The sequence below is a fragment of the Chitinophaga chungangae genome (assembly GCF_017742215.1).
Classification (GTDB): Bacteria; Bacteroidota; Bacteroidia; order Chitinophagales; family Chitinophagaceae; genus Chitinophaga; species Chitinophaga chungangae.
Genome location: NZ_JAGHKP010000001.1, coordinates 1210126 through 1267796, shown reverse-complemented (window position 1 = coordinate 1267796; position 57671 = coordinate 1210126). Strand labels below are relative to the sequence as shown.

The window sequence follows — 57671 nt, the reverse complement described above, 5'->3', positions numbered from 1 at the left end:
AAAGGCCGGCAATCCTTTTGGGCGAACATGTCTCAGCCTTATCAGGCATACGCCCGCTACGGCTTTGCCGTTATGCGTTTTCGGGCGAAAATCGGCGGGAAGCACCGTCTGCAAGGCCTGCGGCTCCATCGTGAAATTGATGAGAATGCGGCGCTCTATGACACCTTTAATCACGGGAATTTTCATGATGCTAAAATTATTCTGACAATTGCAAGATCGTCCGTTGGCCCAAGAACCCAGCTGTCTTTTATTTCCTTCATCTTCCGGTCCAGCATATCCGGGCTGTTTTCATAATTCCGGTCGATCAGTAAATGTTCCGCTACATTGCCCTTTTCCGGGTAGGATGCCTGGTTAAATTTATCGAACGTAAATATGCCATCCGTTGCAAGACTGATATCGTTCACATTCTGAAACGACAGCCTTTGCTGCTGCCGGGCAAACCAAGATTCAAAATCTTCGTGCAAATGATACCCAAGATAATCGGGTTTGTTATCCTGCTCAAATTCATAAAATTGCCGGTCGACACAAAGCAACCCGTCGCCGATGCACATACATTCGGCGCTTCGCGCATTCGCGTCAAGAATGCCGATCAACAGTACCGGCAACCTGTTGCGCGTATACCCGCAGTTCGACGAAACGCCGCATGTAAAAATGCCTGAAAAACACACCTGGCCGAACCCGGACGGGCTGTATTGCAAAAGCTACTGCCCGCTGCACCCGGACCTGCACAAAGTAGTGTTCGCACTGGTAGACGAGATCTGCGAAGTATTTGAAGCGGATACATTTCACGCGGACATGGACGAGGTATTTTATATCGGCGACGATAAATGTCCGCGTTGCGGCGGGAGAGACAAAGCCGAATTGTTTGCCGGCGAAGTGAACAAAATACGCGATCATCTCGCCCGCAACGGCCGCCAGCTGTGGATCTGGGGCGACCGCCTGATAGACGGCAAAACCACGGGCATGGGCATATGGGAAGGTAGCATGAACAACACGCACCGCGCCATCGATCTGCTGCAAAAAGACGTGATGATCTGCGACTGGCATTACGAGCGGCCCGACCAGACGCCGGTGTATTTTGCGATGAAAGGTTTTTCAGTGATCACCTGTCCCTGGCGCAATCCTTCTAACGCGCTGCTGCAGCTGGAAGACATGTACCGCTTCCGCAAGCAGGCCACCCGGGAGCTGAAGAACCGCTACCAGGGCATGATGCAGACGGTATGGTCCGGAGCGGGTGTTTTCCTGAACGAATTTTACGGCCAGAAAACGGAAGAGAACACGCCCTCCCAATGTTTCCGCAAACTGTTCGTGAAACCTTAACCGGTCCCCGGTACTATACGAAAGCCGCTGGGAACAGCGGCTTTCTGGTTTACCTACAACTGTTTATACTGAAAATTAATTGAGTATAAGCATGTTGCAAAATTAACAGGCGTTTTGAAAGGAAGCAACCCGCTTTCCCCATAGTTACCGGTAACCTCCAGGCTAGGGACGCGGCTTTCGTTATTGCCCCTTGGAAAAGTCGTTATTCCCCCCGCTCCCTTCCGGGATATTAACGGAGATTTACAACATAAAAATAAAGGAATCATGGCAAGAAAAATCATCCTCTCGATGCATGTATCGCTGGACGGCTATGTAGCAACGCCTGACGGCGGAATGGACTGGGTCCGGTTTGACGATGAGCTGTTCCGTTTTGTAGGCGAAATGACCGAAGAAGCGGACACGGCGCTGTATGGCCGCAAAACCTGGGAAATCATGGATAACTACTGGCCCACGGCCGACCAGAAGCCAAACGCCGGCGAGCACGACCGCCAGCATGCGGCCTGGTACAGGCGGGTGAACAAGGTAGTGATATCCGATTCTATGAAAGGCCGGGAACTTCCCCGGACAAGGATCTTCAGCGGCAATATCGCGGAGCAGGTAACACAATTAAAACAGGAACCTGGCTCCAATATCATGATCTTCGGCAGCCCCGGCGCTTCGCAGGTACTGATGGAGAACGGGCTGATCGACGAATACCACCTGTTCGTCAACCCTGTGGCCCTCAACAAGGGCATACCGTTATTCAAACAAAAAGACCGCGTGAACCTGAAGCTGACGGCCACCAAACCCTACGAATGCGGCGTGGCGTGGCTCCATTTCCGGCAGCGCTGATTAAACATTCCACGCGTCCAAAAAATTCGTCAGCAGCGCGCCGTTCAAATTCCCGGGCTTGTGATGCGGGTTTGGGGGGAACAAAGGCTAGGAAACTCCCGCAAGAGTATGTAACTTAATCCTGCATGAACACAATACCGAAAGTTTTAAGGACCTACGCCGCCATCGGCGCGATCATGGGCTGGATAGCCATCCTCGGCCAGCTGTATCTTTCGATAACTACCCGCCAGATATCGCTCGGCGAGTTGCTACTGCGGTTTATCGGGTATTTCACCATCACCACCAACACGCTGGCGGCGCTAACGTTCACCGCGTTCTGGATGCCGCGCGATACGATGCTGGGACGCTTGCTCAGGAAACCTTCCTCAATTTTCGCCGTTACTGTTTTTATGATCGTGGTAGGCGTGATCTACAACCTTATCCTGCGCTTTTTGTGGGCGCCCCAGGGTTTTCAGCGGATGGTGGACGAGCTGCTGCATTCGGTTCAACCGGTATATTTCCTGTTTTTCTGGCTGCTGTACACCCCGAAAAAAGGGTTGAAGATAAAACAGTTCAACCGCTGGATGCTGTACCCGCTGGTTTATATCTCTTATGTGATCGTGCTGGGTCTTTTTACAGGGCATTACCCCTATCCTTTCGCGGACGCGGAACTGCTGGGCTACCCCAAAGCCCTGCTGAACGGGGCGGCCATGATGGGCGGTTTCTGGGTGCTGGCCTGGCTGCTGGCGGGCGTGGCCCAATTGGGCAAATCGCGTGCTGAAAGACAGCTGGAATAGGCTTTCCGCCGCTCACAAATTTTATTCTAAATTGGTGCATACCTTTGGCTGATGAAACTCCTGGTGATCGAAGATGAAACGGACCTGGCGAAGAGCATAACCGGGTACCTGGCGGATTACGCCTGCGAAACCGCCGCTACTTACGCGGAAGCGCTGGAGAAGGTCGAAACGTATGAGTACGACTGCATCCTGCTGGACATTATGCTGCCCGGAGGAGACGGCATCAAAATACTCGAAGCCTTCAAAGCGCTCAACCGGCAGGACGGGGTGATCATCATTTCGGCCCGCAACTCGCTGGACGATAAAGTAAAAGGTTTAAAAACCGGGGCAGACGATTATCTCGCCAAACCCTTTCACCTGTCTGAACTGGCTGCGCGCATACATTCCGTTATCCGCCGGAAAAATTTCTCCAATACCGACGTGATCGTCCAGCAGGAACTGAAGGTGGACCTGCTTTCCAAAAAAGTAACCGTGCACGGCTACGAAATACCGCTCACCAAAAGCGAGTTCGACCTGCTGCTGTACCTGATGGGCAACAAAAACCGCGTGATCTCGAAAAGCGCGCTGGCAGAGCATCTTTCAGGCGATATCGCCGATATGCTGGACAGTCATTCTTTTGTATACGCCCACATCAAAAATCTCCGCAAAAAACTCGGCGAAGCCGGTTACGGCAATTACCTGAAAAACGTATACGGCACGGGGTACAGGTGGGAAGATTGATCGAACGGTTATTGCTGCAAAACTTCAGCCACCATCCGGTTCAACGTGGCCAGGTTGGTGATGGCGTCGCCGATGGTGTTGTTAAAATATACGTATACGTCTTTGTTTTCGCGGAGCCATTGTTGAATGAGCAAAGCCTGCTGAAGGAGAAATTCGTCTGTGTAACCGCCGCGGTAATCGCCTTCGGGGCCGTGAAAACGCAGGTAAACGAAACGCGCTTTTTTATTGAGACGCGTATTCTTTGATTTCGGGATGTCGTGCAGCACAACGCTGCAGCTATATTCGTCCGCCAGTTCGTAGGTTTCGCCAATGTACCAGGACGGATGCCTGAACTCGAGCGCTACTTTCCAGCCATGCGCCGGGCGAATGCCTTTGAGGATACGCAACAGCGTTTCCACTTCGCCGAAACGCTCCACCGTAAGCGACGGCGGGAACTGCAGCAGCAGGCAGCCTTTTTTATCCCCGGCCCCGGCGATCGCTTCGATAAAACGCTGCACGTCTTCCGCCCGATAGACAAACCCTTTCGCATGGGTGATTTCCCGCCAGAGCTTAAACGTAAACACAAAATCTTCCGGCACTTCCGCCGCCCACCTGCTTACCGTGGCGGCCCGCGGCACTTTGTAGAACGAACTGTTCACTTCGATGCTGTTGAACAACGAACCATAAAACGTCAGCCGGCTTTTATCGCGGAACGCCGGCGGAAAAACCTGTTTATTGGGCACCGGCAGCACGAGCCCGCTGGTGCCCGACCTGAAAATGGTTTTGACAGGGTGTTTCATGCCATTCACCCTTCAAAAAAAAGACCAGCTTGCAGCATCCATCCCAAAAATATTTGCGCAAGTACTTGCTTGCATTTATATTTGCAAGCAAGTACTTGCATATTTATTGTAAATAAAACCGTCCACATCATGAGAAAATTAAAATTACAGGTGCAGATCTCCATAGATGGGTTCGTTTCCACCGGGCCAGATGACGAACAGCACTGGGTTACCTGGCAATGGCAAGAGATCCGCCCGCACGTGATCGCATTATCCGATTCCACGGATACCATTCTTATCGGCCGGAAACTCGCCGTCGACTATATCCCTTACTGGCAAAGCGTTTACACACAACCCGGCGATCCCATGCACGAAATAGCCGTTCGTGTGATGAATGCAAAAAAAGTTGTTCTTACCAAAACCCTGGAACGTTCTGAATGGGAAAACACCGTGCTGGCAAAAGGCGATCTTGCTGAAGAAGTGAATAAACTGAAACGCCAGGAAGGAAAAGACATCATTGTGTACGGCGGCGCTTCTTTTGTGTCCGCGCTGATTAGGGAAGGGCTGATAGACGAATACCACCTTTTCGTGAACCCGGTCGCCATCGGCCGCGGCGGCGCCATCTTCGGCGGGCTGGATACTTTCCGAAAGCTTTCGTTAAAAGAAACCACCGTATTTCCATGCGGTATTGTGAAGCTGCATTATCAGCCCCTGTAACAACGGAATGGCATAACAAGCCCCGAAGAAATTCGGGGTTTTTTATTGTTTGTAAAATCTCCCCAACAGCTTATATTTGTTACGCTTCCCTGTCAACCTCCCGCGAATCAATATTGTAAACATTGTTCACGCTGCATGGCGCAGCGATTAAAATATTGACGCATGAAAAAGAACATTTACATCGTAGGCGCAGGCGCTATCGGCCGGGCGCTGGCGGTTCTCCTGGAACTGGAAGGCGCGCCTGTTACGCTGCTGCGCGGCAGTGCGGACGATCTGCCCGCTTATTCTGAACAGCTGCAGGTATTGCTGGAAAACTGGGACGAAAAAAATGCGGAGATCGGGATCAGCACCATCAGTCATTTTAACGAGCTGAACGGCATCGTCGTGATCGCGAGCAAATCTTATGGCAACCGCCGGCTGGCGCAGCTCCTGGCGAACAAGACCGGCAGTTCCCCCATCGTGATCCTGCAGAACGGGCTGAACGTTGAGCAGCCTTTTATAGACGGCGGTTTTTCTGAAATATACCGTTGCGTGCTGTTTGTGACCAGCCAGGTGATGAACAACGGGAAAGTGCGCTTCAAACCCGTGTCCGCCTCCCCCATCGGCATTGTCAAAGGCGATGAAACAGGCCTGCAGGCCGTGGTGGAATCGCTGAACAGCCCGCATTTTGGGTTCAGGGCGGAAAACGATATCAGGACGGTGATCTGGAGAAAAGCGGTGATCAATTGCGTGTTCAACTCCGTATGCCCGCTGCTGGAAACGGATAATGGCATCTTTCACCGCAATGGGGAAGCGTTGGCGATCGCGCGGAGAGTGATTGCCGAATGCATTGGTATCGCGGCGCTGCAGGGAATTACTTTGCAGGCGGCCGAAGTGGAGGAAAATCTGTTGCAGATCAGCCGCTCCTCCGACGGGCAGCAGATCTCCACCCTGCAGGACATTCTGCACAAACGCGAAACGGAAATAGATACGCTCAACGCCGAGATCGCGCGCATTGCCGCATCGCTCGGAAAAGAAAACGAGGTAACCGAAACCCGGCTGCTGGGCGGGCTTACCGCATTAAAATCAGCACTGAACCGGCAGAAGATCTGAAGACAATGCTCATCACCGGCGCGAGCCGCGGCATTGGCACGGTTATCTTCATCATGCAGCAGGTACATTGTTTTCATACATACGTCCCCGTTATCCCAAACACAGCCGTAGCAAAGCATTTCCGGCTGCGATAAAAATTCTATATTTAACTGAATAAAAAAAGCCGGATAGATATCCGGCTGCGTTACGTTGATTTAATTTTAATCTAAATAATGCTGAAAAGCCTGATAGACATCAGGCTACCACTTGTTTTAACAAACTATATACTTGAAAAAAAAGACCTAATTGCTATTGCAGCACTTCGTTGATCGTGGCGAGCAATTTCCCGGACATCACCGGTTTTTCCACGAAGGCGGCCGCGCCGCACCGCATGGCGGCGGTTTCCATACCAGGCACGCCAGACACGATCACCACCGGTACCTCTTTCAGCGTTTCGCTGCGTTTCAGATGCTGGCATATCTCTATCGCATCCATTGTCAGGAACTGGCTGTTTACAACAAACAGGTCCGGCTTGCCGAAATCGTATCTCAATAACTGGACGTCTGTTGTAACCAGCTCTACTGTATAACCGTGCTGGCCCAGCAATCGCTGGTACACCTGTACGCTTTCTATATTCCGTTCTATGATCAGGATCGTTTTGTTCATAATGCTAAAGCTGGTGAGTTCCACAAAAAAGGATAACCGGCGGAATGGCGGGAATCATTACGGGTATATCCTAAATACGCGCGTTATCCAGGGGAAGCCGGGATCGGTCATGAAACAGTTTGCCGCAGCACGGTGGTTACGCGGCAATCGGCGGAAGGGCCCCCTTTCGTGGGGGAATCATCTGACGAGGGAGCAGTGCCGGATGAATATTTTTTCGGGGATGTATTGCCGGGGAAACCGGAAAGACAAAGAAGGTTTGCGCAGGAAAGGCGTCAGCAGCTGGCTGATCACGTAACGGAAAGCGGCGGCGAACACGACGCGCGGCACTACGTTCAATGCGGCATCCTGCCGGGTTTCCGTCATGGAAACCATATGCAGGATATGTTCGTCTTTCCGTTTGTTTTTTTTGGTCGCGAGTTTTACGACATTCATGTCTTCGTCGACCAGCTTCTGAAGGCAGATATTGTGGGTCGCTAATGTCAGCATAGCGCCGATTACCAGTATTTTGAAGGCAAATGCTGATAAAAGGACGCAATTATGGTAAATCTTCCAATTTCTCATGTGGCTGAAGGCGATGCGCTAAAGTATAACAATTTCATTACAATCAGAAGTAAAACGCCTTAAAATGAAGAGGGACGGCCCTTCCGGAGAAAGACCGTCCCTTTTTACAAGTATGGTTGCCGTTTATTGAACAGCGCTGGTGCTGTCTGTAGCAGATTCCGGCGCTTTTTCGATCAGGTCCATGAACTGGTCCAGTTTCGGCGTGATGATGATCTGCGTGCGCCTGTTCCTGGTTTTACCCGCGTCGGTATCGTTGGGCGCGATCGGGTTGTATTCGCCCCTGCCGCCTGCCGTAAGCCTTTTCGGGTCTACCGCGTAATCGTTCTGCAGGGCCTGCACCACCGAAGAAGCGCGCAGGGCGCTGAGGTCCCAGTTATTACGGATGTTTTTCTGCGAGATGGGCACATTGTCCGTATTACCCTCGATCAGCACATCGTAATCCCTGTAATCCTTGATGATCTTGGCGATCTTGCTGAGTGTGGCGCCGGCCGCGGGAGAGATCTCGTAGCTGCCGGATTTGTACAGCATGTTGTCTGACAGCGAAATATACACTACGCCTTTCAGCACCTGTACGTCCACATCACGCATTTCTTCCCGGCTGAGGGAGCGGGTGAGGTTATTGGTAAGCACGAGGTTAAGCGAATCGCTTTTGTTCTTGGTGTTCACCAGGTGTTGTATGTAACGGTTGGAAGCGTTGATCTCGTCTACCAGCTTGGAAATGTTCACATTGCCCTGGCTGGAGGAGTTGAGGCATTTGTCCAGAGCGGCCTGCAAAGCGGCCAGTCCTGTACGCTGCGAAGCGATCTGTTCTTCCAGGCTTTTCACCCTTGTATTGGCGCCGGTAAGGTCGCGCTGGGCGGACTGGTATTTACCATCCAGCTCCCTGTTCTGATTTTGGAGTTCGGAATAGCTGGACTGCAAAGCCGCGAATTTCTTGTTACTCACACAGCCTGTACCCAACATAACCACGGCCAGCATGGCGGATGATAAAAGTGGTATCTTCATATCTTGTTATTTAATATAAAAACGTCGCTAATTTGTTAGCTTAACAACCTCATGATTGCAAAGGTTGTGCCATTAGGGGGAGGGCTATATTTTTATATCATATAACAGGTTGAAAATAAACACCTTGTTAGTAACAGCCACTTAATAGAAGCGATGCCTAACGTTCGAGAGCCTGATCGACGCTGAACGGATAACTTCCCTGCTTCGCCAATAAAAACGCCGCGGCGCTCCCGATCCATACGGAATACCCCAGTGCGGACTGTGCGCCGAGCGCAAACGTCATCGACAATGCGAATACCAGCAGCAACACGCCCGTCGACAAAGCCGCCAGTCTTGTTTTAAAACCGGTCACTAACATTACCGCGAAAAGTATCTCCAGCGTGGTGGCGATAACGGCGGCGGCGTTATGCAGGGAAGAAGGCAGGTAGAAGGTGAGCTGCGCGGAATAGGCCGCAAAATTTTCCCAGTTGCCCCAGCTGGCCTTTTCGCCCCATAATAAGCCGAAACGATCTGCCACGGCGGATAATAAAGAAGCGCCCAGCGCCATTCTCAAAAATAATTGCTCGTAACCTTTTGTGTTATTCGAATACATAGGCATTAAAGAATTAATGAACAAATATCCTGCGCCGCCGCCTTTCAAAATCTTGAACTGGTTCAAGATTTCGTGTCAGTTCAGCGCCAGCAGCACGATGCCCGCCAGTATCACTACTGCCGCGAGCAGGCGTTTTATGCTGTCTTTTTCTTTGAGAAGATTTACGCCGAAAAACACGCCGAATACGATGCTCAGTTCGCGCACCGGCGCCACGTAGGTGAGCGGCGTCGTTTTCATGGCGATGAGCACCAGCAGGTACGATAACGGCTGCAATATCGCCACGCCCAGCACCTGTTTCCAATGCAGCTGTATTTCGGTGCGGATGCTGTGCATTTTGTCCATCACCACGGGAATGAGCAGCAGCAAAGGCAATATCATCGATGCAAAGGCGATGATGATGGCGGACACGCCGTAATCGGCCACAGCAGCTTTATCCCACAGGGTATACGCTGCAATGAAAAGTCCTGTCAGCAACCCGAAGTACACGCCCTGGCGAACGGGCTTCCCTTCCTCCCCTGCCTTAAAACCGGTAAGCGCGCATACGCCGCCGATAATGAGCACAAAACCTGTGACGGCCCCAATGCCCGGCCGCTCCCCGAAGAGCAGCACCGCCCCCGTTACCGCGAACACCGGCCCCGCGCCGCGCGCAACGGGATACACCACCGAAAGATCGCCCTTGCGGTAACCCGCCTGCAAGGCCACGAAATAAAAAATATGCAGCAGCCCGCTGCCGAGCGCCATGGTAAGCGCGACCTGGCTGAGCTGCACGGGCGCGCGCAACAGTTCATTCAACAGGAACGGCAGGAAAATGATCGCGGAAAACAGGGACACCAGCCAGAAAAATATCAACCCTCCTTTCACCTGTTTGGTAAGGAGGTTCCACAGGGCATGTAAAACAGCCGCGGTAACAACGAGTATCAGGGAGAGGGTACTCATTGTTATGAAGATAATCCATTTTGATCAGAACGGGTGATACCGCAAACCGCCGTCTACCACTGCCACGGCGCCTGTAATGTACCCGGCGCGCGGCGATGCGAGGAACGCGGCCATATTGGCGATATCTTCCGGCTGCCCGAAATCGCCCAGCGGAATATTGTTTTGGGCAAATTGTCTGCGTTCTTCCGCGGTGAATATCCTTTGCGTATTCGCAGTATCGATCAGGCCCGGCTGCAGGCAATTGACGCGGATGTTGTATTGCCCCAGCTGTCCAGCCAGCTGTTTGGACCACACGGCAACGGCGCCTTTCGCTACCGCGGAAACGTTGATGCTGCGCAGTTCGTAGGTGCTGGTGACATTCAGGATAACGCCCTGGCTGCGCTCCATCATGTGCGGCAGCAAGTGCTGCGTAAGCTGCCGGTGACGGGTGAAGTCGAGTGTAAAACCGGCCTCCCATTCTTCTTCGTCGCCCGTTACGCCCAGCGCGCGGCTGCGGCCTGCGTTATTGACGAGGATGTCTACCCGTCCCAGCGCTGCCAGCGCAGCGTTGGCGATTGCCTGCGGCGCTCCGGGCGCGGTGAAATCCTGCGCGAACGTTACCGCGCCGGTTTCTTCATGCAGGCTTTTGAGCAGTTCTTCATTCCTCGCGGTGGCAAAAATCTTCACGCCTTCCGATGCCAGCCCTTTGGCGATGGCGCGGCCGAAACCCTGGCTGGCGCCGGTTATTACGGCAGTCTTTCCTTTCAGATGTAAATCCATGTTTGTCGTTTGAAATTTATTTTTTCAAAAGTAGCGTGATGCCTCTAATTTTACGGGGCGTACGGCCAATTGTATGCAACGAACAAAAATGTAAGTAATGACGGCCAGAAAGAAAAATTCGACTTACACGCACAACGAAAAATATATCGTCAACTGCGACCTCACCTACGCACTGTCTATGATCGGCGGCAGGTGGAAAATATTGATACTGGACAAACTCGACGGCAAAACGCTGCGTTTCAGCGACCTGAAAAGGGAATTTTATTATGTGACGGAACGTATGCTCACCCTGCAGTTGAAGGCGCTGGAAAAAGACGGGCTGATCAAACGCAAAGCATACGCGGAAGTGCCGCCGAGAGTGGAATATGAACTGACGGAAATGGCCATGGCATTGAGCCCGCTGTTAAAGCAGCTGAGCGAATGGGGCGGGCGGCAGCGGGAACAGCAACAAACATCGTGAGGGGGAATTGTGTATCTTACCGTGGTTAAACCTGTGCCGTGAAATATCTGTTCAAACCTTACAGCCTGTTTTTATACGTGGCCCTCATTTTCCTGGCGGTATACGTTTTTTATGATAACCATCTCATCGATATACAGATCGGCGGTACATATTACGACCTGCTGAAAACAGGGCGCCGCTGCCGCATAGCGGCAAATTTTACCTGGCAATGATGTTTTCGCAGGTATTCCTTGTCGTCAACCTGTTTAAGGGAGTAAATAAGAAAAAGAAAGAGCGGTAGTGCCCTGTTCAGCATCCTGTTCCCCCAGGCAATCCCCATTTTCGGCCCAACCGCCCTTCAAATACCGCCAGATATACATTCCGGGCTTGCGGAAAGCCGTATTAAGGTTAAATTAAGAGTTACGAAAAACATCAACTTATCCACATGAAAACGATATTGTGCTGCATCAGTCTTTTGCTGCTGGCCGGCTGTGCCGGCAAACAAAAGGCGCCGGGAAGCGGGGCTATCAACGCCATGAACCTCAAAAAAGGTAAAACGATCCTGTGCGGCCCGGCAGACCGGCAACTGGGCGCGGTATCGTTCGGCATTTCCTGTTCCGGCCGCGTGAGAGACGATTTTAACTTTGCGCTGGCGCTACTGCATTCGTTCGAGTACGATGAAGCCGAAAAAGCTTTCGCCGCCATTATCGACAAAGAGCCCGGCTGCGCCATGGCTTACTGGGGCGTGGCCATGAGCAACTTCCACCCGCTTTGGTCGCCGCCCAATAAACAGGAATTCGAAAAAGGGAAAAAAGCCGTTGACATTGCGCGTGCCATTCCCGGCAAATCAGCCAGGGAAACGGCTTACATCGATGCGATCGCCGAGTTTTACAAAGACCCGGACAAAACGACGCACCGCAGCCGTTGCATCGGCTTCGAAAAAGCCATGGAGAAAGTTTACACTTCCTACCCCGGCGACCTCGATGCCGCCGCGCTTTACGCCCTGGCGCTGAACAGCGCGGCAGACCCGACAGACAAGACCTTCAGCAAACAAAAAAAAGCGGGGGAAATTTTAGCCGCACAGGGTCAAAACCCTTCCCATCCCGGCATTATCCACTATCTCATCCACAGTTACGATTACCCGCCGCTGGCCGAAATGGCGCTGCCCGCAGCGAGGAAATACGCCGCGGTTGCGCCATCGTCTGCCCACGCGCAGCATATGCCCTCGCATATTTTCGTACGGCTCGGACTTTGGGATGAAAGCATTTTTTCCAACAAGGTAGCGGCCGACGCCGCAAAATGTTACGCCGAAAGCGCGGGCTTTAACGGTCATTGGGACGAGGAGCTGCATTGCCTGGACTATCTCGTGTATTCCTATCTTCAAAAAGCCGACAATAAACAGGCAAAAGAACAATGCGATTACCTGCAGACCATCCGTGAAGTATTCCCCGAAACGCCCAAGGTGATCTATGCCTTTGCGGCGATCCCGGCGCGTTACGTGCTGGAGAACAGGATGTGGGAACAGGCCGCTGCGCTCGATCCGCATGCGGCGGGCGGCGTGTGGGAAAACTATCCCTGGGAAAAGGCCATCATTCATTTCACCAGGCTGCTCGGCAACATTCACCTGAACAGGCTGGAAGCGGCGCGGGAAGAGCATCGGAAACTCAACGTGCTTCACGATGCGCTGCTGCACAAACAGGAAGCCTACAAGGCTAACCAGGTAGAGATCCAGCTGGTGGCTTCCAAAGCCTGGATTTTGTACCGGGAGGGGAAAAACGAAGCGGCGCTGGCGCAGATGGAAAAAGCCGCCATCATGGAAGAATCCACACCCAAGCCGCCGGTAACGCCCTGCGAAGTGGCGCCTGCCCGCGAACTGCTCGGCGACATGCTGCTGGCCATGAACAAACCGGCACTGGCGCTGGAAGCTTATGAGATCGACCTTAGAGACCATCCCAACCGCTTCAACGCATTGTACAGCGCCGGCCTGGCGGCCGAACGGGCCGGCAACGCGGGCAAAGCAACCGCTTTTTACCAGCAGCTCGTCAAAATATCCGCCGTTCAGCAGCCGGAACGGCCGGAGCTGACGGCGGCGAAACTGTATCTCGGCAAAGCGTCAAACATCAGGCTTTCCGCCAGGTAAACCGCCCTCTAACGCACCGCTTTCAACGCCGGCAAACGACCGATATGTTCGGCGCAAAGCGCAAGCGGGTCGTACCGCGAAAATTCCTCCGCCAGCGTTTCCACATTTTTCCGGTAAGATCCATTGCTCAGGATCTGCGCCACCGCTTTGCGGATGCGCCGGGGAGACGGTTTTTCCGTACGGAGATTAATGCCCAGCCTGAAATGCCCGATGCGCGCGCAGATCTCGTTCTTCCCTTCATGAATGCCCGCCGCCACCACGGGCAGCCTGTTGCAGATGCTCATCATCACTCCGCCAAACCCGCCGGTAGACACAAATACATGCGCAAAAGGCATGATGCGGTTGAAAGGAATAAAATCTTCGATCACCACATTGTCGAAGCTGCCGTACCGTTCGCGCAGGCTGGCAGTATGCCATCCCGCGGTAGTCGCCACCACCAGGCAGTCCGTATTTTTAAAAGCCTCCAGCGTGGGCACGATCAGTTTGTTCACGTCCGGCTCGAAGGTGCCCTGCGTGACCAGGATCACTTTTTTAAACCGCAGCAGTTTGTCCGCAAAACTGATATGGTAATCGTCTTCCGCGGACACCGGCAGCAGCGGGCCGATGAACCGGATATGCGGGCTCATGCCTTTGCGCGGGTACTCGAACCCCGGTGAGCCGCTTTGCAGGTACAGGGTGGATTTTTCGATCTGCGTATCGAAAAGGTTTTTATCGCCCAGTGAAATGCCGTACCGGTGATGACATTCACGCATGAGCCGGTGCGGTTTTTTTAGCAGCACTTTGTTCACCAGCGCGCGCAGCATGGCATGAAACGCTTTGCCGGCAAGGGTTGTGGCCGGCGTAAGTCCCATGATCGGCGGCGGCAGTTCGCGGGAAGATTCACCGAGCGGCAATATCCCGATCGCAACGGTATGTTTTTGCAGCTTCTCCTTTACGAAACTGATGCCGGTAAAGGTATTGTCCGCCACCAGCACATCGAAATCAAAACTTTCATTAATGTCGCGGATATCTTCAAAAAACTCGCCGCCCCTTTCGATAAAATACGTGCAGATGTCGAAGATGACCTTTTTGACGTGATTTTTGATCTTCCGACGTTCGGGAAATACCTCGTCGATATTGTGTACCGTTACTTCCTTCGCTTTGTTGAACAAATAATAAGGGATGCCCAGCTTTTCGATTTTGGGGGCATAGGTGGGGCCGGTGTACCACCGTACGTCGTGGCCTTCGTTGCGGAGACGCACGGCCAGGCCGGTGAGGGGGTTAAAATGCCCGTCTGCCGGGATATTGGCAAACAGGATCTTTTTGCGCTGCCCGTTAAGGGCGGGCAGGACGTTTTTGGGGTTGTTCAGCATCGTGGCTTGCATGATTTTTTTATGCAAAGAAAGCCCGGTAAAACAGGTCAGAAAAGTGTAATTTGTACCTGAAACAGGTCATTTTACGCCATGGGTTTACAGGCCACCGTTATCCGGGAAATATTGCATACCGCCGCCACTTACGGGGAAGCGTACGACGCCCTGCGGGAAAAGGCGGGCTTCACGCAGGAGGAGATCAGCGATTCCGAACAGAAAGTGGAATGGCAGAAAGCCGCATCGCTGTACGACCTGCTGGCGGACCTCACCGGTAACGAACAGATCGGCCTGGCCATCGGTTCGGAGATCAGCATATCGATGACCGGCATGGTGGGTTTTATGATGCAGGCGAGCCGCAACCTGCGTGAAGCGCTGGAAGTATATTGCCGGTATGGTTTCATGGTATGCCCGATGATCACGTTCGTGTACCGGGAAGAAGGCGAAAAGGCCATTGTGGAGCTTTATCAGAACGCCGCCTGGAAAAATACCTATCCCCGCAACGCCCGCATCGCCATCGATCTTACACTGGCCAGCATGGTGCATCATATGCAGGTGCTTACAGGTAAACAAATCCGGCCGCTCGGCGCGGAAGTGGAGTTTTCCAAAACGGCCGTATCCGCCTATACGCATGTGCTGCATTGCCCGGTGCTTTTCAACGCGCCGCTGCATCGCGCGGTATTTTCCCGGCAGGACATGGGCACGCCGGTGCTTACGTCAGACAAGTCGCTTTACCAGCTGTTCAATGAAATACTCGGTCAGAAAAAGTCCCTTCAATTGCAGGCCAGCTGCCGCGACAGCCTGAAACATCTTTTGCTGATGCAGTTCAAAGGCCAGCTGCCTACCATCGAAGACGCGGCGCTGGGCCTGAACATTACCGTGCGCACCCTTCAACGCAAGCTCTCCGACGAGCAGACCAGCTTCCGCGAAGTAGCCAATGAAGTAAAAAAAGAACTGGCGCTTCACCTGATGAAAAATCCTGCCGTCTCCATCACCGAAGTAGCGGGCATTTTGGGGTATAACGACCTGCCGGCGTTCCGCCGCGCTTTCAAGCTGTGGACGAACGCCACGCCCAAAACGGCGCGGCAGCGGTTGTCCGCATCTTCCCTCAAAGCACCGGCGTCGGGTCAAACACCAGCCTCCGCGCCATACCGCGCGCCCATTACGCCTTCAAATACTAGCCCATCGGTCACATAATTCCTCGCCGCCGAAAAATTTTCTTCGTTCAGGGCTTCCAGGTACGCCTGTACGGTTTCCAAAGCTGTTGCCATGATGATCGTTTTTATAATCCGAATGCCGCAACTTTCGTGCTGGAATGTTGGTAATTATATGGTATGTCATGATAGGTTACGATCTTAATGCCGGGAAATAATATGGATAAACGTGTATCCGTTACCGTTATATTTTTTCCTCTACAATTTTCCTTCCAGTTCATCCAGCAGCGCGGCCTGTGCGGGGTTGATCTTTTCCCGGGCTTCGGGGATGGAAAACCAGCGGGCCTCGTCTATTTCGGGCACCATTTGTTTTTTGCCGGAACGTGACGGCCATTCCAGTTCGAAAGTATTACTGCTGATCTTGTTTACGTCCAGGTCGCCTTGCATAGCCCAGGCCATCACGAGTTTCCCGCTTTTCTGCCTGACAGGCGCAAGCGGCAGACACGCGCCTTTTTTCACGGGGATGCCGGTTTCTTCCCGCAATTCACGCAGGGCGGCTTCCAGCGGGTCTTCCTCATCGGTGAACTCGCCTTTGGGAATAGACCATGCGCCGAGGTCCTTCTTTTTCCAGAACGGGCCGCCGGGATGCACCAGCAGCACCTGGGGGGAATTTTCCACCATACGGTAAAGCAATATGCCGGCGCTTTTTTTCATAACGGGAAGGTACAGGTTTATACTTTAATTATACGCGGGCCGGAACGGAAGACCGGCATTGTTGTAGAACCGGGAAGCGGTCGCCCCGCGACGGAAATGACCCCAACATTGTCGTATCCGCACCCTTTCCTATTGCGCCCGTCGGCGTAGGTTTGTATAAACAGAAACTTAATCCTGAACAGTTAAAAATAAGATTATGAGGAAAATTATTTTAACAGTCTTTGTATCGCTCGACGGCGTAATGCAGGCGCCCGGCGGGCCGCAGGAAGATACGACCGGCGGGTTCGAATGGGGCGGATGGCAGGCGAACTATGGGGACGATCTTTTGGGAAAGGTAATGACCGAAATCATGGCCCAGCCGTTCGACCTGTTGCTGGGGCGCCGGACTTACGAAATTTTTTCGGCGTACTGGCCGTATAATACCGACAACCCGATCGGTGATAAATTCACCCGGGCCAAAAAGTATGTGGTTTGCAATCATCCGCTGGACCTGCCCTGGGAAAACTCCACGCAAGTACAGGGCAATATCGTGGCGGAATTAAAAAAACTGAAACAGCAGGACGGCGACCCATTAATGGTATGGGGAAGTGGCGTGCTCGTTCAAACCTTGCTGGAGGCCAACCTGATCGACAGCATCAATTTATTGACCTATCCCATCACGATCGGGAAAGGAAAACGTTTATTCGGCAACGGTACCCAACCGGTTACGTTTAAACTTACCAGCTCTAAAATTTCTCCGAGCGGGGTGGTTGTTGCCACTTATGAACCCGCCGGCAAACTGGTGCCCGGTAGCTTCGTGACGGGAGCGCCTTCCGAAGCGGAACTGGCGAGGCGCGAGAAATGGAAGGCCGAAAAATAGATTTCCAGCTTTAATATTGATTTAAAAGAAGGTCGTCTCAAAATAGAGACGGCCTTCTTCTTTTTTTGTTATAAGCGTCAGAAGTACATCATATGTACTACATAATATAATCGTCCATTACCCAAAAACAATTTGCAGATATTGTCCGTCAAAATACCTTTAATACCGCTTTAATGATAATAATGTACCATGTTAAAAAAGAATTTGGATTACTAAAAAAACCACCGCATATTTGATATGTACTACATAAGTACTATTACATCCCAATATCAATTACTTCCAGTTATGATCAGACATTTACTTTCCCGTGCCAGGCATGTGCTGCCTGGTGTGTTCTCCCTCGTCATTTTGACCATGCTGATTTCGCCTGACGTTTACGGTCAGGCCAGGATACTAAAGGTTTCCGGCAAGGTCACCGATGAACTGGATGCGCCCATACCCGGCGTGAGTATCCGCGTAACAGGCACCCAGCTTGGCGTTGTTTCAGATCCGAACGGCAGGTATACGATCTCCGTGAGCCCGGAAGATTCGCTGGATTTTACCTACATCGGTTATAAACCGATGCGGCTGCCCGTGAAAAACCGCGTAGACCTCAACGTGAAGCTCGAAGCCGCCGCCGGCGGCCTCAACGAGGTAAGCGTGATCGGTTACGGCCAGCAGAAAAAGATCAGCGTGATCGGCGCGCAATCCACCTTAAACGCGGAAGACATCAAACTTCCCGTGAGAGACATCGCCAGCACGCTCGGCGGCCGCATTGCGGGTATGATCACCACTTCAAGGGGCGGCGGCCCGGGCCAGGACAATTCGGGTTTCCTCGTAAGAGGCGTATCCACCTTCGGCACCAGCGTGCGCACGCCGCTGATCATCATCGACGGTGTGCCGGACCGTTCACTCAATGATGTAGACCCTGAAGACATCCAGACGTTCACCGTATTAAAAGATGCAGTATCCACCGCCGTATATGGTACGAGGGGCGCCAACGGCGTTATCATCATCACGACCAAAAAGGGCGTGGCCGGAAAACCCGCGGTGAAAGTGGAACTGAACCAGGGCGTTACCCAATTCGTACAGGTGCCCGAACAATTGGACGCACCTACCTGGATGACGCTCTACAATGAAGCGCTCACCACCAGGGGCAGGCCCGCCCTGTACTCAGAAGAGCGTATCAACCTGCACCGGACAGGCGCTGATAAAGACCTGTACCCCAACGTGAACTGGTACGACGAGATCTTCCGCAAAGCCGGGATGACGCAACGCGCCAATATCAATATCAGCGGCGGGTCAGACAAAGCCACCTATTACATTTCCGCCGGCTACTACGGGGAAACCGGCCTGGTTAAAAACGACCCGGAAGAAACGGGTTATGATTCCAAATCTTATTACAGGCGTTATAATTTTACCGCTAACATAGGAGTGAATGTGACCAATACCACCAAGGTAGACCTGAGCATATCTTCCATTATAAGCAGGAGGAATGGCTCCTGGGGCGGAGACAACACCAACTCGAACAATAACCTGTTTTTGCAGGTATTGCGTGTGCCGCCGCATATTATGCCCGGCAGGTATTCCAACGGTGCCTACTCCATGTATCCCGGTGGTTTCAGCAGCCCGAGCAGGATCGCTTTTGCCGTTGGCGCAGCCAATGATTATACAGCCACCATCCGCCCGAGCCTGCGCCTGAAGCAGGAGCTGGATGCAATCACCAAAGGCCTGTCTGTTTCCGGCCTGTTTTCATTTGATATTTATACGGACGGTACCGTTGCCACCACCAAGAATACTCCCGCTGAATATGCAACAGGCAGGGACGCCGACGGAAACCTGATCACAGAGACCACCTACAACGCTCCCGGCACCCTGGGCTTTTACTCGGAAAGAGGCTCCACCAGGCGCATGTATTCAGAAGCTTCGCTGAACTACGGGCGCACTTTCGGCAAACACGAAGTGGGCGGCCTGTTTCTCGTTAACCAGTCTGAATATGTGGATGGCAATGCCACCAATTTCACATCCGCCGTACCGTTCCGCAACCGTGGTTATACCGGCAGGCTTACTTATGGCTACAATAACCGGTATTACGTGGAAGGCAACTTCGGTTACACCGGTTCCGAGAACTTCAGCCCGCGTAACCGCTTCGGGTTCTTCCCGTCTGCCGGTGTGGGATATGTTGTGTCCAACGAAAAATTCTACGCGCCGCTGAAAGATTTCATGCCGTATTTTAAACTGCGCTATAGTTACGGTCTTACCGGCAACGGCGCCTTCAGCACGCGTTTTCTTTACCTGACGCAGCTCTCCAAAACGGCGGCTACGGGTTACCAGTTCGGTATACCCTCGTCCCTTTCGCCCTCCTACAGCGGGTATGCTGAATCGCGGATCGCCACGGACCCTACCTGGGAAACGTCTTACCGCCACAACCTTGGCATCGAAATGAACTTCCTGAACAACAACCTGAAACTGGTAACGGAACTGTTCCGCGAAATGCGTAAAGGCATTCTGCGGGCAGACCAGACCATTCCCGGCATTTCAGGTTTCGGCGGCGTAAACCCCACGCGCAACATCGGCATCGTGCGGAACAAGGGCATAGACGTAACCGCGACCTACCGCAAAGATTTCTCCGACAAAAAATGGGTGAACATCACTGGTACCTTTACCTACAACAGGAACACCAACCTGGAAGACGGCCTGCCCCCGCAGCGTTATCCCTGGATGGAATGGAAAGGAAAAGAAGTGGACGCAAAAACGCTCTACATCGCGGAAGGCCTGTTCCAAAGCCAGGATGAGATCGACAAACACGCCATCCAGTCCGGCGACGTCCGCGTAGGCGATATCAAATACAAAGACCTTAACCAGGACGGCGTTATCGATGCGAACGACATTGCCCGCATAGACGTGTCCGGCACGCCGAAAATGATGTACGGCGTAAACCTTTCCTTTGGTTATAAAGGGTTCGATATCGGCGCATTTATACAGGGAACGGGAAAAGTGTACCTGAACTACGGCATGGGCGACGGCACCAGGCCTTTCAACTCCGGTCCCATCAGTGCCGGGTTGATGAGCATGGTGGAAGACAGGTGGACGGAAGAAAATCCCAATCCCAATGCATTCTATCCCCGCCTGAACACCAACCAGGACCCCAATTCCAACTACCTGAACAGCACCTGGTGGCTTAAGCCCTCTGATTTCGTGAGGCTGAAAAGCGCCGAGATCGGGTATACGCTGAGCCAGTCGCTGACAAGGCGTTACGGCGTCAAAAATCTCCGTGTATTCGTGAACGGTACCAACCTGTTCACCATTTCCAAATGGAAACACTGGGACCCTGAGCTGAACGATACCGGCACCAGTTCAAACAACTATACCCGCGGCGAATCCTATCCCAACATCAAGGCCTACAATTTCGGTGTAAGGGCCGCTTTTTAACCGCACAAGCAAGCAAACATGAAACCGAGCATGATATGTTTATCACACAGGGACATGTTAATGCGAGGTCCCATCTGGCCCGTAAAAAAAAACAAATATTAACAGATGAAACGTTATATCAACTACTATACAACATCACTGATCCTTGCAGCGCTTTTGGTGTCAGGTTGCAAGAAGGGCTTTTTCGACAATGCCCCCAAAGACCTGCAGACCATCGAAATGGTTTTCCAGAATAAACTGGAAGCTGAACACTGGCTGTCTGGCGTATACAACCGCCTGCCCGACGTATGGGCGGACGGTAACGTGACCGGCAGGGGCCTGGCCGAACTGAGCGACGAGCTGGAGCTTGCCTCGCCTTCCATTATCGCGGCGGGCAGCATGAGCAGCCAGAGCGGCATCAACGCCTATACGGGGTATTACCAGGCCATCAGGCTGGCGAATATTTTTATGGCCAATATCAATAACAGCAAATCGAACCTGCTGAAAGAGCCGAACGGCGAAGAGCTGATCCGCCAGTACACCGGCGAAGCGCGTTTCCTGCGGGCGAATTATTACTGGATGCTGATCAGGCTGTACGGGCCGGTGGTATTGGTGGGCGACCGCGTAGCCGGCGTAGACGACGATTTCCAGAAGCCAAGGAATACCTGGAGCGAATGCATCGAATACATCCTCTCGGAAATGGAAGCCGCCAAAGCTTTGGTCCCCGAAAAACACGTTGTTCCTTCATCCGGCGAAGACGATCTTTCACAGACAGGGCGCATCACCAAACTGATCATAGAAGCGGTGCAAAGCCAGGTACTGCTGTACGACGCCAGCCCGCTTTTCAACGGCAACAGCAACTTCGCCGAATTCAGGAACCCGGACGGCCGGCAACTGATGAACCTCACCGCAGACCCGGCGAAATGGGCAAAAGCGGCGCAAGCGGCCAAAACCGCCATCGATCACGCGGAAGCCAGCGGCAGGAAATTATACGAGGCGAGCGACAACGATCCGTTCCAGAAAGCCGTGAAATCTCTCCGCGGCCTGTTTTTAACCGGCTGGCAGGACGAAGGCATCTGGATCAGGACCAACACGGGATATTCCGTTTGGGAGGAAGATGCGGCGCCCCGCGCGGCCAATGGCACCAAAACCAATGCCCGCCTGTCTGTACCCCAGGAAATGGTAGACAAGTACCGGATGAACAATGGCCTGAACATCGATGAAACCGGCAGCGGGTACGAAGAAACCGGTTATACCAATACCGCTAAGACTGGCTTCTACGTGTCTGGCACTTCCAAAATGTATATCAACCGCGAGCCGCGGTTCTACGTAAACATCACCTTCAACGGCTCCACCATTCCTTTTGTGCCCAGGAGCGGACAGACGAGAGTAGAGTTCTGGCCGACAGGCAATTCCGGCAATGCGAACGGCAGCCAGACCATGTTCCCCAAAACGGGGTACCTGGTGCGGAAAAACACGAACGTGAGCCGCAACCTCCAAAGCAATGCAGGCAACGTGGTAAGACCGGCGATGTATATCCGTCTTGCCGAACTGTACCTCAACTACGCCGAAGCGCTGAATGAATCTGATCCCGGCAATGCGGACATTCTCAAATACCTGAACGCCGTGCGCTTACGCGCCGGTATCCCGGGAATAACAGCCGGTCCGGACCAGGCAGCCATACGCGCCATCATCCAGCGGGAACGCTGCATTGAACTGGCATACGAAGGCCACCGCTTTTACGACATCCGCCGGTGGAAGATCACCGATAAGCCGGAAGGCCGCCAGGAAGGCGACTTTCATGGCATGAACGTATTTGCGGGAGAAAACCTCGGCGATGACGTATATTACGAGCGCACCAGGACGAGCACGCGCATCTGGTACGACCGCTATAACCTGCTGCCCTTGCCGCAAAGCGAAGTGCAGAAAAATTCGCAGATGGTGCAGACCATCGGTTACTAAAAAATATAAGCGTAAGGCAAAGCGGATAAAATTCCAAATAACGAACCAGTGAAAATGCAACGATCATTGAAAGTAATTATCAGCTCCGCGCTGTGCTGCCTCCTGCCTGCCGTTTTAACGGCGCAGGAGGCGGTGCAGCGTAAATTCAAAGTGCCGGTGCTGACCGGGAAAGAAGTGAATCCCGTGATCCGCATCAGGGTTGATGCCGCCACAGACGGCGATACCTTGCGGCAGGTGGAAATAATGCTGAAAGACGCGGCCAGTCTTGCGAACGTTCGTATTTATTCGACCGGGGCTGACACCGCACTGCTGAAAACAGGCAAAACACTATTCGCCGGAACAGAAAACCCCGCGACGGGAAAGGTCCGGCTGCAGGGCGTTGCGGCGTTGCAACGCGGCGCGAACTATTTCTGGGTAACGGTATCGCCCTCCCCTTCCGTTCCCCTTTCCGCAAGGCTGGACATCAATGCCGCTTCGCTGAAAGTGAACGATACAACGATCGGCATCGCACCGGATGTTTACCGCCACCGCTTCGGTGTCGCTTTGCGGCAGCATGGTCAGGACGATGTGCACACCCATCGCATTCCCGGCCTCGCCACCGCGAAAGACGGCACACTGCTCGCCATATACGACGCGCGCAGGGAAAGCGGCCGGGACCTGCAGGGAAATATAGACATCGGCCTGTCGCGGAGCTTTGATAAGGGAAAAACCTGGCGACCGATGCAGATCGTGATGGACATGGGCGCCTGAGGAGGCCTGCCGGAGAAATTCAACGGCGTGAGCGATGCGAATGTACTGGTAGACAGGAACAGCGGGACCATTTTTATCGCCGGCCTCTGGATGCATGGCGTAATGGACACGACGGGCCGTTGGGTGGAAGGGCTCACTGCCGACAGCGCCATTTGGAACCACCAGTGGAGAAATAAAGGATCGCAGCCCGGCTTCGGGGTAAAAGAAACGTCGCAGTTCCTGCTTGTAAAAAGCACGGACAATGGCGCTACCTGGAGCAAACCGGAGAACATCACCCGCATGGGCAAACAGGAAGACTGGTGGCTGTGGGCGCCCGCGCCCGGCCAGGGCATCACCCTGCGCGACGGCACGCTTGTATTTCCCGTTCAGGGCAGGGACAAAACCGGCCGGGGTTTTTCAACGATCTCGTACAGCAAAGACGGCGGCAAAACCTGGAAGACCGGTAAAAGGGCCGCGCCGGAATCCACCACCGAAAACATGGCGGTAGAACAGACAGACGGCAGCATCATGCTGAACATGCGTTCCGGCATCAACAACCGCGACACCGGCCGTACCAACGGAAGGGTGATAGCCGTAACGGACAATCTCGGCGAAAGCTGGCGCAAACATTCCACCTCGCGCGGCGCTTTGCCCGAACCCGCCTGTATGGCCAGTATCGTGCGGCATCGTTACGTGAAGAACGGACAGGAAAAAAACATCCTGCTGTTTTCCAACCCCGATGCAAAAACCGCGCGTAAAAACCTTACGGTCAAAGTGAGTTTTGACGACGGGAAAACATGGCCCGCCGATAAAAAAGTTTTGCTCGACGAAGAAAAAAGCCGTGGCTACTCCTGCCTGACCAGCGTGGACGAGCATACCATCGGCATCCTGTACGAAAGCAGCCAGGCCGATCTTGTGTTTCAGACGATCGATATTTTGGAGATTTTATAGTTCTATTTTTTCCTGTGAAAAAAGAGGCTGCCTCCGGGCGGCCTTTTTTATTCGAAACGGCGTTTTTGATCTTCTGATTTTTCTTTATATATTGATTTGTAATCCATCCCTATGCAAAAGATAACAACACTGGTTATTTTGTCGTTATTGTCGGCCCATTCCTACGGGCAGTCTAATTATCAGCAATTTACAAGCCTCTTCAAAAAAAAGGACACCGCGGCCCTCAAAACATTGCTGGCGAATTGGGAAAGAACCGCTCCCAACGATCCGGAACTGTATACCAGCGCCTTCAATTTTTATTTTTCGGGCAGCCGACGCGAAATGCTTTCCCTTCAAAAAAACGCTCCGAAAGAAGAAGGCCTGCGCGTTACGGACAATAGCGGGAAAACGGTGGCATTCCTTACCTCCGGCGCGGATTACGATGCTGATAAACTGGCCAGGGCGTTCGGTTACATCAATACCGGCATCGCGAAATTCCCCGACCGGCTGGACATGCGGTTCGGTAAATGTTTTGTGTTCGGACAGATAGCGGATTATGAAAATTTTACGAAAGAGATCATCGCCACGGTAGACCGTTCCGTTGTGAATAAAAACAACTGGCGATGGACAGAAAACAAACCGCCGGACCAACCGGAAGAACTGCTGCTCTCCTCCATCCAAAGCTACCTCGCGCAGCTTTACAATACGGAGAACGACGACCTGCTGGACAATATGATCCGCATCGGCGAAGCCACGCTGAAACATTACCCCGGCAATGTGGAAATACTGACCACCACTTCCACCGCCTTCCTTCTGAAAAAGAACTACGACAAAGCGCTGGGATATTTGCAACGCGCGGAAAAACTAAACCCGAAAGACGGCATCGTGCTGAACAATATCGCACATTGTTACAAACTGAAAGGCGATAAAACCAACGCCCTCAAATATTATGAATTGACCGAAAAATATAGCGACGAGGAGGGAAAGGCGATGGCGCGGGAGAATATCAAACAACTGAAAAAATAAGCACGGTGATGACATCCAGCTGTCAACCGCGATGAACAACCGGGAAGTCCTAAAATTACCTTCACATTGGCGCAAACACACCTTGAGAAAGAACCCTGTCCGTTTTAAATTTGTTTGACCGCTAAAAACAAATACCATGGACAATATCAACAATACCATCGCCAGGCTTGAAATGGCCCAGGTCGGCTGGGTGGTGCCGGATATTCACGCCGCCGTAAAATTCCTTTCGAACGCATTGGGCGTCGCGGGTTTTCCCGAACCGGAGCACGTACGCGCGCAGGACCTGGACATGACCTACTATGGTAAAGTTGTGCCGGCAGAATGGCTCACCACGCAGACGTATAACGGGGGCACTTTCATCGAGCTCATACAGCCGCTTTCCGGTCAAAGCATGTTTCATGATTATCTCGCCAGATATCCGGCGGGAGGAACACAGCACATGGCTTTCCGTTTGCCCGTCAGCGGTTTCGGGCAGGTCACCAACGATCTGCGCGCACAGGGTTATGCGGTTATCAGCGAAGTGGACCATCCCATTGCACGGATGGCTTTTTTCGACACTTATCAAACGCTGGGCGTTGCCACCGAGATCATGGGCATCACACCGGAAGGATGGGCCGCCGTTAAACAAATGGAAAAGGCGCGATGAAAATTGAATAGATAAGCGAACGATAAAAAAAGAGAGCTGCGAAATATCACAGCTCTCTTTTCATTTGTAGGTTTCAAGCATAAAATCCTTTACCAGCCCGGGTTCTGCCCAAGTGCAGGGTTCCTTGTTTTTACCGCTTCGGGGATCGGGTACAGGTATTTATTATCCGTCCATTGACGTGGGCCGGGATTCCACATCACTTCACCGGAAGTGCCGTTGGACAGTTGTATCCTGCCTACCGCGGTGGAAGGGCTCACATCCACGAATGCGATGCCCGGCGTGGTGGAAGGCGGCTTGGTACCCTGGTAAAAATATACGTCGTTGATGCCGTCGGCGTTCAGATCGTATTCACCCAGCGCAGGCACATACATGCCGTTCATGGGCGCCGTCTGGAACAGCCCGCCCAGTTTCCAGCGCCGCAGATCGTCTGGCCGCAGGCCTTCAAAGATCAGTTCCACGCCTCTTTCACGAAGCACTTCCAGCAATACGGGGTTTGTAAATTTGCCCGCAAAAAAATTGACCATATACGGATCGGCTACCGTCGGCACCGTGGTAAGCGTCGGGCCGGTGATGCCTGCTCTTTTGCGCAGTGCGCCGATGGTGGCGGTCCATTCTCCGGCCGTCATCGTGTTCAGTTCCGCCAGCGCTTCCGCTTTGTTCAGCAGCACTTCGGCAAAGCGCATGATGATATGCGCATTGTCGTTACGGCTTTCGTCGTCGTAAGGGTAACGCTCGTCGTAACACCATTTGATCGGCTGGTAGCCGGTGTAGGTCTGGTTGAAATTTGGCGGGGCCGCTACAGGCCGGCCGTTCTCGGTTCTCTGGTAATCGCCGAGACGGATGGTCTGTTTAAGCCGCAGATCGCGGTTTTTCACTTCATCCACAAACGGCGTGGTTTGATAACCTGCGTTGCTGGTGAAAGGCGTGCCGTCGAGGTTAAGATAGGTATTCACAAAACGGCGCGTAAGGCTGGGGCGGTTGCCGTAGGTAGGGCTGATGAACCGGCGGTTGGCGGAGCTGAAAACCTGGAGGTTCGAGCTCAGCGCTACGGCCAGGATCGTTTCGTCTGTAAACGGAGATTTTGCAATGAACAGCTCGCGGTATCCCCTGTCTGGCGCCGCTCCCGCGTGCAGCGAAAATCCCTTGATCTCGTTGGCTTCCTTCACCACTTCTTCGAACCAGGCGGCCGCGGTAGCCTGTTTGTTGTAATCCGTGTGGTATTTGCGGAACGAGGCTTCAAACAGGCAAATGCGTGTTTTGTAAGCCCGGGCGACGTTTTTCGTAATGCGGGTGCAGCTCGGGTCGGAAGTTAAAGTGATGTTTTCGATCGCATAGTTCAGATCGGCCAGCACTTTATCCATCACGTCGAACCTGTTATCGCGCGGGGCGTACAGCGTGGCATCGTCGTTTACGTCGATCGGTTTGTCGATCCAGGGCACATCGCCGAAACGCTGTACTTTTTCAAAATAAAACAGCGCGCGGAAAAAATGCGCAATACCCAGGTAATGGCCTTTCGTTGCTACCGTGCTTTTTTCGGCGTTCTCAATAAAATAGTTAATGTTCCGGAGGTCCGTCCAGCTCCAGCCTGAGCTGGTAATGGGGCTGAGCGCGCCCGGGGCGAGATAGTTGTCTACCCCGTTGCGGGCCACCAGGTCTGAATTATCATCGCCCTGGAACACTCCTACGTCCGTGCCGGGAAGCATGTCGTAAAAAGAATTGGCGTATAACTCCAGGCCGCTTTCCGATCCGAATACCGCTTCGTTGGTGGCGGTATCCACCGGCGTCTCGTCCAGGCTGCAACCGTTGGCAGACACCAGCGCGAACAGCACGATCGTATAACCTAATATTTTTCGAGTTCTCATAAATTAAAAGTTAAGGGTCAAACCAATTGATACCGCTTTCAGCATCGGGTAATTATACCCGTCGCCGCTGGTGCCTCCGCTCAGGTCGCGGTCGGAACCGTAGATGTTGGTCACGTCCGTGTCGCGCGTCCATTTGTACATGGGCGACCACGTCCAGAGGTTTTCAGCGGACACATACACTTTCAGGTCGCGCGCATGAATTTTAGACACGAGGCGCTGCGGGAGCGTATAACCCAGCTGTACGTTCCTCAACCTGATATAAGCCGCGTTTTGCAGGAAACGGTCGTTGGCCACCTGCAGCGCACGGCCGCTACCTTGCGCAACATAACCCACGAGGCGGGGCAGGTAGGCGTCGAAATTGCCCAGTTCTTCGCGGAACATGTTGTCCTGCTGCCAGCGCGGATAAGCATTGTAGGGACGGTTATACTGTCCCCAGAAACGCGCTTCGGAAGAAGGATACCAATCCTGTTTCGCTACGCCCTGGAAAAATGCGGACACGAAGAAATTGTTCCAGTCGCCGGAAAGGCTCAGCCCGTAAATGTAACGCGGCTCGGAATTGCCGATGATCGTTTTATCGCCGGAATTGCCCACACGGTTCAGGCCCTGGTAGATCACATCGTCGCCATCGAGATTCCGGAACTTGAGATCGCCCGGGTAATTTTTGCGGGTATTGGTGTTGGGAATATTGCCTTGCGAAGGAGATTTCGAAATTTCATCGGCAGACCTGAACAGTCCTTCCACCTGGTACCCCCAGATCTCGCCTACGCGCTGGCCTTCGTAATAATCCGTCAGGTTTTTATCCGGGTTGTTGTACTTGGTGATGATGGCCCTTGAATCCGCGAGGGTAAAACGGATGCCGTAAATGAAAGGTTTCGACGCCATCTTGAATTGGTCGGACCAGTCAAGCGAAATTTCCCAGCCGGTGGTTTCAAGGTCGGCATAGTTGCCTTTCGGCACCGTTGTACCGAATACTTCCGGAACGGAGGGCCCGACGGTGAACATATCTTTCGTCCAGCGGCGGTATACGTCGCCCACAAACGTGAGGCGGTTGTTCAGCGTGCTGAAATCGAGGCCGATGTTGGCGGTGGTGGAAGTTTCCCAGGTAAGCCCGTCGGGCACAACGCCCGGCTGGCGTGTAGCTTGCGGACGGATGCCGTTGATGATGCGGCCGGACTGGGAGATGCTGAACTTCTCATAAAACGAATAAGGAGCGATGTTGCCATTGCCCAGCGAACCGTACGAAGCGCGCAGTTTTACGTTAGACAATGCTTTCGGGCTTATTGTCCAGAAAGGTTCTTCAGACAGGCGCCATCCCGCGGACACCGAGGGGAAAAACGCCCACTGCTGGTCTGCCGGGAATTTGGAAGAACCGTCATAACGGCCGTTCACCTCAAGCAGGTAACGTTCGCGGAAGTTGTAGTTGATGCGGTAGAAGCCCCCGGCGATAGCCCATTTCTGGTTGCCGCCCGAAGTAACGATACTCTGGCCCAGGGCCAGGTTGATATCGTCCGCATCGGCATAAACGATACCGTTGCGTTGCGCCGTCAGGTTGTTGTAGCGCGATTGTTCGTAGTTGAAACCCGCCAGGAAATGCAGGTTATGAATGTTGTTGATAGAAGTCACATAATCCGCGTAAAAGTTTGTCGCGAGATAATTGGTCGTTCTTCTTCTTTCCTGGATATCGTTCGTATTGGTACCGGTGTAACCGATCACGTCTTTCGAGCGACTGTAGGGCACCTGCACGCGGTTCTGCTGAGAGGAGATATCGGTGCTCTGGAACGTAAGGTCCGCCCGTATGGTCAGCTTTTTATCGAAAAACTGCGCCTTGGCCGCAGTCTTGTTTTTAAGAAAACGCTGTGTTTCGTCGATAGCATTCCGGCCGATGTAATAATCACCCACGGTATAAGCCGCGGAAAAAGACAGGGTGCCGTCCGGGTTCAGCAGCGGCGCGAGCGGGTGGCCTTCGTCCGCGATATTGCGGTAGATGCCGCTGCCTTCGCCCACGTTGAGCGGTTGGTGGTATTTCTGAATGGCGTATTCGGTGTTATTGTCCAGCTGCAGCCATGGCGTAACCTGGATGCTGCCTTTGCCGCGCAGGTTGTACATGTTGAACTTATCCGTATTGTAACGGAACAGGCCGCCCTGGTTGTTCAGCCTGCCGCTCAGCAGGTAGGTGGCTTTTTCGCTGCCGCCGGAAACGGACAGGTTATGGTCTTGCGCGCCAAAATTCTTTTTATACAGTTCGTTGTACCAGTCGGTGCTGTAGAAATACTGGTATTCGCCCGTGCTGGGGTTCACTTCCAGCCTCGGCAGCGAAGGATCTTCCCATCTTCTTTTGATCTCCGCGAGATAAGCCGGGGAAAAGGCGATGGTTTTGTTGATGGCCGTGGGCGTGCTGCCGTTGTCGTTCCACCGGCTCCATGCGTCGCTGAAACTCTGCGCCCAGGGGTAGGAATCGGTGATGTTGTCCGGCACTGCCGTGGGGGATTTGATCGCATAGTTCGTGGAATACGAAACAGAAGTTTTCCCGGCCTTGGCGGTTTTGGTAGTGATGAGCACTACGCCGAACGCGGCCCTGGCGCCGTAGATGGAGGCCGAAGCAGCATCTTTCAGCACAGACACACTTTCGATATCGTTGGGGTTCAGCATGCGGGGATCGGCTTCCACGCCGTCGATCAGCACCAGTGCATTACCGCCCTGCCCGATGGAGGTGGTACCGCGGATGTTGAACGCAGGAGATTGTGTGGGTTTACCGTCGAGCATGCGCAGGTTCAGGTTCGGCACCACACCTACGAGGCCCTGCGCCATATTGGGAACGGGCCGGTTCTGAAACACTTCCGGGCCTACCTGGTCTACCGCGCCGGTGAGGTTCACCTTCTTTTGCGTGCCATAACCTACCACCACCAGGGTGTTCAGCGATTTGGCATCTACGGCGAGCTGTATGTTATGCGTGCCGCCCTGTCCTACTCTAACTTCCTGGCTGAGGTAGCCGATGTAGGAAAAAACCAGCACCGTGTTTTCGCTGGGCACGGTGAGGGCGTAATTACCGTTTACGTCGGTGAGCGTGCCGGTTTGCGTGCCTTTGATCACCACGCTGACGCCGGGCAGGCTTTCGCCGTTTTCGGCATTGGTAACGCGGCCCGAAACCCGCTGATCGGGCGCCGGGGCAACGGCGTTCAGGTGCGGCGTGCGGATGCCGGCTGTGGCCCAGCCCGTGCCACCGCCGAAAAAGATCAACGCGGCGCAGGTCAGTGCTTTTGGCACGAGACGGCCCGGCAGTTGAACCCTGTTTTTGCAGCAATGCATAAAGTAGATTTTGATGTGATGAGAAATAATTTTGACGTGATTAAAAACAGGCAACAAAGGATGACATGAAGGGAAAGGACATAGCAATGCCAGGCCGCTAAAGCAGCCGGTTTACCATGAGCAACGTTTTAAGCTTTACGGCGGTAAAATTGAAAAATTCCGGTAAGAAACGCATTAACGGAAAGCGCAATTAACAAATTCATAATCTGAAGAACCCGTTGTGCATTGATCATTTTCCGCCGTTGCAAAAACCGATTTCTCAGCCAGGGGGGCCGTGGAGCGAGCATGTCTTTTTCATAACGACTACGATTTTGGTGTTTTGGGTATTAAACAAAAAGTAAGGAATATAATTCACATTTAAAAGCAAACGAAAGAAAAAATAATGGTACGTTTCACGGAATTGAAAGCCGGGTAAACCTTTTCGAAAATGGCAAGAACAGCCGGAAGATCTCACAGGCGATCGGCGTTAATCTTTAATTTTTATCTTTCGTATTGAGACCAAAAGGCTTTGACATCAGGAAACTTTACTATATATTTAGCCTCATCGGAGCTTATTTAACAGAATATTACAGAAAACAGGCCATCAACAACTGTGTATGCTGCTTGAATAGGGTATCTTTGAATTTTATCGCAACCTACAACTTGTGCCATTTTGAGTATTATTCTTTACTACCTCCTTTTACCGGTGGTCTATTTTATTAGTATCCTTCCTTTTCCAGTGCTATACCTGCTTTCGGACGTAGTGTTCTGCCTGCTTTATTATGTTGCGGGATACCGTAAAAAAGTGGTGCGGCAAAACCTCGCCAATGCGTTCCCTGAGAAATCATCAGCGGAACGCGCGCGGATCTGTCGTAATTATTACCGGTACTTCTGCGATCTTTTTCTCGAGACCTTTAAGACACTGACGATCAGCAAAACCTCCATGATAAAACATTGCGCCCTCACGCCGGAAAGCGTGGCGCTCTTTAAACGCCTGCATGCCGAAGGCCAAAGCGTGGTATTGGTGATGGGCCATAAAGGCAACTGGGAGTGGGCCGGCAACACTTTCAGCATTTTATGCCCGCAGCAACTATACGTGGTGTATCACCCGCTGGCCAACAAATATTACAACGGGCTGATGTACAAAATGCGCACGCGCTTCGGCACCAAACTGATCGCCATGAACGACACTTTCCGGGAAATGGTGAAGCTGAAAGGGGAAGTGAACGCCACCGCGCTTATTGCCGATCAGTCGCCACGGCCGGACACTGCGCAGTGGGTCACCTTCCTGCAGCAGGACACTCCCGTATTTACCGGCACTGAACGGATCGCATCGAAAATGAACTACCAGGTGGTATATGTTTCCGTGAATCGTATAAAACGGGGATATTACACTGTATCCGCCGAAGTACTGGTGGAATCGCCGGCGCGTGAACCGCAGGGAAACGTTACCGCCCTGCACACCGCCAGGCTGGAAGCGGACATTATTCAACAGCCGGAAACATGGTTATGGTCGCACCGGAGATGGAAACATAAACGAACTACTACACCAGCCACCGCATAAAACGAATGAATGTTAGAAGGAAAACAACTTATTTTAGCCACTAAGCCTTATGCGCAGGAAAAACGCGCCCTGAGCTGGTGGTATACCGCCTCTACTTTAGTACTGCTCGTTGCATCGCTCACCGCCACCGTGGCGGTCCCTTTCCTGCCGCTGCAGATCATGTTCAGCGTTTTGTCCGGACTGCTTATCGTAAGAATGTTCGTGATCTATCACGATTACCAGCATCATTCCATTTTAAAGAACAGCGCCGTCGCCGAAGCGATCATGACGGTATTCGGCATTTATATCCTCGCGCCGTCCAGCATCTGGAAACGTTCGCACGATTATCACCATCAGCATAATTCAAAGCTCTACAGCGCGAGCATCGGCTCCTACCCTGTTGCCACAGTAAAAAAATTCGGGGCTATGAGCCGCCGCGAGCGCATCATGTACCTGTTCACCCGTCACCCGCTCACCATTCTGTTCGGTTACCTGTTCATGTTCATCATCGGCATGTGTGTGAATTCATTTTTTGTAAGCCCGCGGCGCCATTACGATGCGCTGATCGCGCTGCTGGTGCATGCCGCCGCATCGGTGGCTGTGATCGTGTTTGCCGGCTGGGCCGCATGGGCGCTTTTGATATTAATCCCCATTTTCATCGCCTGCGCCATCGGCACCTATCTCTTCTACGCCCAGCACAATTTTCCAGGCGTAATATTTAATACAAAAGAAGATTGGTGTTACGACGAAGCCGCGCTGCTTTCTTCCAGTCATATGGTGATGAGCCCGCTAATGGCATGGTTCACCGGCAACATCGGCCTGCATCATATTCACCATCTGAATGCGCGCATCCCGTTCTATCGTTTGCCGGAAGCGATGAACAATATTCCTGAATTACAGGCTGCCACTACCACTTCCCTCCGATGGAAAGACATCCGCGCCTGCCTGAAACTGAAGGTATGGGACCCGGAGCTGCAGCGGATGACGGGAACCGAAAGCATTCGGAGGAAGGAAGTGCGATTAAATGGCGTGAGGAGATTATTGTATTGGGTGAAGGCGCTTTAACGAAGAAAGCTGCATCTAATCCAGCGACATCGTCCTTATTTGCATACTACCACCTGTTTGATAAACATATTTTATCCGTCCAACGAATTTTCCCCGGGGAAAATTTGCAGACAACAGCGACATGGTCGCTGACTTTATCTGCTCAAAATCCTGGCTGCTTTCAAAATAATTTTCCCTGAGCTGAAAAACGACAGAAACATATTTAAAGGGTTTGTTTTGAACCTGGTCGTAAACCTCAATACTTGCGGCCAGGTATTGACCCAGGCCGTCTGCAAAGAGCTTTTCCGTTTCCTTGCTTACCCGGTCATTGTACGAGGCTTCCACATAATTTATCTTTTCAGCTTCCATAGCCGCCATCATTCCCTTAAAGGGAAGCGTTAACAGAAAAACAAACCCGTAGGCGATTACGACTGAAATCAAAACCTGCCCGATATTAACTTTTGGTCGTTCATTTGTCGTCTCGAATACGACAAGCCTGGTTCCCGCAACCCTGTCGCCAAGCCGCCTGCCTGTATTTGCCAGCGCAACTAATACCTCAATTGGCCACAGAACAATAAATAAGTTCCGAACAAGACATTTTACCGGGCTTGCGGCCTGTCCGGTCAGGTTGTCGACGACCTGTAAACTTAAAATCCGTTTTGCAATGCTCCGGCCGTTAATACAGTCCTTGCATAAATACAATGCGATGCCAAGCATACTTAAGTATTCCCAGGGCCCGCCCATGAATTGGGGACCTGCCTGTTCGTGCGTTATTTTAAATGTGTTTGCAAAGCCCGAAATCATTCCCGGAATGGAAAAGAACATCAAAATCGTCACCATAATGATATGATCTAACAACATGGCGCCAAGTCTCGATCCCGGTCTGATTTGTTTGCTTACAGTTACGTTTGTCATTTGTTATTGGTTTCTTTTGAAATTGCGCGGATCTCCATGATTGGCGCTTTCCGGTATAGGATGTCTATTGGTTGATCTTCGCTCAATATATTCAAAAAAAAAATAAATTCGGCAGTATTATTAATTCACTTTTTGTATGTATAATAAAATCATTTTACATACATTTACGTAATTAATATCGGAAATGAAAGGTACAAACCTCGGAGAATTCGAAGAGCTGGTGTTGCTCACCATTGCGGCTTTGATCAATGAAGCATACAGCGTGGCGATATGCGACGAGCTTTCGGACCATACCGGCCGTTCGGTGAAACTCGGCGTCGTGCATTCGGTGCTCAACCGTCTCGAAGAGAAAGGATTGGTGAAAAGTGAATTGGGTGAAGCGACGAAGGCCCGTGGCGGGAAACGCAAAAGGTTCTATCAACTCACCATGCAGGGAAAGGCCGCATTGGTCAACGCCAAATCCATGCGGGACCAGCTGTGGGCAAGAATACCGTCGCTTGCCTGGAAAAAAATGTAGCATGAAAGAACAACGGCAACACCATCCGCCTACCTGGGCGCAACGATTCGTAGAATGGTATTGTAAACCCGGGCTCCTGGAAGACCTTACGGGGGACCTTAACGAATGTTTCGAACGGAATCTGCAGTCCGGCGGGCCACGCCGCGCAAAACTGATCTACATCATCGACGCTTTCAAATTCTTCAGAAGTTATACGGTACGAAGATCAATATTTGTTAACCTTTTTATGAACCGGACCATGATCGGAAGTTATGTTAAAACATCAGGGCGCAACATCATGCGCAACAAGCTGTTCTCATTCATCAATATCCTTGGTCTCGCCATCAGCATGTCCGTCGGGCTGCTGCTGATCGCATTTGTGCTCGACCTGCATTCGTACGACAGGTTTCACAAAAATGGCGATAACATCTATCGCATCACCAACATATTAACCGCCAGCAACGAACAAAACGGCAAGTTTGCGACCACCTCCATAAAGACGGGGAAGCTCATCCGCGATAAGGTGCCCGGCATTGAAGAAGTGGCTATTTTGCGCAACAATTTTTCAGGCGATGCGAAGGTGGGCGACAACATTTTACCAGTCACCGGCTTCTGGGCGGAGCCGTCGCTGTTCAGGGTCTTTACATTCCCGATGCTGGAAGGCAACTCCGAAACGGCGCTGAAAGATCCGTATTCGGTTGTTCTCACGGAAACGGCGGCAAGAAAGCTGTTCGGCGACCGCAATGCGCTTGGCAAGGCGATCAGGATCGATTCACTTGCTTACCAGGTGACCGGTATCATGAAGGACGTTCCATTTTTTTCGCATATCCGTTTTGAGGCGCTGGTATCATTGTCCACAGCCGAACAGATCAATAAAAGCAATAAAGATTTCGCGGCATGGACAAACATGTGGTCCGCCTCCGTCTACCTCCTCCCCTCGGAAAATGCCGATATGGCTGCGATCCGGTCGCAGCTCAATGCTATTGCCAGGGAAGAGAACCTTGCTGAAGAAAATACAAGGATCCAACTCGAGCTGCTTCCATTATATAACGTCGTGGTTGGAGAAAGCCTCCGTCAATCCGAGGGCGGCCCCGGTTTTACGGGCCCTCACATGTCTCCTGTCGTGCTTTGGATACTCGGCGGGCTTGCATTTATCGTGGTATTGTCTGCGTGTTTCAATTATACCAATCTTTCGATAGCGCGTGCTATGCGGCGCATTAAAGAAATAGGCCTCCGTAAAACGATCGGCGCCGGAAAAAGCCAGGTACAACTGCAATTCCTCGCCGAGGCGGTCATGATCTCCCTGGCGGCCCTTTTGCTTTCCTTCCTTTTGTTCCTTGTATTGCGGCCGCTGCTGATCAACATGGCCCCGGAAATGCAGCGAACGGTGCAGCTAGCCCTCACGCCGTCCATGGTGGCGATCTTCGTCGTTTTTTCAGTTGCCGTAGGCATTGTGGCAGGTTTCCTGCCGGCTATATTCTTTTCGAAAGTCAGCCCCATTAATGCGTTTGGAAACGTTTCGTCGATGAAAATGTTCAAACATCTTACGCTCAGGCGCGCTTTAGTGGTGGTTCAATACACGGTTACGCTGATCTTTATTACAACCACCGCCGTCGGCTATGTGCAGTATAAGAACATACTGGCATTCGACCTGGGATTCAGCACGGCAAACATCCTGAACATCAACATGCAGGATAATAAGCCCGATGCAATGCTCAAGGAGCTCGGTGAAATGCCGGAAGTAACTGCACTGTCCCGCTCGCTGATCACCACCGGCGTTGGAAACGCCTGGGGCGGCAATATGAAATACAAAGATTCGCGGGATTCCGTGCTGGTGATGACCAACCACGTTGACGAAAACTATTTGCCGCTGCACAACTATAAACTCGTTGCCGGCGGAAATTTTATTGCCCGCCCTGCCACCGCCCAGGCCGTTAGCGAGGTGATCGTTAACGAGCAGGTTTTAAAACGATTCAATATCGGCGGCGGCACCCCCCAAAAAGCGATCGGCGAGCAGGTCACATTGAACGGGCGTAAAATGGCCATTGTCGGCGTAATGCAGGATTTTCATTACGGCAAGGTGGAAAACCTCATCGGCCCGGTGGCATTCACGTTCTGGACGCCCGAAGACCGGACCATCATCAGCGCCAAAATACAAAGCGCCAACCCGCGGGCCACCGTAGCCAGGATCGAGGCTGCATGGAAAAAGATCGATCGTGTACATCCGTTTATAGCTGAGTTTTATGACGAAGCAATAGAAGATGCGTACAGCGAATTTTCTACCATGATCAAGATCATCGGCTTTCTTTCTTTTCTGGCTATTTCCGTTGCATCGATGGGCTTGTTCGGCATGGTCGTATTCACCACCGAAACAAGGCTAAAGGAGATCGGCATCCGGAAGGTAATGGGCGCGAGTGTGGGCAACCTGATATATTTGCTGAGCCGCGGTTTCCTGTTTCTCCTGTCGGTATCGGCGGTCATTGCCCTGCCGGTAACTTATTTCTTCTTCCGAACTGTTGTGCTTCCTAATTTCCCTTATCATACGCCTGTGCAGATCACCGAGCTGTTCACCGGCTTGCTGATGGTATTGCTGATCGCGCTCATTATGATCGGGTCGCAGACATTGAAGGCGGCGAGGAGTAACCCGGTGGCCGTTTTGAAGAGTGAGTAGCCTAAAAATTCATTAAACCGGCGATCCTTTTATGGAGATTACTATTGCTTTCACGGCGACTTACTTTCAGCCGCTTCAACAGTAACTTCAACGCCCAGGCCATTCTTATTTTATAAAGAAGATTTGCTGGTTCCCGAAGCTCATATTCCTACTACGATTCGCTGCAGGTGATCTGGAATAGATTTTGTACCATAGTATGCCATATATGAGTACAAAAAATCTCGATATACAGATCCTGGCGGCGCCTTCGATATTGGGGCTCCGCACAAATGGCGTGCAGGACCTGGCAGCTGCCCTGCTGGAAGCCGGCCTCGGCCGACAGCTGCAGCCCGAACATCCGGTGCTGCACCTGGCTACCCTCAACGCGCAGTACAGTGATAAAAGAGACCCCGACACTCACTGTCTCAACCCGGTACCGCTGCGCGATTTCTCTATCGAGCTGGGAAAAGCCGTCAATTTACTGCTGGATAAAGGCCGCTTCCCGCTGATATTGGGCGGCGATTGCAGCATCCTCTTGGGTATCATGTCAGGTCTCAAAGCCCGTGGTAAATATGGGTTGATCTTTATAGACGCACATGCCGACTTCTACGAACCCGAAAAATCGGTAACCGGCGAAGTGGCGGATATGGACCTGGCGATTGTTACCGGCCGGGGGCCGGAGATACTTAGCAACATCAACAACGCAAAACCCTATGTGCAGGATAACCACGTGATTCATATCGGTCAGCGAGATTGGGAGGAGACAAAAAAATACGGTTCGCAGGATATCCGCGAAACCATTATCATCCGTTATGACTTTGAAAACATAGAAAAGGAGGGGATAGAAAAAGTTACAGCTGCTGCAATAGCAGACCTCGATCCCGGCCTGGATGGCTATTGGATGCATTTTGATACCGACGTATTGGCTGATGAACTGAACCCCGCAGTAGAATATCGCCTGCCCGGTGGCCTTGATTTTGAACAGTCAGAATATTTTATTAACCAACTTCTACGCACCGGCAGGATCATTGGTTTTGATGTCACCATCTTCAACCCCCGCTTCGATACTACCGGACAGATCGCCCAAAACATCAGCAATACCATTGTCGGTGCCTTCCGCTCCGGTTAATGATAAATATGGATACAACAAACTTGAAGGGTATCCGGGTATGACGGACAAAAGCTATCACTGCCTGCGCCGCGTGTGGATCGCTGCCGATGTGGGTGGTGATCACTACCAAGGGTATACAGAACATCCTCGGCAAAGATGACGGCTCTGCCAGGGAGCTGATGCAGAAGTTGTGCGCGATAAAAAAAGCGCCCGGGCAATATGTGACGGTCACAGAATTTTGCGAACTCACGGGGTTGACGGAAGATGATGTGCGGGAGTTTTTCTGATGGCAGGTATAGCGATAATGGCCGATAAAAGCGAGGGCAAGGCCGGGGTGAAGCGAGTATGATGCGGATTAAAGGCCGTGCAACGCGGATTCAAGGCCGATACAATGCGAATACAAGGCCGACTAGTTGCTGGCCGGTCTTACATTGCTTCAAAAAGTCGTCTGATAAAAATTCTTCTGCTTTCATTCTCTGTGTAAAGGTTTAAAAATAAAAAAATCGGAGCTCTTAAAAGCTCCGATTTTCTATGTTTACACAGTTTTTGTTATAGTGCCGGCGAATACTGTATATTCCCTTTTCTAACGTAATTGATAGTATCTATGATAAAACAGCAAAACACTTAAGATCCGGTTAGTTTATGACATAAAAACCTTCTTCCAAAAACCATCACCGATCGCATGAACATCAGCGCTTGCTTCGTTTCGCTCTTTCTTCATCCTGTTGATAGCAGTTTTACCTCCAACACCCTGGGCATCCAGCATCGTAATGGCTACCGCTATATCGTGCCATTTTCCGATGGCGTCCTGCAGTTGGTCGAGGTAGGAAATGTTTATTTTCGAAACGAGCGCCGGCTGGCTGCTAAGCAGCCCGTGTATATAAAGGAGATACTTTATTTTCTTGCGGGCCAGGTGAAGTTTGCCCATCGAAGGAGCAACGACAATTCCCCCTATGGTCTTCAACTGCCGCATTAACCAATGCCTGACGCGACGGTTCCTGACGGGATGCAACGTGCCAAGGAGATATCGGAAAGCCTGACCAATACAATGATCATACTGGACGGAATGCGCCCTGAACCGATGGATCTCCTTTTCGAATACATGCGTCTCCCCTTCCCTGAACGCAGGATGCCTGATATTGAATCGCTTTAGCAGCTGCAGGTTAATACCGGCTTCCCGAATAATCCCCGCCCGTTTGAAAATTTTCCTGATGGCTTCCGGCTGCGCCACGGTGCGTTTCTTCCGGGTATATGCCTTGGTAAATTTTATGAATGCTCTCACTTTCTTCATCTCCACACGTAGCCCGTGCAGCGGCTCAAAGTTGCCAGTGCAGGTATAAGCAAGCAACTGCCGCCGCATTTCCCGCCACCGCTTAATAAGATACTTTCGTTGACTTTTCCTCCTGATCATATACACCGGATTATAATCAAAGTTATCACATATCTCCCTTTGCCGCTTCCATAGTTATCCAGCCCATCAGCTTTTCCAGCCCGGCGTCCAGGTCCATATCATGAAACGCAGTACAGTAAAGCACTCCGGACGAAATCGGTTACACTATTTCCAAAATTTTCAGTGTAACCTTTTTTGCTACCCTTTTGCTTGATATCACATCGATTACAATCACCTGACCAAAAACACAAAAGCCGCATAAACACTATGTTTTATGCGGCTTTAATTTTGTTTGCTTTCGCTTTGGTGATCCAGCTGGGATGCGTAAGGCAATATTCTTCTTTTCACTGCCTTACACAACATTACATTAACTCTATGATTTTAAATATTCTATAATACCGTTTAGACTTTAGGTTTACGAACTTTATAAAGGCTGACGCAATATTTATAGAGTAAATTATAGAGTAACCATGATGCTTCCAATCAAGCCAGTGTGCAAAAAGAACTTCACGATAGGTCGAACTTTTTTAAGTGATTTAGAATTAATTACAGACCTGAATCTCCAATTATCTGCTATGTTTTTTTGCTACGATTTTCATAAGGAGTTTAACGTCGTCCGAAATAGTTCCATCACCATACTTGTCAAAGCGCTTTTCTGATAAATAATTGATACCCCAATCTGTTCGATCAAGGATCAGCGCGCCATTCACCACGACAGTTCCGTCCATTCTGTCCTTAAAATCCATTTTGGCTGGAAAAGTAACTACCTTCGTGATACCTTCAATGGTCAGGTTCCCTGTAACTTTTATATTGTTCCCCGTAACTTTTTTATTTCTATTATTCCATGTTTCAACCTTCGTAATTGCAAATGTAGAAACAGGGAATTTTTTGACATCAAAAACTTCGGGTAATTTATTATGTGGACCTGGATCATCAAATTTTTGTTCAATTGTATTCATGTCGACTTCAACTTCACCGCCCACCAAATGACTGTTTTCGAACAACAATTCTCCTTTTAATATTTCGACGTCCCCTTTGAGGGAACCATCACCAAGTAACACAGAACCTTCCCATGCCCCAAGTAGCATAGAACATTTCCATGCTACAACACTTTGCTTCGTATCTATGATATATTTTTTCTGCCCCTCTTTATTATAAAAGTCCGTAATGGTGGTTCCATCATAACGATACACTCCGGTCGCATCTCCAAACCAAATACTTCCATCGTTAGCTTCCAAAAGCCCCATAAAAGCACTTCCTGACATAATTTCGGTTACAGCAGGCTTATTGCTATACAAGGACTTTGCATCATAACGGGAGAGTGCCTGGATAGCCCAATTAGCAGGATTTACTGAACCAGTAGTCCAGATATTTCCTTTTTTATCTTCGATTATAGCATAAGCACCTCTCTGCGATACCTTAGTAAAGTTACTGCCGTCATAGCGCCAAAGGCCACCGGTCTGGCTTACTTTCCAGCCATTGAAACCGCTGAGCCAAATATTGCCTTTTCTGTCTTCCATTATACCCCAAACGTCGAGAAAGGGTTCGCCTTTATGGGTTAAAGTGGTAAATTTTTTCCCGTCATAAACAAAGGCGTCGCCCTGTGTACCAACCCACAATTTCCCTGATTTATCTTCAATGATTGTATTAATATCATTATTCAAATGCCCTTCTTTATAAAAAAGCGAGGCGTTCGGGTTTTTAAAATTTCGAAAAGACTTCCCGTCGTAACGGCTCAGGCCATTTCCAGTGCCGAACCAAATAATACCTGCTTTATCTTCATAAACAGATCTAACCCGATTATTGGCAAGTCCCTCCGTGGTAGTGAAATGCTGAATGGATTTCCCGTTATAATAATAAACGCCTGAATCAGTAGAAGTGAACCAGATATTCCCTCGTTCATCTTCCAGGACATCCCAGAATTGGTGCGAACCTATTTTACTTGTGAGATTAGTAAAAGATTTTCCATCGTATCGAAAAACATCACCAAATGATGAGTTGTTCGGGCCAGCAATCAAAATGGTGCCATTTTTACCTTTTTTTATATTACGAACCATTATGTTAGGCCCTATGTCTTTAATTTCGGACCTGATGTTATCTTTTGGGACGTTTGGTTGGTTTTGTCCACAGGAAGTGAGAAAAACAGACATTAAGATCAAAGCACATACGTGTATGTATCTCATAATTTTCTATTTATTGATCCTATTAGAATTGATTCAGCGAATTTACTTTGATATTTTTCGGTTCGAGGAATTTGGATTGTAAATTAAAATGTAACCTTCGTAAATAAATCTTGACATTATGCATGATAGACTTAACTTACTCTCGTTCTGTTAAATACCTGTCAAGGTTTTTTAGAGTTCCAGAGGCATAAGCTGCGCGTTCTTTTCCTTTTTGTTCATCCTCCACCATCATTCTCCAATTTGGAAGTATGTGAAAATCACAGTGGAATTCACACTCCAGACAATGTACTCTGCGATTCTTCCATCAGTATTTACATTATGAGGAATCTGGTTCTTCCCCACTTTGGTGAAGATGCATGTATTAACAATTAAAAATCGCCCTGATTCACAAGAATGGAGATCTGGCCTTCACCGCCATTTAGGGTTGGTTCAAAATTTATGGGTTACACCAAAAGTGACGAAGAACCATTTTCTGCCGAAAAACCTGGCATGTATTTATTTATCTTTGTAAGGATAGATCAGACTTTATTATGTTCCGTAAAACCAAATAACTGAAACGTGATTTTATAGAGCAAATTATAGCGTAAAAAACAAAGACCCGCGCATAGCGCAGGTCTTGCCGAATTACTGTGATCCCGCTGGGACTCGAACCCAGGGCCCATACATTAAAAGTGTATTGCTCTACCAACTGAGCTACGGAATCATCCCCGTTTCGTTTTGGGATTGCAAAGATATGTATTAAATTATTTTTGCCAAATATTTCATGCATTAAAATTCACATTTCCGCTCAAACCCTTTACCATAAAGCATTATAGGAGATAAAAATTTTACCCGCCATTCAACATATGAGTAAATTCCTTACTCCGCCCCTTTCTCAAATACAATGCGGCCGGTGATTCCTTCCGGCTTTTGCTGGTCCATGACTTTCAACGCGTAATATTTCCCCGCCAGCCAGTCGTCTACCATGTTATCATAATATTTGCTGCCGGGATTGCCGCTTTGACCGCCGGGGAATATGCCCCAGGCTTTGGTTTGCGGGCCCAGTTCCACCACCATCCGCCAGCTGGGGCCGGTGGTCTTTTTCGTGGCGTTGATAATGTGACGGCCGCCGCCGGTGTTGAGGTGCATGCGGCTGAATGCGGGTATGCTGCGACTGAGATGCCGGATGTCCGTACCGCGGAATTTCCCCAGCGCCAGTTCTCCCCTGCCGTCCAGCGCGGCAGCTGTATCGGCGGCGGCGCGGAAGCTGGCGGTTACCTGCCCGCTGAGCGTTTCGCGGACAGGCGTGTGGATGTTGTCCACAAAATGCATGGCGCTGTCGCGCATCAGCCAGTACAGCAGCGTTCTTTCTTCGGGCTGTACGTAGGCGATGCTGTCTTCCAGCGGCAGCTCGTCGCCCCAAATATTGTCTTCCAGGTTGCTCCACCAGAGATTAAAGACTGTGGCGGCTTTGCTGTCCGGGCCGGCCGTGCCGTCCCAGGCGAACAGCATGCGCCAGTATTCCTGTTGCCGGGACGTTAAAGTATTGGCGGCCACAAAATTGCTCAGGAAAGGCATGGCAGCCTCCGCCAGCCGGTTTTTGTTGTCGTTCTGCAGCCTCATCATGTCTTCCGGCGTTATGCCGTTCATCTGGCCCAGCTGCTCCTGTATGCGCATACCGCGGAACAGGTCGTAATAACCGAAAAGATCGTATGGATACGTGCTGTCTGTGGCCTGCTGGTTGGCGGAGCTCACAAAACCTTCGGCGGGATTGTACACGTGCGGGTTTTCCGCCTGCGGAATAAAGCCCTGCCAGGCGTAGGTGCTGTCGCTGCCGGGTGTTACGAACTTGCCCTGGTCTTTCCAGCGCAGCGGATGTTTACCGTTGTGCCAGATCGCGATGCCGTCTTTTTTGCCGGCGTAAATGAAGTTCTGGCCGGGACAGCTCCACGATTTCATGGCCTCGAGATAATCGCTGTAACCTTTGGCGTGGTTCAGCAGGTGAATCGTGCGCAGTTCGTTGCTCTCGTCGTGCGCCGTCCAGCGCATGGCGAGGTAACCTTTGAAACGCGGGTCGGTAAAGGTTTCGTCGTACAGCACCGGGCCCCATACGGTGTAGGCTACCGTATCATAGAACGTAGGCCGGCCTTTTATTTTGATGGCTTCCACCCGCAGCTCCGCGGGGCGGTATTGGCCGTTGAACAGGTATTCTTTTTTGCCGTTGCGGAACTGCATTTTGTAAAAGTCCAGCACGTCCACATAACCGTTCGTGAAACCCCAGCCCATATTGTCGTTAAAACCGATAATGATGCCGGGCGCACCAGGCAGGCTTACGCCGTATACGTTCATAGACGGCGTTTTGATCTGCATTTCATAAAAAAGACTGGGCAGGCTCAATTCCAGGTGCGGGTCGTTGCAGAGAATGGGATTGCCGCTTTTCGTTTTGCTGCCGGCCACGGCCCAGTTGTTGCTGCCTTTGTCGCGGTCCTGCTGCGGAATGTTGTATTTGAATTCCGCGTTCACCACACTGTCCGGCGGGGGCACGGCCCTGCGCGTGGGCGCGGGGTATGGGGTGCCTTTCGGGATGATGGGCGCCATTACGTCCGGGAAATCCGGGTACAACTGGTTAAAATCTTCTCTGGAAAAATGATTGCGTGCGTTGGTGTACGGAATATCGTCTGCCGTGGCGGCGAGGTCGGCGCTCATGTATTTTACCAGCAGGCCGGTCTTGATATTGGTCCATGGCTCCGGGCTGTAGCCCAGCAGTTTGTATTCCAGGGGGTAATCCCGTTTGCTCAATTCTTTGATATACGCGTTGATGCCCGCGGTATAGCTGTCCAGCTCCATTTTGGTGACAGGGTCCGCTTCGATGCCTTTCACTACCTGTTCGGCGCCGTATACCATACCTTCGCGGCGTTTGCGGCGGTCGTAATCCAGCAGTTTGGGGCCGAGGATCTCGCTGAGCCTTCCGCCTGCCGCATGGGTCTGCAATTCCATCTGCCAGAGGCGGTTTTTGGCGTGCAGGTAGCCCTGGATGAAATACGCGTCAGCTTCCTGTTCCGCGAAAACATGGGCCACCATCCGGTCGTCGAACCACACTTCTGCTTTGCCTTTCAGCTGCGGAAACACGAGAGTTTCGCTAACGGGGGAATTGACCGGCTCGGCATGTACCCAGAAACCGTGCTGGGGACTGAAAAGCATACCAAAAGGAGGCGTGGCGCCCCAACGGTGATTAAGCGCCCATAAAAGCGCAACCGTGAAGATCAGCGGGATAATTCTCATAAACTGGATTACATGGTAGCCGGTTCGGCCAGGTAGATGTCGATGACTTTATTACCGATGTCATCATACTTCTGGAAGATCTTTTTCAGTAAAGCGTATAATTCTTTGTAATTGGTAAAAACTGGTTTCCGGATGGGAGAACCGGTATCTCCCAGCATACCCGGCAGCAGGCTGAAAGTGCCGCCCACCCGGGTGTCGTTGTCGAGGTCGAAGGCTACCACCACTTCCAAGCTGCCGTCTTTCAGCGAAACGCTCACGCCGGAGCCCAAACCTTTTACGATACGCGTGTCGTCCACGCCTTCTACCTGGTAGAAAGAAGTCTTCGGATCGTACTGTGTTTTTTTGAAACCGAACTCCATGATCATATCCTGTGCCTCGGTAACGCTGTGGTCGGTAAAGGGCGGCTCTGTGCGGAACTCGTCAGATAATGCGCGGTACCAGGATACAAATCCGACTTCTTCTAATACTTTTTTCCAGACTGGGTTCATCTCCATAAAAAAACTTTAGAAGGTAAGGAAATCCAATGTTAATATACGCCTTTTCAGGAATATGACAATACAATTGCAGCGAGTTGTTCTACTTCTTCAACCGTATTAAAACTATGCAACACCACTCTTAAACGCTCCTGTCCTTTGGGCACCGTAGGATGCAGAATAGCCCTCACATCGAGCCCTTCTTCCTGCAGCTGCCCGGCCAGCTGCCGCACCCGTTCGTTGCCCGGCGCCATCACTACCTGTATCGGCGTAAGGCTGTTGCCGCCGAGGCGTTCGCGGAACAACTTTATCAGATGCTGTAAATGTTTCCGCTCGGCGTGCATGTCCGGGAAAATGGCGTACGCGCTCAGCATCACGGCCACCGCCTGCGGCGGCAATGCAGTGGTGTAAATGAACGGACGGCAGAAATTGATGAGATATTCCCGTAAAAAATGACTGCCCAGCACGATCGCGCCATGGCAGCCCACGGCTTTGCCAAACGTATGCACACGGGCGAAACAACGTTCCGTAAGCCCCAGTTCCTGCACGAGGCCTTCTCCCCTGCCGCCTACCACGCCGGTTGCATGCGCCTCGTCTACGATCAGATGCGCATCGTGCCGGTCGCAAAGGTCGCAAATGGCCTCCAGGGGGGCCGTATCGCCATCCATCGAATACACCGATTCTACTGCCACAAAAATGCGGCCATCCGCGTTCAGCAGTTTTTTCTGCAGGTCTTCCAGGTCGTTGTGCTGGAAAGAATACGCCTGCGCCGCGGAAAGCCTGATGCCGTCGCGGATGCTGGCGTGGATGAGCTGATCGTACACGACCACGTCTCCCTTCTGCGGCACGCAGGAAAACAGCCCCAGGTTGGCGTCGTAACCGGAATTAAATATAAGGCCGGCGGGCGCGTCGTGAAATTCGGCGATCAGCTGCTCGGCTTCTTCCATCAGCTCGTAATTGCCGGCGAGCAGTCGAGAGCCGCCGCTGCCATGCACCTGGTCCAGCTGTTTGGCGATGGCGTGCGCGTTTTCCTGCACTTTTTCGCTGCGCGCAAGGCCCAGGTAATCGTTGGAGCAGAAGTCCGTTCGCTGGCCCGTCAGCCACAGCTGCCGCAGGGCGTGCTGATCGCGGCGTTTGGCGAGCGCCGCCTGGAGAAAGTCTTCCTTTTGCATAGTTCAAAACTAAGTATCTTCTCTGTAACTTCGCGTTTCAATATCAACACCGTATGAGCAGTAAAGTTTCGATACTCGGCCTGAAGTTACCCACGGACCCGCGCTGGGTGAACCTGGCGGCTATTTCGCTGGAAGAAGTGCTCACCGATCACGCTTTCTGCGAACAAAAAGCTGCCACTTCCTGCATCTCGCTCATACAGCGATACCCGGACAAACAAAAGTTGGTAGACGAGCTTGCGCCCATCGTTACCGAAGAATGGGGCCACTTCCGACAGGTGCTCGCCGAAATGAAAAAACGCGGCTTTGTGCTGGGCAAACAGCGGAAAGACGAATACGTGAACAATCTCATGGATTTCCAGCAAAAAGGCGGCGCGCCGGCAGACGTGCTGCTGGACCGGCTGCTGATATTCGCGCTGATCGAAGCGCGCAGCTGCGAGCGTTTCAGGCTGCTGAGCGAAGGGCTGGAAGATGAATACCTCCGCGAGTTCTACCGCCGTTTCATGGTTTCCGAAGCCGGGCATTACCGTCTATTTATCGATCTGGCGAACGAATATCTCCCCGAAGAAAAAGTGAAAACACGCTGGGCCGAATGGCTGAAATTCGAAGCGGATATGATCCAAAAGCTGCCCGTGCGCGGCGACCGCATGCACTAGAAATGGAAACCGAGGTTCACATAACCTTTCAGGTATCGGGCCTGGTCGCTGTACATGATCGTGGCTTCCATGGGGCCTAACCGCGACGCGAAACCCGCCGTGATGCCATACCCCGTTACATACTGGTATTTCGGGCTTGCCTTGCCGTTGAGATCATACACGGCCGCGTTCGCGCGCGGGATCACGAATACGTTACGCAGCAGCTCGTACTGCCAGCCCAGCTGGATGGCCGCCACGCTGGAGGTGTTGATCTCCCCGTCGTACAGCCCTGCAAAAGGTATCTGGTTGCGGCTGAAATCAGTTACCCCGCCGATCATAAAATCGTTCAGCAGCTCAAGATCGTAGTTGAAGTTAAAACCCGCGTAGCCGTTGAGGTTAAGGGTGGATTTGCGGCTGAGCGGGAAATAATAGTTCATTTTCAGCGTGAGGCGCTGGTAATCGTTGAAGTTATAGCCCAGGCTGTCCAGCGGCAGGTCTTCCCCCATCTCCCGCAGCCTGATATCCGGGTTCTGCCCGTACACCACCCCGCCTTCCAGCTGGATTTGCGCCCCCCGCGTGGGGTACAGCTTGCGGTCGACGGTGTTGAGGCCGTAGTAGAAAAACGACTGGTATTGTTTGTTGTTGCCGTCCAGCTCCACGTAGGGCGAAAGTTTAGGCTTCACGCGGATGTATTCCCAGCGCGTGCCCACGCCCAGCGCCATCACGCGGTTGAGCATGAACTGCATATGCACGTCTACGTTGGCGTATTTGCTGCGGTACTCCTGGATCTTTTTGAAATTGTCGTAATAGTTCAGCGGATCGTTCTCGTAATAGGCGCCCAAACCAAAGCCCACGTTGCGTTTGCGGCCGAGGTACTTGAAATATTCCGCGCGCAGCCGCGGGTTTTCGCTGATGGCCACGGTCACGAACGCGCGGCTGTTGGGCACTATGAAGTTCCTTTGCGTGATATTGACGATCGCGCTTACGTTGGTAAATGTGTTGTAGTGCAGGCCCAGTTTCACATAAGTGAGCGGGGTTTCCTCCACGTCTATCTCCAGTTCGCTCCGGCCGTAACCCAGCGGGTTCATGTGATAGGTGATCTGTTTGTAGAACCGCGTGCCGTACACGTTCAGGATGGCCTCTCGGATCTTGTCAGGCGAATAACAGCCGCCCGGCTGCAGCCCCAGCCTGCCGCGGAAGAATTTTTCGTCGGAATGCAGCAGGCCTTTCACTTTCACATCTACAATTTCGATATCAGGCACCTGCGGCAGGCGGTCTGCCACCGGCGGCGCTTCGGGATACAGGGCGTTCAGCGAATCGGCCAGATGTTTAAAAACGGGGTACAGTTCCCGGCCTTTCCTTTTGCCTTCTTCCAGGATGGAATCGACGCTGCCGAAACTGGCGGCGCCGTAACCTTTCAGTTCATGATGAATGTATACGTCGGTGATCTTGCGGGCTTTGACAAAATCCTGCGCGTCTTTATAAAATCCCAGCTGGTACAGGATGTCGATGGGCGTTACCAGCTCTTCCGCCGGGCGGAGGCCGCCGCTCACATTGCTGCCGATGATGATCTTCGCCCCCATGTCGCGGGCGGTAATGGTGGGAAAATTACGCACCACGCCGCCGTCTACCAGTTTGCGGCTGCCGATCTTCACGGCGGTGAACACGGAAGGAATGGCCATACTGGCACGCATACACGACACAAGCTCCCCGCCGTCCAGCGTTACGATCTCGCCCGTGGCCACATCCGTGGCGATACATTTGAAAGGAATGCTGAATTTGGAAAAATCTTTCACATCCCGCACCGGCCAGCACATCCGGGCCAGCTCCAGCCACAGCTGCTCCCCGGAAATCACGCCGGACGTGAGTTTGGGCTTACCGTACTCGAAAGGGATCTCTATCATGTAGCGGTTATACTCCGCCTTTTCTTCGTAACTGATATCGTCCAGCACGGGCTGGTTGGAGAAAAGTTCGTTCCAGTTCAGCTTGCGGGCCATCGCCTCGATGGAATCGCCCGAATAGCCAATGGCGTAAAGCCCGCCCACGATGCTGCCCATGCTGGTACCGGTGATGTAATCGATCTTCAGCCCCGCGCTGTCTATCGCCTGCAGGATGCCGATATGGGCCAGCCCCTTGGCGCCGCCGCCGCTCAGGGTAAGCCCTACGCCCGGGCGCTGGGCGAGGGTTATATAGGGATGCAGCCCCGCAAATAGTAAGATTAAAATGATCCGCCACATTGGTTAACCGTCCTCTGGTGTTTAAATAAAGATAAAGGTTTCTGCTATTCAAATGCTGTCGGGAACGGAAACTTGTTTTATTTATTAAAGTTATTCTCTATCTTTTCCGGATAACAATTTCACATTATGAGCTCAACGTCTGCAAAGCAGAGTATCTGGCAGGTGATATTCGCCTCGTCTGCCGGAACCCTGATAGAATGGTACGACTTTTACATCTTCGGCAGCCTTTCATTGATACTGGCCGAAAAATTTTTCCCGGATTCCAATCCCACCCTCGGATACATCGCCACCCTGGCCACGTTTGCCGTCGGTTTTATCGTTCGCCCTTTCGGCGCCATCGTGTTTGGCCGTCTCGGCGATATGGTGGGCAGGAAATACACCTTCCTGCTTACGCTGCTGATCATGGGCGGCTCTACGTTCGCTATCGGCCTCATTCCCAGTTATGCTTCCATCGGCATATTCGCCCCTATTCTCGTATTGATACTGCGCCTTGCGCAGGGGCTGGCCCTGGGCGGGGAATACGGCGGCGCGGCCACTTACGTTGCAGAGCACGCGCCGGCCAACCGCAGGGGGTATTATACCAGCTTTATCCAAACCACGGCTACGCTTGGCCTGTTCGTTTCGCTGGGCGTAATTCTTGCCACCCGCCTTTCCATGACGCCGGAGAAATTCAACGAATGGGGCTGGCGCATTCCTTTCTGGCTGAGCGTGTTCCTGGTGATGATGAGTTATTACATCCGCATCAAACTGCACGAATCCCCGCTGTTCAGCAAACTCAAATCGGAAGGCAAAACCTCGAAGAACCCGCTCAAGGAGAGCTTCGGCAATAAAGAAAACCTGAAACTCGTGCTGCTGGCGCTCTTCGGCGCGGCCATGGGCCAGGGCGTGGTGTGGTACACCGGGCAGTTCTACGCGCTGTCTTTCCTGCAGAACACGATGAAGATCGAGTTCGTGCAGTCCAACATCATCATCGCCGTGGCACTGCTGTTCGGCACGCCGTTCTTTATTTATTTCGGCGGATTGTCTGACAGGATAGGCCGCAAAAAGATCATGATGATCGGGATGTTCGTGGCCGCCATCAGCTACTTCCCCATTTATAACGCGATGGACAAAACAGTGGATCTCTCCTCCAAACAGGAAATATCCTCCATGTACCGCGTGGAAGGCTCCGTGGTGCCGGACGAAGACGGGAAAATGACGGAACGCTCCGCCAAAGTGCGCACCTATTCCGACAGTACCGTCGTGCGCGACGTAACCACCACCAAAGCGGGTAAAACCACGCAGCATAAGGAGATCAAAGTGGGCAACGCGTCCATGGTCTGGCTGATCTTCCTCGTGTTTATCCAGGTAATATTCGTAACCATGGTCTACGGCCCCATCGCGGCCTTCCTGGTGGAACTGTTCCCCACGCGCATCCGTTACACCTCCATGAGCCTGCCTTACCACATCGGCAACGGCGTGTTCGGCGGCCTGCTGCCCGCCATCGCTACCTTGATGGTGCAGCGCACGGGCAATCACCTCGCGGGCCTTTTCTATCCTGTGACCGTCGCCGTTATCTGTATGGTGATCGGCATGGTGTTTATCAAGGAAAAGAAAACAAAAGACGGGTATGCGGAAGAACCGGAAGTATAAACTCGTCCTGTATTACTTTTTATACCTACAATTGTGTTCATGAAGAAAAAGACCGGCCGCAGGAGGCCGGTCTTTATTTTTTAATAAAACATCCAACGGTTCAATATCTTTTCCATCCCCCTATTCTTTCCTGGCAGACAACAACAGCACGATCACGAACCCAAACACCCGCTGGGTTCCATCCGTATAAAACCGGAAGATCAGCTTCTGAAATAATCCAGTTCTTCAGAAAGATCGAGATAAGGATGCTGTGCCTGCAGCGCCTGGGTTTTGACGGCGTAGGCGTCGAGGAACTGGCGGTGCTGCGGACTGTCTGCGTTAAACGGCCGGTGCTGGCGTGCGCGCAACAGGTCAGACACCTGTTTTTCAAGCTGTTGCGTGGCGGGCGTCATACACGCGTTCGTAAAATGTTCCCATACGTATTGAATGGCCAGTTCGTTGGGGTGCACGAGATCTTCCTTAAAAAAACGATAATCGCGCAGATCGTCTATCACCAGTTCATAAGCCGGGAAATAATGCAGGCGGCTGAACTTGTTCACCAGGTGATGCACGGCCTGCAGCAGCACCGCCTTGCTGAGATTGTTCTCCACCACACCGTCTCTCGCATACCGCACGGGGCTTACGGTGAAAAGGATATTTATTTTGGAATTGGAAAAGAAAAGGCGGTGCATCATGTTGTCCAGCGCGGCAATGATCTCGTCTGCCGAGAGCAGTCTTTTGTAAAAGGCCGCTTCGGGCACTTTATGACAATTGCTCACGATGCGGCTGTTTTCCTTCAGCACATACACATATGCAGAGCCCAGCGTGATCATCAGCCAGTCCGCCTCTTTCAGCCTGCGCGACGCTTCCGCCTGCGAGTGATTGATCTGATCGAGCACCTCCTGCTGTTGGGTGCCGGAGTAGCGGGAATGATGGTCCCAGCTGTGCCAGATATCTTCATGCAGGAACAGGTCGGTATCGGTATAACGCCGCCCGTCCAGGTATGCCTGCATGCTTTGCGCGATACTGAGGGGATTGAACAGGATGCCGTTGGGATTGACCTGCGCGTTGAATTTATGCTGCAGCAGGCGCGCGCCTATTTCTTCGGCGAAGCAGGAGCCGGAAAGCAGTATTTTGTCTGAATATTGCAGCGAAGGCTCCAGCGGAGCTACCGGGAAGGTCAGGCGGAAGTTCATGCTGCAAAAGTATTAAATCCGGCAGGGATTCTAATGATTGAAAACTTTATCCGCCAAAGCCCCTGCCGCCGCAAAACGCTCAAGATTCAGCGGAACGGGCAGTTTACGGTCGTTGCAGAAATGCACGAGGTTTTCCGTCGCGATGTTGCCCACGAGGTCGTCCTGCGCGAAAGGGCAGCCGCCGATGCCGCGGATGGCGCTGTCGAACCGCCGGCAGCCGTTATCGTAGGCCGCGGCGATCTTTTCTTTCCACAGTTGCGGGGTGGAGTGAAAATGCGCGCCGAATTCGATGTCAGGATATGCGGGAACGAGATGCGAGAACAGCTTTGCGATGCCCTCCGGCTCGGCCACGCCCACCGTATCGGCCAGCGATATGACGGGGATGTTGAGCTCGGCGAAATTGCCGGCCCAGTGCAGCACGGTATCGGTGCTGTAGGGATCGCCATACGGGTTGCCGAAGCCCATGGAAATATAGATCACCAGCTGTTTGTTGTTTTTGAGGCACAGTTCCTGAATGGCCTGTACCTGCTCCATCGCTTCGGCGATGGTTTTGTTGGTATTCCGCAGCTGGAAGGTCTCTGCAATGGAAAAGGGGAATCCGAGATAAGAAATTGCATCATACCCAACAGCTTCCTCCGCCCCGCGCACATTTGCGACAATGGCGAGCAGCTTGGTGGAAGAAGGTTTGAGCCCTTTCATCACTTCGGCCGTATCGGCCATTTGCGGAACGGCTTTAGCGGAAACGAAACTGCCGAAGTCGAGCGTATCGAAACCTACGTCCAGCAGGGCATTCAGGTAGCCGATCTTTTCATTCGCCGGTATCTGGCGCGGCCAGCCCTGCATGGCGTCGCGCGGGCATTCAATGAATTTGAGCATAAGCTAAAATAAGGAAAAATCACGCCCCCGCCTTCATCCGCTGCTTCATCGCTTCGTACAAAATAATGCCGGCCGCCACGCTTACGTTAAACGATTCGAAACTGTTCTGCATCGGGATGTGAAACTGCTCGTCCGCCGCTTTCAGCAGGGCGGGATATACGCCTTTGTCTTCCGAGCCCATGATCACCGCCACCGGTTCCAGCCAGGGAAGGTCGAACAATTGTTTGGGCGCTTCCATTTCACTCGCCATTATTTTGATGCCGTTGAGGTGCAGGGTGTCGATGGCCTTCAGCAGGCTGTTCACGCGGCAGATGGCGATCTTTTCAAGAGCGCCGGCGGAGGATTTGATGGCTTCTTCGTTGAGGGCGGCGATCCCTTTGTCCGGGATGATGATGGCCTGCGCGCCGCAGCAAACCGCGCTGCGGGCGATAGCGCCAATGTTGCGCACGTCGGTGATGCCGTCGAGGATGAGGAACAGCGGGGTTTCGCCTTTGTCTACCACGTGGGAGATCACGTCCTGCAGGTCCAGGTAGGCCACTTTGGCCGTGATGGCTATTACGCCCTGGTGGTTGGCCTGTGTGAGGCTGTTGAGCTTCTCCATGGGCACCAGGTTCACGGGGATGCGCTGTTCGGTGGCCAGCTGGCGCAGCTGGGGAATAATGTCGCCGGTGGCGCTCTTCAGGAGGAATATACGCTCAATGGCCTTCCCGGCCTTCATGGCTTCCAGTATCGGCTGCCGGCCTATGATCAGGCTGGACTGCTTCGGTTTGGGCGGCGACGGTTTAAATCTGTTGTTCATCGCGGCAAAGATAACGCATCAAAGCTCCCCTTCCAGCATCATCAGCCTGATCTTTTGGATCGCGGCCAGGGAAAGGGAATCGGTGATGCGGTGGTCCTTCACCATTTGATATGCTTCCATGAAGGGAATTTTCTGCAAAAACAGCTGCTCCGTTTCCTCGGGTTCCGCTTCACCCTGCCGCAGGCCCCGCGCCAGGTATACGATCCCGGCCTCGTCGCTCACGGAATTGCTGAGGTGCATATGTATGATGGGCTCCCATCGGCTGGCGGTAAGACCGGTCTCTTCCAGCAGCTCGCGTTTGGCGGATTCCAGCGGGTCCGTGCCCAGCGGGCCGCCGCCTTCAGGGATTTCCCAGCTGAAAGCATCGATGGCCAGCCGGTATTGCCCCACCAGGTAGATGTTCTGCTCCTCATCCAGCGCCACCACGCCGATCGCCAGGTTCTTGAAATGCACGATGCCGTAAATGCCGCGCCCTCCGGCGGGATTGATCACCTGGTGTTCTGTAAGCCTTATCCAGCGGTTATCGTAGGGGACCGTCGATTCCAGTATCTGCCATGGGTTCTGTTGCGTTTCCATGCAGCAAAGAAAATACAAAACAGCGGTTCCGGAAAGCGCTTTGTGCACACATGCGCAATGCCGCAGAAAGCAACCGGCAGCATGAATTATTTTGCCGCCACAAGCGCTTTGCCGAAGAAATCGGGCTGTTCAGCAAAACACTCCGCGCAAAAAAGGGCGCAAACGCGCCCCTTCCAGGGTTACATGTATAGCTAATGGTTAAATGGAGAGATAGTAGTAATAAAATTCGTCGTCACGTTTCCAGCCATTGGATTCATACAACGCACGCGCCTTTTCGTTGGTGGTGTGCGTTTGCAGCATGAGGTAACGCGCGTCCGTAGCCTCTCCCAGTTCGCGCGACGCGCTCAGCAGGCCGCGGGCCGCTCCTTTGCGGCGGTGCTGCTCAGATACGTACAGGTCGTTCAATATCCAGGCCTTTTTCATGCCGATAGAAGAAAACACGGGATACAGCTGTGTAAAACCGATCAGCTCCCCTCCCTCTTCCGCCACATAGATCACGCTTTCGTTCCGCACCAGCCGTTCCATGAGGTAACTTTCGGCCCCGGCAACGTCGGGCTGCTGCTCGTAATGCTGGCGGTAGAGGTCGAAAAGTACCGCCAGCTGCGGCAAATGGTCTGTTGTGGCTTTAATAATTCGCATGTACGGGAAATATTTGTGTAAGGTGATGTTTAAGGTGACGAAGATAATCATCCGCAACGTAACGCAGTGTTACCGGCGCATTCGGGCCAATGGCCAGGATATGCCCCAGCGTTTCTTCCGGGAGCAGCGGCAGCACCCGCGCGATGTGCAGGTTCAGCATTTTCCAGATCTGCACCAGCTCCCGCCAGTCTTCTTCCTGGTAACGCCGCACGTCTACCCAGAAATCCTGGTTGTAACCGGGCGTGTCCAGGTATTCAGCCTGCTGACTGCGAATAAAGCGCGGATAATTGTTCATCGCCGAATCGATCAGGTGGCCGAGCACTTCCTTACGGCTCCATTTGTCCGCGGAGGGGCGCCGGCCGGCTTCTTCGTCTGTAAATCGCAGCAATCTCTCCTCCGTGGCGTGCACGGTATCGGCCAGGCTCCGGCCGAGGCCTGCCAGTGGCGGTTCCTGCAGGTCCATCGTCATTTTGATATTGCTGCGTTTGTATCTCCCCGGGTCCAGCTCCGTTTCCACGAAACCCAGCTTGTGGTACATGTTGATGGCCGGTTCCAGCACGCGGTTGGAAAACAGCACCATCTTTTTAAAACCCGCCCCTGCGGCCCTTTCGATGATGGCTTTCCCGAGCAACCATCCCAGCCGCTGGCCCTGGAATGTTTCGTCCACGGCCATTTTTGTCATTTCCACGGTTTCTTCGTCCAGCGGAAGATAAGCCACCGTACCGGCTATCTGTTTCCCCACGGCCACGAATATAATATCGCCGCCCCGCGCGATGATCTTTTCCGCCGGTTTTTCCAGCAATTCGATATCAAAAGGCTCCAGCGTGAAAAACTTTTCGATCCAGGCTTTATTGAGCCGCCCGAAGTCTTCCCGGTACGCGGCATTCCAGCACAGCACCCGCGCGTTGTTAACTGCGTTCATAACTCTTTTGCTTGTTAAATGCTTTATTGACGATGTACACGCCCAGCAACGTCACCATGCAGCTCACGCCCATCGTCCAGTTAAGTTTTTCGCTCAGTATCAGCCAGCCCAGCAGCACGGCCACCACAGGATTGATGTACGCGTAAACGGACACCAGCGAGGGCGGCAGGTTGTTGAGCGCGAACACATACGCGGAATAACTCAGCAGCGAACCGATGAACACCAGGTACAGCAGGCTCCCCCACAGTTCGCCCGTAAAACTGCCAAAGTTCAGGTGCTGCCCCATCAGCGCGGAGATCACCAGCATCACGATGCCGCTGAACAACATCTGGTATCCCGCGCCATAAAGGTAATTGATCCCCAGCGCCCACTTGGCCGTAAGCACGGAGCCCAGCGCCCAGAACACGCAGGCCGCGGTGATAAGCAATACGCCGAAGCGGTATTCCGGCTCCATCAGGTGCGCAAGGTTGTCGTAAAAAATACCGCCGATGCCGAGCAAACCGATGAGCATGCCGGCTACCAGCTGCCAGGAGATTTTCGTGCGCTGCACGAGGAAAAAACTGAAGATGGTGACCCAGATCGGCACCGTTGCCGCAATGATGGCGCCCAGCCCGCTGGGAATGTATTGCATGGCCCAGGTCATAAGCCCGTTGCTGCCGCAAAGCATGATCACGCCGATCACGAAAAGCCTGCTCAGCACCGGCATTTCGGGCAGTTTATATCCTTTCAGCAGGAAAAATGCGGTGAGTAT

At 52.3% G+C, this 57671-nt stretch carries 51 protein-coding genes and 1 tRNA gene (2 of these 52 only partly in view); 24 read left to right on the top strand and 28 right to left on the bottom strand.

Annotated elements, in window-relative coordinates:
- Positions 1 to 186, bottom strand: partial view of a DUF2071 domain-containing protein gene (locus tag J7I43_RS05405; protein WP_209144023.1) — the start only. It extends 525 nt beyond the left edge of the window; 186 of the gene's 711 nt are visible here — the first part of the coding sequence; it begins with the start codon at positions 184 to 186; its stop codon lies beyond the left edge, outside the window.
- On the bottom strand, positions 183 to 551 hold the full coding sequence (locus tag J7I43_RS05400) for a hypothetical protein (RefSeq protein ID WP_209144021.1): 369 nt from the start codon (positions 549 to 551) through the stop codon (positions 183 to 185). Before J7I43_RS05400 ends, J7I43_RS05405 begins: the two co-directional genes overlap by 4 nt.
- Between J7I43_RS05400 and J7I43_RS05395 the strand changes: the two genes are divergently transcribed.
- The 4 genes from J7I43_RS05395 (at position 544) to J7I43_RS05380 (ending at position 3647) form a co-directional block, all read left to right on the top strand.
- The gene (locus tag J7I43_RS05395) at positions 544 to 1320 is read left to right on the top strand and encodes a family 20 glycosylhydrolase (protein WP_209144019.1); all 777 of its coding nucleotides are present in this window, start codon (positions 544 to 546) and stop codon (positions 1318 to 1320) included. The genes J7I43_RS05400 and J7I43_RS05395 overlap by 8 nt on opposite strands.
- A 264-nt stretch (positions 1321 to 1584) precedes the next feature.
- Complete coding sequence (locus J7I43_RS05390) at positions 1585 to 2151, top strand: dihydrofolate reductase family protein (RefSeq protein ID WP_209144017.1); 567 nt, start codon at positions 1585 to 1587, stop codon at positions 2149 to 2151.
- A gap of 125 nt (positions 2152 to 2276) precedes the next feature.
- Positions 2277 to 2927: a Pr6Pr family membrane protein gene (locus tag J7I43_RS05385; RefSeq protein ID WP_209144015.1), complete on the top strand. Its 651-nt coding sequence runs from the start codon at positions 2277 to 2279 to the stop codon at positions 2925 to 2927.
- A gap of 51 nt (positions 2928 to 2978) precedes the next feature.
- Positions 2979 to 3647, top strand: a complete 669-nt coding sequence (locus tag J7I43_RS05380; protein ID WP_209144013.1) for a response regulator transcription factor — start codon at positions 2979 to 2981, stop codon at positions 3645 to 3647.
- Positions 3648 to 3655: 8 nt separating this feature from the next.
- Here J7I43_RS05380 and J7I43_RS05375 read toward each other — a convergent pair whose 3' ends face one another.
- Positions 3656 to 4426, bottom strand: coding sequence for a DUF72 domain-containing protein (locus J7I43_RS05375; RefSeq protein ID WP_209144011.1), 771 nt, complete (start codon positions 4424 to 4426; stop codon positions 3656 to 3658).
- Between the two features lie 129 nt (positions 4427 to 4555).
- On the opposite strand from J7I43_RS05375, the gene J7I43_RS05370 reads away from it, so the two are divergent.
- Positions 4556 to 5122, top strand: a complete 567-nt coding sequence (locus tag J7I43_RS05370; protein WP_209144009.1) for a dihydrofolate reductase family protein — start codon at positions 4556 to 4558, stop codon at positions 5120 to 5122.
- A gap of 162 nt (positions 5123 to 5284) precedes the next feature.
- A complete protein-coding gene (locus J7I43_RS05365) occupies positions 5285 to 6214 on the top strand; it encodes a ketopantoate reductase family protein (RefSeq protein ID WP_209144007.1) in 930 nt (309 codons plus the stop codon).
- Between the two features lie 288 nt (positions 6215 to 6502).
- Here J7I43_RS05365 and J7I43_RS05360 read toward each other — a convergent pair whose 3' ends face one another.
- From J7I43_RS05360 to J7I43_RS05335, 6 genes are all read right to left on the bottom strand, one after another.
- Complete coding sequence (locus J7I43_RS05360; RefSeq protein ID WP_209144005.1) at positions 6503 to 6859, bottom strand: response regulator; 357 nt, start codon at positions 6857 to 6859, stop codon at positions 6503 to 6505.
- A gap of 177 nt (positions 6860 to 7036) precedes the next feature.
- On the bottom strand, positions 7037 to 7345 hold the full coding sequence (locus J7I43_RS05355; RefSeq protein WP_209144003.1) for a hypothetical protein: 309 nt from the start codon (positions 7343 to 7345) through the stop codon (positions 7037 to 7039).
- Positions 7346 to 7543: 198 nt separating this feature from the next.
- Entirely contained in the window at positions 7544 to 8425 is an 882-nt protein-coding gene (locus tag J7I43_RS05350) for an OmpA family protein (protein WP_209144002.1), read from the bottom strand.
- Positions 8426 to 8582: 157 nt separating this feature from the next.
- On the bottom strand, positions 8583 to 9017 hold the full coding sequence (locus tag J7I43_RS05345; RefSeq protein WP_209144000.1) for a DoxX family protein: 435 nt from the start codon (positions 9015 to 9017) through the stop codon (positions 8583 to 8585).
- A 75-nt stretch (positions 9018 to 9092) separates the two neighbouring features.
- Positions 9093 to 9953, bottom strand: a complete 861-nt coding sequence (locus J7I43_RS05340) for a DMT family transporter (protein WP_209143998.1) — start codon at positions 9951 to 9953, stop codon at positions 9093 to 9095.
- A gap of 24 nt (positions 9954 to 9977) precedes the next feature.
- A complete protein-coding gene (locus tag J7I43_RS05335; protein ID WP_209143996.1) occupies positions 9978 to 10712 on the bottom strand; it encodes an SDR family NAD(P)-dependent oxidoreductase in 735 nt (244 codons plus the stop codon).
- Positions 10713 to 10809: 97 nt separating this feature from the next.
- Here J7I43_RS05335 and J7I43_RS05330 point away from each other — a divergent pair, with 97 nt between their 5' ends.
- The 3 genes from J7I43_RS05330 to J7I43_RS05320 all read left to right on the top strand — a co-directional run bounded on the left by J7I43_RS05330 (position 10810) and on the right by J7I43_RS05320 (position 13291).
- Complete coding sequence (locus tag J7I43_RS05330) at positions 10810 to 11172, top strand: winged helix-turn-helix transcriptional regulator (RefSeq protein ID WP_209143994.1); 363 nt, start codon at positions 10810 to 10812, stop codon at positions 11170 to 11172.
- A gap of 38 nt (positions 11173 to 11210) precedes the next feature.
- Positions 11211 to 11384: a hypothetical protein gene (locus tag J7I43_RS05325; protein WP_209143992.1), complete on the top strand. Its 174-nt coding sequence runs from the start codon at positions 11211 to 11213 to the stop codon at positions 11382 to 11384.
- Between the two features lie 212 nt (positions 11385 to 11596).
- Positions 11597 to 13291, top strand: a complete 1695-nt coding sequence (locus J7I43_RS05320) for a tetratricopeptide repeat protein (protein WP_209143990.1) — start codon at positions 11597 to 11599, stop codon at positions 13289 to 13291.
- An 8-nt stretch (positions 13292 to 13299) separates the two neighbouring features.
- On the opposite strand, the gene J7I43_RS05315 is transcribed toward J7I43_RS05320, so the two are convergent.
- On the bottom strand, positions 13300 to 14655 hold the full coding sequence (locus tag J7I43_RS05315) for a glycosyltransferase (RefSeq protein WP_209143988.1): 1356 nt from the start codon (positions 14653 to 14655) through the stop codon (positions 13300 to 13302).
- A 78-nt stretch (positions 14656 to 14733) separates the two neighbouring features.
- On the opposite strand from J7I43_RS05315, the gene J7I43_RS05310 reads away from it, so the two are divergent.
- Positions 14734 to 15834, top strand: coding sequence for an AraC family transcriptional regulator (locus tag J7I43_RS05310; RefSeq protein ID WP_209143986.1), 1101 nt, complete (start codon positions 14734 to 14736; stop codon positions 15832 to 15834).
- Positions 15835 to 16049: 215 nt separating this feature from the next.
- On the opposite strand, the gene J7I43_RS05305 is transcribed toward J7I43_RS05310, so the two are convergent.
- Positions 16050 to 16505: an NUDIX domain-containing protein gene (locus J7I43_RS05305; RefSeq protein WP_209143984.1), complete on the bottom strand. Its 456-nt coding sequence runs from the start codon at positions 16503 to 16505 to the stop codon at positions 16050 to 16052.
- A 196-nt stretch (positions 16506 to 16701) separates the two neighbouring features.
- Between J7I43_RS05305 and J7I43_RS05300 the strand changes: the two genes are divergently transcribed.
- The 7 genes from J7I43_RS05300 (at position 16702) to J7I43_RS05270 (ending at position 26047) form a co-directional block, all read left to right on the top strand.
- Positions 16702 to 17364, top strand: coding sequence for a dihydrofolate reductase family protein (locus J7I43_RS05300; RefSeq protein ID WP_209143982.1), 663 nt, complete (start codon positions 16702 to 16704; stop codon positions 17362 to 17364).
- A 285-nt stretch (positions 17365 to 17649) separates the two neighbouring features.
- Positions 17650 to 20775, top strand: coding sequence for a SusC/RagA family TonB-linked outer membrane protein (locus tag J7I43_RS05295; protein ID WP_209143980.1), 3126 nt, complete (start codon positions 17650 to 17652; stop codon positions 20773 to 20775).
- A gap of 105 nt (positions 20776 to 20880) precedes the next feature.
- Positions 20881 to 22716, top strand: a complete 1836-nt coding sequence (locus J7I43_RS05290) for a RagB/SusD family nutrient uptake outer membrane protein (protein WP_209143978.1) — start codon at positions 20881 to 20883, stop codon at positions 22714 to 22716.
- 54 nt (positions 22717 to 22770) lie between these two features.
- A complete protein-coding gene (locus tag J7I43_RS05285; RefSeq protein WP_209143976.1) occupies positions 22771 to 23466 on the top strand; it encodes a sialidase family protein in 696 nt (231 codons plus the stop codon).
- Positions 23467 to 23493: 27 nt separating this feature from the next.
- Positions 23494 to 24396, top strand: coding sequence for a sialidase family protein (locus J7I43_RS05280; RefSeq protein ID WP_209143974.1), 903 nt, complete (start codon positions 23494 to 23496; stop codon positions 24394 to 24396).
- Between the two features lie 111 nt (positions 24397 to 24507).
- Positions 24508 to 25401, top strand: coding sequence for a tetratricopeptide repeat protein (locus tag J7I43_RS05275; protein WP_209143972.1), 894 nt, complete (start codon positions 24508 to 24510; stop codon positions 25399 to 25401).
- A gap of 136 nt (positions 25402 to 25537) precedes the next feature.
- Complete coding sequence (locus J7I43_RS05270; protein WP_209143970.1) at positions 25538 to 26047, top strand: VOC family protein; 510 nt, start codon at positions 25538 to 25540, stop codon at positions 26045 to 26047.
- Positions 26048 to 26136: 89 nt separating this feature from the next.
- Here J7I43_RS05270 and J7I43_RS05265 read toward each other — a convergent pair whose 3' ends face one another.
- Positions 26137 to 27909 carry a RagB/SusD family nutrient uptake outer membrane protein gene (locus J7I43_RS05265; RefSeq protein WP_209143968.1) on the bottom strand — a complete coding sequence of 591 codons (1773 nt, stop codon included), beginning with the start codon at positions 27907 to 27909 and terminating at the stop codon, positions 26137 to 26139.
- Positions 27910 to 27912: 3 nt separating this feature from the next.
- A complete protein-coding gene (locus J7I43_RS05260; protein ID WP_209143966.1) occupies positions 27913 to 31215 on the bottom strand; it encodes a SusC/RagA family TonB-linked outer membrane protein in 3303 nt (1100 codons plus the stop codon).
- Between the two features lie 652 nt (positions 31216 to 31867).
- Between J7I43_RS05260 and J7I43_RS05255 the strand changes: the two genes are divergently transcribed.
- Together J7I43_RS05255 and J7I43_RS05250 are read left to right on the top strand one after the other, a co-directional pair.
- Positions 31868 to 32758: a lysophospholipid acyltransferase family protein gene (locus tag J7I43_RS05255; RefSeq protein ID WP_209143964.1), complete on the top strand. Its 891-nt coding sequence runs from the start codon at positions 31868 to 31870 to the stop codon at positions 32756 to 32758.
- A 9-nt stretch (positions 32759 to 32767) separates the two neighbouring features.
- Positions 32768 to 33802, top strand: a complete 1035-nt coding sequence (locus J7I43_RS05250) for a fatty acid desaturase family protein (protein WP_209143962.1) — start codon at positions 32768 to 32770, stop codon at positions 33800 to 33802.
- 15 nt (positions 33803 to 33817) lie between these two features.
- On the opposite strand, the gene J7I43_RS05245 is transcribed toward J7I43_RS05250, so the two are convergent.
- Positions 33818 to 34696 carry an RDD family protein gene (locus tag J7I43_RS05245; RefSeq protein WP_209143960.1) on the bottom strand — a complete coding sequence of 293 codons (879 nt, stop codon included), beginning with the start codon at positions 34694 to 34696 and terminating at the stop codon, positions 33818 to 33820.
- A 184-nt stretch (positions 34697 to 34880) separates the two neighbouring features.
- Between J7I43_RS05245 and J7I43_RS05240 the strand changes: the two genes are divergently transcribed.
- From J7I43_RS05240 to J7I43_RS05230, 3 genes are all read left to right on the top strand, one after another.
- Positions 34881 to 35213, top strand: a complete 333-nt coding sequence (locus J7I43_RS05240) for a PadR family transcriptional regulator (RefSeq protein ID WP_209143958.1) — start codon at positions 34881 to 34883, stop codon at positions 35211 to 35213.
- Between the two features lies 1 nt (position 35214).
- Positions 35215 to 37863 carry an ABC transporter permease gene (locus tag J7I43_RS05235; RefSeq protein WP_209143956.1) on the top strand — a complete coding sequence of 883 codons (2649 nt, stop codon included), beginning with the start codon at positions 35215 to 35217 and terminating at the stop codon, positions 37861 to 37863.
- A 205-nt stretch (positions 37864 to 38068) separates the two neighbouring features.
- Positions 38069 to 38971, top strand: a complete 903-nt coding sequence (locus J7I43_RS05230; protein ID WP_209143954.1) for an arginase family protein — start codon at positions 38069 to 38071, stop codon at positions 38969 to 38971.
- A 622-nt stretch (positions 38972 to 39593) separates the two neighbouring features.
- Here J7I43_RS05230 and J7I43_RS05225 read toward each other — a convergent pair.
- From J7I43_RS05225 to J7I43_RS05200, 6 genes are all read right to left on the bottom strand, one after another.
- Positions 39594 to 40364 carry a CHAD domain-containing protein gene (locus tag J7I43_RS05225; protein ID WP_209143952.1) on the bottom strand — a complete coding sequence of 257 codons (771 nt, stop codon included), beginning with the start codon at positions 40362 to 40364 and terminating at the stop codon, positions 39594 to 39596.
- Between the two features lie 545 nt (positions 40365 to 40909).
- The gene (locus tag J7I43_RS05220) at positions 40910 to 42526 is read right to left on the bottom strand and encodes a two-component regulator propeller domain-containing protein (protein ID WP_209143950.1); all 1617 of its coding nucleotides are present in this window, start codon (positions 42524 to 42526) and stop codon (positions 40910 to 40912) included.
- A gap of 630 nt (positions 42527 to 43156) precedes the next feature.
- Positions 43157 to 43229: transfer RNA gene (locus J7I43_RS05215), tRNA-Lys, on the bottom strand.
- A gap of 155 nt (positions 43230 to 43384) precedes the next feature.
- On the bottom strand, positions 43385 to 45787 hold the full coding sequence (locus J7I43_RS05210) for a penicillin acylase family protein (RefSeq protein ID WP_209143948.1): 2403 nt from the start codon (positions 45785 to 45787) through the stop codon (positions 43385 to 43387).
- A gap of 8 nt (positions 45788 to 45795) precedes the next feature.
- On the bottom strand, positions 45796 to 46281 hold the full coding sequence (locus J7I43_RS05205) for a hypothetical protein (RefSeq protein ID WP_209143946.1): 486 nt from the start codon (positions 46279 to 46281) through the stop codon (positions 45796 to 45798).
- 47 nt (positions 46282 to 46328) lie between these two features.
- Entirely contained in the window at positions 46329 to 47432 is a 1104-nt protein-coding gene (locus J7I43_RS05200) for an aminotransferase class I/II-fold pyridoxal phosphate-dependent enzyme (protein WP_209143945.1), read from the bottom strand.
- A 53-nt stretch (positions 47433 to 47485) separates the two neighbouring features.
- Here J7I43_RS05200 and miaE point away from each other — a divergent pair, with 53 nt between their 5' ends.
- Positions 47486 to 48085 carry a tRNA-(ms[2]io[6]A)-hydroxylase gene (gene miaE / locus J7I43_RS05195; RefSeq protein ID WP_209143943.1) on the top strand — a complete coding sequence of 200 codons (600 nt, stop codon included), beginning with the start codon at positions 47486 to 47488 and terminating at the stop codon, positions 48083 to 48085.
- Here the strand turns inward: miaE and J7I43_RS05190 are convergent.
- Positions 48082 to 50301, bottom strand: a complete 2220-nt coding sequence (locus tag J7I43_RS05190; RefSeq protein WP_209143941.1) for a patatin-like phospholipase family protein — start codon at positions 50299 to 50301, stop codon at positions 48082 to 48084. The genes miaE and J7I43_RS05190 overlap by 4 nt on opposite strands.
- A 126-nt stretch (positions 50302 to 50427) precedes the next feature.
- Here J7I43_RS05190 and J7I43_RS05185 point away from each other — a divergent pair, with 126 nt between their 5' ends.
- Positions 50428 to 51933: an MFS transporter gene (locus tag J7I43_RS05185; RefSeq protein WP_209143939.1), complete on the top strand. Its 1506-nt coding sequence runs from the start codon at positions 50428 to 50430 to the stop codon at positions 51931 to 51933.
- A gap of 200 nt (positions 51934 to 52133) precedes the next feature.
- Here the strand turns inward: J7I43_RS05185 and J7I43_RS05180 are convergent, their stop codons facing one another.
- The 7 genes from J7I43_RS05180 to J7I43_RS05150 form a co-directional block, all read right to left on the bottom strand.
- Positions 52134 to 53108, bottom strand: a complete 975-nt coding sequence (locus J7I43_RS05180) for a GSCFA domain-containing protein (RefSeq protein WP_209143937.1) — start codon at positions 53106 to 53108, stop codon at positions 52134 to 52136.
- A 30-nt stretch (positions 53109 to 53138) separates the two neighbouring features.
- Complete coding sequence (locus J7I43_RS05175) at positions 53139 to 53984, bottom strand: hydroxymethylglutaryl-CoA lyase (RefSeq protein ID WP_209143935.1); 846 nt, start codon at positions 53982 to 53984, stop codon at positions 53139 to 53141.
- A gap of 19 nt (positions 53985 to 54003) precedes the next feature.
- On the bottom strand, positions 54004 to 54783 hold the full coding sequence (gene rlmB / locus J7I43_RS05170; protein ID WP_209143933.1) for a 23S rRNA (guanosine(2251)-2'-O)-methyltransferase RlmB: 780 nt from the start codon (positions 54781 to 54783) through the stop codon (positions 54004 to 54006).
- A gap of 18 nt (positions 54784 to 54801) precedes the next feature.
- Complete coding sequence (locus J7I43_RS05165; protein ID WP_209143931.1) at positions 54802 to 55359, bottom strand: NUDIX domain-containing protein; 558 nt, start codon at positions 55357 to 55359, stop codon at positions 54802 to 54804.
- A gap of 198 nt (positions 55360 to 55557) precedes the next feature.
- Positions 55558 to 55998 (bottom strand): GNAT family N-acetyltransferase, encoded by a 441-nt coding sequence (locus J7I43_RS05160; protein WP_209143929.1) that lies wholly within the window; start codon positions 55996 to 55998, stop codon positions 55558 to 55560.
- Entirely contained in the window at positions 55985 to 56920 is a 936-nt protein-coding gene (locus J7I43_RS05155; RefSeq protein WP_209143927.1) for a GNAT family N-acetyltransferase, read from the bottom strand. The genes J7I43_RS05160 and J7I43_RS05155 overlap by 14 nt, the downstream gene beginning before the upstream one ends.
- Positions 56907 to 57671 carry the 3' portion of an EamA family transporter gene (locus tag J7I43_RS05150; RefSeq protein ID WP_209143925.1) on the bottom strand. Its footprint extends 144 nt past the window's final position, so only the last 765 of its 909 coding nucleotides appear in the window; its start codon lies beyond the right edge, outside the window — the gene reads right to left on this strand; its stop codon occupies positions 56907 to 56909. The genes J7I43_RS05155 and J7I43_RS05150 overlap by 14 nt, the downstream gene beginning before the upstream one ends.

Coding starts and splice junctions, on each gene's coding strand:
- J7I43_RS05400 (WP_209144021.1), bottom strand. CDS start 551: ATGTGCATCGGCGACGGGTTGCTTTGTGTCGACCGGCAATTTTATGAA.
- J7I43_RS05305 (WP_209143984.1), bottom strand. CDS start 16,505: ATGAAAAAAAGCGCCGGCATATTGCTTTACCGTATGGTGGAAAATTCC.
- J7I43_RS05375 (WP_209144011.1), bottom strand. CDS start 4,426: ATGAAACACCCTGTCAAAACCATTTTCAGGTCGGGCACCAGCGGGCTC.
- J7I43_RS05220 (WP_209143950.1), bottom strand. CDS start 42,526: ATGAGATACATACACGTATGTGCTTTGATCTTAATGTCTGTTTTTCTC.
- J7I43_RS05310 (WP_209143986.1), top strand. CDS start 14,734: ATGGGTTTACAGGCCACCGTTATCCGGGAAATATTGCATACCGCCGCC.
- J7I43_RS05185 (WP_209143939.1), top strand. CDS start 50,428: ATGAGCTCAACGTCTGCAAAGCAGAGTATCTGGCAGGTGATATTCGCC.
- J7I43_RS05265 (WP_209143968.1), bottom strand. CDS start 27,909: ATGAGAACTCGAAAAATATTAGGTTATACGATCGTGCTGTTCGCGCTG.
- J7I43_RS05270 (WP_209143970.1), top strand. CDS start 25,538: ATGGACAATATCAACAATACCATCGCCAGGCTTGAAATGGCCCAGGTC.
- J7I43_RS05175 (WP_209143935.1), bottom strand. CDS start 53,984: ATGCTCAAATTCATTGAATGCCCGCGCGACGCCATGCAGGGCTGGCCG.
- J7I43_RS05165 (WP_209143931.1), bottom strand. CDS start 55,359: ATGGAAACGCAACAGAACCCATGGCAGATACTGGAATCGACGGTCCCC.
- J7I43_RS05155 (WP_209143927.1), bottom strand. CDS start 56,920: ATGAACGCAGTTAACAACGCGCGGGTGCTGTGCTGGAATGCCGCGTAC.
- J7I43_RS05260 (WP_209143966.1), bottom strand. CDS start 31,215: ATGCATTGCTGCAAAAACAGGGTTCAACTGCCGGGCCGTCTCGTGCCA.
- J7I43_RS05355 (WP_209144003.1), bottom strand. CDS start 7,345: ATGCTGACATTAGCGACCCACAATATCTGCCTTCAGAAGCTGGTCGAC.
- J7I43_RS05320 (WP_209143990.1), top strand. CDS start 11,597: ATGAAAACGATATTGTGCTGCATCAGTCTTTTGCTGCTGGCCGGCTGT.
- J7I43_RS05285 (WP_209143976.1), top strand. CDS start 22,771: ATGCAACGATCATTGAAAGTAATTATCAGCTCCGCGCTGTGCTGCCTC.
- J7I43_RS05235 (WP_209143956.1), top strand. CDS start 35,215: ATGAAAGAACAACGGCAACACCATCCGCCTACCTGGGCGCAACGATTC.
- J7I43_RS05370 (WP_209144009.1), top strand. CDS start 4,556: ATGAGAAAATTAAAATTACAGGTGCAGATCTCCATAGATGGGTTCGTT.
- J7I43_RS05230 (WP_209143954.1), top strand. CDS start 38,069: ATGAGTACAAAAAATCTCGATATACAGATCCTGGCGGCGCCTTCGATA.
- J7I43_RS05340 (WP_209143998.1), bottom strand. CDS start 9,953: ATGAGTACCCTCTCCCTGATACTCGTTGTTACCGCGGCTGTTTTACAT.
- J7I43_RS05315 (WP_209143988.1), bottom strand. CDS start 14,655: ATGCAAGCCACGATGCTGAACAACCCCAAAAACGTCCTGCCCGCCCTT.
- J7I43_RS05160 (WP_209143929.1), bottom strand. CDS start 55,998: ATGCGAATTATTAAAGCCACAACAGACCATTTGCCGCAGCTGGCGGTA.
- J7I43_RS05390 (WP_209144017.1), top strand. CDS start 1,585: ATGGCAAGAAAAATCATCCTCTCGATGCATGTATCGCTGGACGGCTAT.
- J7I43_RS05200 (WP_209143945.1), bottom strand. CDS start 47,432: ATGCAAAAGGAAGACTTTCTCCAGGCGGCGCTCGCCAAACGCCGCGAT.
- J7I43_RS05205 (WP_209143946.1), bottom strand. CDS start 46,281: ATGGAGATGAACCCAGTCTGGAAAAAAGTATTAGAAGAAGTCGGATTT.
- J7I43_RS05365 (WP_209144007.1), top strand. CDS start 5,285: ATGAAAAAGAACATTTACATCGTAGGCGCAGGCGCTATCGGCCGGGCG.
- J7I43_RS05380 (WP_209144013.1), top strand. CDS start 2,979: ATGAAACTCCTGGTGATCGAAGATGAAACGGACCTGGCGAAGAGCATA.
- J7I43_RS05275 (WP_209143972.1), top strand. CDS start 24,508: ATGCAAAAGATAACAACACTGGTTATTTTGTCGTTATTGTCGGCCCAT.
- miaE (WP_209143943.1), top strand. CDS start 47,486: ATGAGCAGTAAAGTTTCGATACTCGGCCTGAAGTTACCCACGGACCCG.
- J7I43_RS05245 (WP_209143960.1), bottom strand. CDS start 34,696: ATGACAAACGTAACTGTAAGCAAACAAATCAGACCGGGATCGAGACTT.
- J7I43_RS05225 (WP_209143952.1), bottom strand. CDS start 40,364: ATGATCAGGAGGAAAAGTCAACGAAAGTATCTTATTAAGCGGTGGCGG.
- J7I43_RS05290 (WP_209143978.1), top strand. CDS start 20,881: ATGAAACGTTATATCAACTACTATACAACATCACTGATCCTTGCAGCG.
- J7I43_RS05210 (WP_209143948.1), bottom strand. CDS start 45,787: ATGAGAATTATCCCGCTGATCTTCACGGTTGCGCTTTTATGGGCGCTT.
- J7I43_RS05395 (WP_209144019.1), top strand. CDS start 544: ATGCACATACATTCGGCGCTTCGCGCATTCGCGTCAAGAATGCCGATC.
- J7I43_RS05350 (WP_209144002.1), bottom strand. CDS start 8,425: ATGAAGATACCACTTTTATCATCCGCCATGCTGGCCGTGGTTATGTTG.
- rlmB (WP_209143933.1), bottom strand. CDS start 54,783: ATGAACAACAGATTTAAACCGTCGCCGCCCAAACCGAAGCAGTCCAGC.
- J7I43_RS05335 (WP_209143996.1), bottom strand. CDS start 10,712: ATGGATTTACATCTGAAAGGAAAGACTGCCGTAATAACCGGCGCCAGC.
- J7I43_RS05295 (WP_209143980.1), top strand. CDS start 17,650: ATGATCAGACATTTACTTTCCCGTGCCAGGCATGTGCTGCCTGGTGTG.
- J7I43_RS05240 (WP_209143958.1), top strand. CDS start 34,881: ATGAAAGGTACAAACCTCGGAGAATTCGAAGAGCTGGTGTTGCTCACC.
- J7I43_RS05250 (WP_209143962.1), top strand. CDS start 32,768: ATGTTAGAAGGAAAACAACTTATTTTAGCCACTAAGCCTTATGCGCAG.
- J7I43_RS05190 (WP_209143941.1), bottom strand. CDS start 50,301: ATGTGGCGGATCATTTTAATCTTACTATTTGCGGGGCTGCATCCCTAT.
- J7I43_RS05385 (WP_209144015.1), top strand. CDS start 2,277: ATGAACACAATACCGAAAGTTTTAAGGACCTACGCCGCCATCGGCGCG.
- J7I43_RS05300 (WP_209143982.1), top strand. CDS start 16,702: ATGAGGAAAATTATTTTAACAGTCTTTGTATCGCTCGACGGCGTAATG.
- J7I43_RS05180 (WP_209143937.1), bottom strand. CDS start 53,108: ATGAACTTCCGCCTGACCTTCCCGGTAGCTCCGCTGGAGCCTTCGCTG.
- J7I43_RS05330 (WP_209143994.1), top strand. CDS start 10,810: ATGACGGCCAGAAAGAAAAATTCGACTTACACGCACAACGAAAAATAT.
- J7I43_RS05360 (WP_209144005.1), bottom strand. CDS start 6,859: ATGAACAAAACGATCCTGATCATAGAACGGAATATAGAAAGCGTACAG.
- J7I43_RS05345 (WP_209144000.1), bottom strand. CDS start 9,017: ATGTATTCGAATAACACAAAAGGTTACGAGCAATTATTTTTGAGAATG.